General features: G+C 69.5%; 42 protein-coding genes, 1 tRNA gene and 3 rRNA genes (2 of these 46 only partly in view). 16 read left to right on the top strand and 30 right to left on the bottom strand.

The window, feature by feature from the left end:
- A protein-coding gene (locus tag OG978_RS30130) for a HAMP domain-containing protein (RefSeq protein WP_326768206.1) crosses the window boundary here: on the bottom strand, nucleotides 1-86 show its beginning. It extends 5,344 nt beyond the left edge of the window; the window shows 86 of its 5,430 coding nt (coding positions 1-86); the start codon lies at nucleotides 84-86; the stop codon falls past the left edge of the window.
- A 413-nt stretch (nucleotides 87-499) separates the two neighbouring features.
- Between OG978_RS30130 and OG978_RS30125 the strand changes: the two genes are divergently transcribed.
- On the top strand, nucleotides 500-3,133 hold the full coding sequence (locus tag OG978_RS30125) for a SpoIIE family protein phosphatase (protein WP_442817764.1): 2,634 nt from the start codon (nucleotides 500-502) through the stop codon (nucleotides 3,131-3,133).
- A 102-nt stretch (nucleotides 3,134-3,235) separates the two neighbouring features.
- Here OG978_RS30125 and OG978_RS30120 read toward each other — a convergent pair whose 3' ends face one another.
- The 9 genes from OG978_RS30120 to thyX all read right to left on the bottom strand — a co-directional run bounded on the left by OG978_RS30120 (nucleotide 3,236) and on the right by thyX (nucleotide 14,715).
- Nucleotides 3,236-4,411, bottom strand: a complete 1,176-nt coding sequence (locus tag OG978_RS30120) for an RNA polymerase sigma factor (protein ID WP_326770211.1) — start codon at nucleotides 4,409-4,411, stop codon at nucleotides 3,236-3,238.
- An 8-nt stretch (nucleotides 4,412-4,419) separates the two neighbouring features.
- A complete protein-coding gene (locus OG978_RS30115) occupies nucleotides 4,420-4,827 on the bottom strand; it encodes a YciI family protein (protein WP_326768204.1) in 408 nt (135 codons plus the stop codon).
- Between the two features lie 216 nt (nucleotides 4,828-5,043).
- Nucleotides 5,044-5,116, bottom strand: a tRNA-Thr gene (locus OG978_RS30110).
- 227 nt (nucleotides 5,117-5,343) lie between these two features.
- Nucleotides 5,344-5,460 (bottom strand): 5S ribosomal RNA (rrf, locus tag OG978_RS30105).
- 77 nt (nucleotides 5,461-5,537) lie between these two features.
- Nucleotides 5,538-8,663, bottom strand: a 23S ribosomal RNA gene (locus tag OG978_RS30100).
- A 298-nt stretch (nucleotides 8,664-8,961) separates the two neighbouring features.
- A 16S ribosomal RNA gene (locus tag OG978_RS30095) occupies nucleotides 8,962-10,487 on the bottom strand.
- Together the 16S, 23S and 5S rRNA genes with 1 tRNA gene alongside form the textbook arrangement of a ribosomal RNA operon.
- A gap of 624 nt (nucleotides 10,488-11,111) precedes the next feature.
- A complete protein-coding gene (locus OG978_RS30090; RefSeq protein ID WP_326768203.1) occupies nucleotides 11,112-12,797 on the bottom strand; it encodes a ribonuclease J in 1,686 nt (561 codons plus the stop codon).
- Nucleotides 12,798-12,926: 129 nt separating this feature from the next.
- Nucleotides 12,927-13,826, bottom strand: a complete 900-nt coding sequence (dapA, locus tag OG978_RS30085) for a 4-hydroxy-tetrahydrodipicolinate synthase (protein WP_326768202.1) — start codon at nucleotides 13,824-13,826, stop codon at nucleotides 12,927-12,929.
- Nucleotides 13,827-13,977: 151 nt separating this feature from the next.
- Nucleotides 13,978-14,715: an FAD-dependent thymidylate synthase gene (thyX, locus tag OG978_RS30080; RefSeq protein WP_072489299.1), complete on the bottom strand. Its 738-nt coding sequence runs from the start codon at nucleotides 14,713-14,715 to the stop codon at nucleotides 13,978-13,980.
- Nucleotides 14,716-14,901: 186 nt separating this feature from the next.
- Here thyX and OG978_RS30075 point away from each other — a divergent pair, with 186 nt between their 5' ends.
- Both OG978_RS30075 and OG978_RS30070 read left to right on the top strand, forming a co-directional pair.
- Nucleotides 14,902-15,141: a hypothetical protein gene (locus OG978_RS30075; protein ID WP_326768201.1), complete on the top strand. Its 240-nt coding sequence runs from the start codon at nucleotides 14,902-14,904 to the stop codon at nucleotides 15,139-15,141.
- A gap of 94 nt (nucleotides 15,142-15,235) precedes the next feature.
- The gene (locus tag OG978_RS30070; RefSeq protein WP_326768200.1) at nucleotides 15,236-15,787 is read left to right on the top strand and encodes a hypothetical protein; all 552 of its coding nucleotides are present in this window, start codon (nucleotides 15,236-15,238) and stop codon (nucleotides 15,785-15,787) included.
- A 40-nt stretch (nucleotides 15,788-15,827) separates the two neighbouring features.
- Here the strand turns inward: OG978_RS30070 and OG978_RS30065 are convergent, their stop codons facing one another.
- From OG978_RS30065 to eccD, 6 genes are all read right to left on the bottom strand, one after another.
- A complete protein-coding gene (locus OG978_RS30065) occupies nucleotides 15,828-16,286 on the bottom strand; it encodes a tetratricopeptide repeat protein (RefSeq protein WP_326768199.1) in 459 nt (152 codons plus the stop codon).
- Between the two features lie 12 nt (nucleotides 16,287-16,298).
- Entirely contained in the window at nucleotides 16,299-17,051 is a 753-nt protein-coding gene (gene dapB, locus OG978_RS30060; protein WP_326768198.1) for a 4-hydroxy-tetrahydrodipicolinate reductase, read from the bottom strand.
- A 24-nt stretch (nucleotides 17,052-17,075) separates the two neighbouring features.
- Nucleotides 17,076-18,455 carry a M16 family metallopeptidase gene (locus tag OG978_RS30055; RefSeq protein ID WP_326768197.1) on the bottom strand — a complete coding sequence of 460 codons (1,380 nt, stop codon included), beginning with the start codon at nucleotides 18,453-18,455 and terminating at the stop codon, nucleotides 17,076-17,078.
- The gene (locus OG978_RS30050; RefSeq protein ID WP_093548427.1) at nucleotides 18,452-20,665 is read right to left on the bottom strand and encodes a polyribonucleotide nucleotidyltransferase; all 2,214 of its coding nucleotides are present in this window, start codon (nucleotides 20,663-20,665) and stop codon (nucleotides 18,452-18,454) included. Before OG978_RS30050 ends, OG978_RS30055 begins: the two co-directional genes overlap by 4 nt.
- Nucleotides 20,666-20,999: 334 nt before the next feature.
- Nucleotides 21,000-21,290, bottom strand: a complete 291-nt coding sequence (rpsO, locus tag OG978_RS30045; protein WP_003965855.1) for a 30S ribosomal protein S15 — start codon at nucleotides 21,288-21,290, stop codon at nucleotides 21,000-21,002.
- Between the two features lie 161 nt (nucleotides 21,291-21,451).
- Nucleotides 21,452-22,933, bottom strand: a complete 1,482-nt coding sequence (eccD, locus tag OG978_RS30040) for a type VII secretion integral membrane protein EccD (RefSeq protein WP_326768196.1) — start codon at nucleotides 22,931-22,933, stop codon at nucleotides 21,452-21,454.
- A gap of 186 nt (nucleotides 22,934-23,119) precedes the next feature.
- On the opposite strand from eccD, the gene eccCa reads away from it, so the two are divergent.
- Together eccCa and OG978_RS30030 are read left to right on the top strand one after the other, a co-directional pair.
- Complete coding sequence (gene eccCa / locus OG978_RS30035) at nucleotides 23,120-27,079, top strand: type VII secretion protein EccCa (RefSeq protein ID WP_326768195.1); 3,960 nt, start codon at nucleotides 23,120-23,122, stop codon at nucleotides 27,077-27,079.
- Between the two features lie 109 nt (nucleotides 27,080-27,188).
- Nucleotides 27,189-27,422, top strand: coding sequence for a DUF397 domain-containing protein (locus OG978_RS30030; RefSeq protein WP_072489308.1), 234 nt, complete (start codon nucleotides 27,189-27,191; stop codon nucleotides 27,420-27,422).
- A 68-nt stretch (nucleotides 27,423-27,490) separates the two neighbouring features.
- Here the strand turns inward: OG978_RS30030 and OG978_RS30025 are convergent, their stop codons facing one another.
- The 4 genes from OG978_RS30025 to eccB all read right to left on the bottom strand — a co-directional run bounded on the left by OG978_RS30025 (nucleotide 27,491) and on the right by eccB (nucleotide 31,288).
- Nucleotides 27,491-27,796 carry a WXG100 family type VII secretion target gene (locus OG978_RS30025; RefSeq protein ID WP_326768194.1) on the bottom strand — a complete coding sequence of 102 codons (306 nt, stop codon included), beginning with the start codon at nucleotides 27,794-27,796 and terminating at the stop codon, nucleotides 27,491-27,493.
- A gap of 51 nt (nucleotides 27,797-27,847) precedes the next feature.
- Nucleotides 27,848-28,198: a hypothetical protein gene (locus tag OG978_RS30020; protein WP_326768193.1), complete on the bottom strand. Its 351-nt coding sequence runs from the start codon at nucleotides 28,196-28,198 to the stop codon at nucleotides 27,848-27,850.
- A gap of 259 nt (nucleotides 28,199-28,457) precedes the next feature.
- On the bottom strand, nucleotides 28,458-29,681 hold the full coding sequence (gene mycP / locus OG978_RS30015) for a type VII secretion-associated serine protease mycosin (protein WP_326768192.1): 1,224 nt from the start codon (nucleotides 29,679-29,681) through the stop codon (nucleotides 28,458-28,460).
- Nucleotides 29,682-29,728: 47 nt separating this feature from the next.
- Complete coding sequence (gene eccB / locus OG978_RS30010) at nucleotides 29,729-31,288, bottom strand: type VII secretion protein EccB (RefSeq protein WP_326768191.1); 1,560 nt, start codon at nucleotides 31,286-31,288, stop codon at nucleotides 29,729-29,731.
- A gap of 227 nt (nucleotides 31,289-31,515) precedes the next feature.
- On the opposite strand from eccB, the gene eccE reads away from it, so the two are divergent.
- From eccE to OG978_RS29970, 8 genes are all read left to right on the top strand, one after another.
- Nucleotides 31,516-32,853 (top strand): type VII secretion protein EccE, encoded by a 1,338-nt coding sequence (gene eccE / locus OG978_RS30005; protein WP_326768190.1) that lies wholly within the window; start codon nucleotides 31,516-31,518, stop codon nucleotides 32,851-32,853.
- Complete coding sequence (locus tag OG978_RS30000; RefSeq protein ID WP_326768189.1) at nucleotides 32,853-33,575, top strand: hypothetical protein; 723 nt, start codon at nucleotides 32,853-32,855, stop codon at nucleotides 33,573-33,575. Before eccE ends, OG978_RS30000 begins: the two co-directional genes overlap by 1 nt.
- Nucleotides 33,576-33,896: 321 nt before the next feature.
- On the top strand, nucleotides 33,897-36,563 hold the full coding sequence (locus OG978_RS29995) for an SCO5717 family growth-regulating ATPase (protein WP_326768188.1): 2,667 nt from the start codon (nucleotides 33,897-33,899) through the stop codon (nucleotides 36,561-36,563).
- 257 nt (nucleotides 36,564-36,820) lie between these two features.
- Entirely contained in the window at nucleotides 36,821-38,647 is a 1,827-nt protein-coding gene (locus OG978_RS29990) for an ABC transporter substrate-binding protein (RefSeq protein ID WP_326768187.1), read from the top strand.
- Between the two features lie 92 nt (nucleotides 38,648-38,739).
- Nucleotides 38,740-39,822 carry an ABC transporter permease gene (locus tag OG978_RS29985; protein WP_326768186.1) on the top strand — a complete coding sequence of 361 codons (1,083 nt, stop codon included), beginning with the start codon at nucleotides 38,740-38,742 and terminating at the stop codon, nucleotides 39,820-39,822.
- A gap of 11 nt (nucleotides 39,823-39,833) precedes the next feature.
- Nucleotides 39,834-40,754: an ABC transporter permease gene (locus OG978_RS29980; RefSeq protein WP_326768185.1), complete on the top strand. Its 921-nt coding sequence runs from the start codon at nucleotides 39,834-39,836 to the stop codon at nucleotides 40,752-40,754.
- The gene (locus tag OG978_RS29975) at nucleotides 40,751-41,779 is read left to right on the top strand and encodes an ABC transporter ATP-binding protein (protein WP_326768184.1); all 1,029 of its coding nucleotides are present in this window, start codon (nucleotides 40,751-40,753) and stop codon (nucleotides 41,777-41,779) included. Before OG978_RS29980 ends, OG978_RS29975 begins: the two co-directional genes overlap by 4 nt.
- A complete protein-coding gene (locus OG978_RS29970; RefSeq protein WP_326768183.1) occupies nucleotides 41,776-42,771 on the top strand; it encodes an ABC transporter ATP-binding protein in 996 nt (331 codons plus the stop codon). Before OG978_RS29975 ends, OG978_RS29970 begins: the two co-directional genes overlap by 4 nt.
- Before the next feature lie 82 nt (nucleotides 42,772-42,853).
- On the opposite strand, the gene OG978_RS29965 is transcribed toward OG978_RS29970, so the two are convergent.
- From OG978_RS29965 to rimP, 9 genes are all read right to left on the bottom strand, one after another.
- Entirely contained in the window at nucleotides 42,854-43,807 is a 954-nt protein-coding gene (locus OG978_RS29965; protein WP_326768182.1) for a bifunctional riboflavin kinase/FAD synthetase, read from the bottom strand.
- Nucleotides 43,808-43,850: 43 nt separating this feature from the next.
- On the bottom strand, nucleotides 43,851-47,639 hold the full coding sequence (locus OG978_RS29960; RefSeq protein ID WP_326768181.1) for a serine protease: 3,789 nt from the start codon (nucleotides 47,637-47,639) through the stop codon (nucleotides 43,851-43,853).
- A 203-nt stretch (nucleotides 47,640-47,842) separates the two neighbouring features.
- Complete coding sequence (truB, locus tag OG978_RS29955; protein ID WP_326768180.1) at nucleotides 47,843-48,739, bottom strand: tRNA pseudouridine(55) synthase TruB; 897 nt, start codon at nucleotides 48,737-48,739, stop codon at nucleotides 47,843-47,845.
- Nucleotides 48,736-49,188, bottom strand: coding sequence for a 30S ribosome-binding factor RbfA (gene rbfA / locus OG978_RS29950; RefSeq protein ID WP_124716079.1), 453 nt, complete (start codon nucleotides 49,186-49,188; stop codon nucleotides 48,736-48,738). Before rbfA ends, truB begins: the two co-directional genes overlap by 4 nt.
- Nucleotides 49,189-49,213: 25 nt before the next feature.
- Nucleotides 49,214-49,510: a DUF503 domain-containing protein gene (locus tag OG978_RS29945; RefSeq protein WP_326768179.1), complete on the bottom strand. Its 297-nt coding sequence runs from the start codon at nucleotides 49,508-49,510 to the stop codon at nucleotides 49,214-49,216.
- A 168-nt stretch (nucleotides 49,511-49,678) separates the two neighbouring features.
- Nucleotides 49,679-52,774: a translation initiation factor IF-2 gene (gene infB / locus OG978_RS29940; protein WP_326768178.1), complete on the bottom strand. Its 3,096-nt coding sequence runs from the start codon at nucleotides 52,772-52,774 to the stop codon at nucleotides 49,679-49,681.
- A gap of 147 nt (nucleotides 52,775-52,921) precedes the next feature.
- Nucleotides 52,922-53,200 carry a YlxR family protein gene (locus tag OG978_RS29935; protein ID WP_326768177.1) on the bottom strand — a complete coding sequence of 93 codons (279 nt, stop codon included), beginning with the start codon at nucleotides 53,198-53,200 and terminating at the stop codon, nucleotides 52,922-52,924.
- 145 nt (nucleotides 53,201-53,345) lie between these two features.
- Nucleotides 53,346-54,386 carry a transcription termination factor NusA gene (gene nusA / locus OG978_RS29930; protein WP_266427444.1) on the bottom strand — a complete coding sequence of 347 codons (1,041 nt, stop codon included), beginning with the start codon at nucleotides 54,384-54,386 and terminating at the stop codon, nucleotides 53,346-53,348.
- 2 nt (nucleotides 54,387-54,388) lie between these two features.
- Nucleotides 54,389-54,895 carry a ribosome maturation factor RimP gene (rimP, locus tag OG978_RS29925; protein WP_326768176.1) on the bottom strand — a complete coding sequence of 169 codons (507 nt, stop codon included), beginning with the start codon at nucleotides 54,893-54,895 and terminating at the stop codon, nucleotides 54,389-54,391.
- A gap of 177 nt (nucleotides 54,896-55,072) precedes the next feature.
- On the opposite strand from rimP, the gene OG978_RS29920 reads away from it, so the two are divergent.
- From OG978_RS29920 to OG978_RS29910, 3 genes are read left to right on the top strand one after another with little or no spacing between them, the layout of a single operon-like run.
- The gene (locus tag OG978_RS29920) at nucleotides 55,073-55,600 is read left to right on the top strand and encodes a hypothetical protein (protein ID WP_326768175.1); all 528 of its coding nucleotides are present in this window, start codon (nucleotides 55,073-55,075) and stop codon (nucleotides 55,598-55,600) included.
- Nucleotides 55,597-56,115 (top strand): ferritin-like domain-containing protein, encoded by a 519-nt coding sequence (locus OG978_RS29915; protein WP_326768174.1) that lies wholly within the window; start codon nucleotides 55,597-55,599, stop codon nucleotides 56,113-56,115. Before OG978_RS29920 ends, OG978_RS29915 begins: the two co-directional genes overlap by 4 nt.
- Nucleotides 56,116-56,143: 28 nt before the next feature.
- A complete protein-coding gene (locus tag OG978_RS29910) occupies nucleotides 56,144-57,046 on the top strand; it encodes an aminoglycoside phosphotransferase family protein (protein WP_326768173.1) in 903 nt (300 codons plus the stop codon).
- 58 nt (nucleotides 57,047-57,104) lie between these two features.
- Here the strand turns inward: OG978_RS29910 and OG978_RS29905 are convergent, their stop codons facing one another.
- A protein-coding gene (locus tag OG978_RS29905; protein WP_326768172.1) for a proline--tRNA ligase crosses the window boundary here: on the bottom strand, nucleotides 57,105-57,671 show its 3' portion. Its footprint extends 1,128 nt past the window's final position; 567 of the gene's 1,695 nt are visible here — the last part of the coding sequence; its start codon lies off the right edge, out of view; its stop codon occupies nucleotides 57,105-57,107.

The raw sequence follows: 57,671 nt of genomic DNA, 5'->3' as shown, positions 1-57,671 counted from the left end.
CCGTCGCGCATCGCCACGAGACCCGCCAACAGTCTGTTGAGCGCTGCCGCATCGACATCGATGGTTCCATTGCGCTGTTTCTTCACGGACTGTCCGCCTTTTGTACGCGTGCCTTTGCCCCGCGCCGCCACGCCAGACTCCACCGTGTCCCTCCCGCAGGGGTTGACCGTATCGCTCGGGCCTTGTCTGGGAGCTTGCCCAGTTCTTCTTTGGCTCACCGCCACAGCCCACCGTCGACGGGTGACCATGGGGACGTCAAATCGTTGAAACGTACCAGGCCCGACGCAGCCGGGGTGCAACCTCCGGAGGTTGGCCCGCATCCCTCTGCTGAGAAGCCCACACTTGTCCGGTCACAGGTCCGTTCCTGGTCGCTCCTGCCCGAAGTCGCCCCTCGTGTACCCGGCACCGAGACCGAGCGTCTAGCCTGGCAGGCGAATCGAAGCGGCGAGAAACGGGCACAGGACTCGGGAAAGCGACGAGACACCATATGGGGAGTGCTGTGATCACCGCGCGCGCGGCCGCCACCTTCGACCCGGTCGGGCGCTCCGTCGCGACCGCCCGCGCCTTCGTCCGCGACACCCTCCAGGGGTGGGGCTACACGGACGTCGTCGACGACGCGGTCGTCCTCACCAGCGAGCTGGTGACCAATGCCGTGGTTCACGCGGGCACCGCCGCGGACGTGCTGTGCCTGCGCACGGAGGACGGCGTCCGGATCGAGGTCTCCGACCACTATCCGGAACGCGAGATCCCGCTCCAGAGCACGGGCCCGGACTTCGGCAGCCCGGACCGCGAGAACGGCCGCGGACTGCTGCTCTGCGCGGCGCTCGCCACCCGGTGGGGCGTCGAGTATTCGCCCACCCACAAACATGTCTGGTTCCAGCTCGATCTCCCCGAACGCCCGGTGGGCATCCGCTCGGCGGGCCCGCTGCTCCCCGTGGGGCTGCTCCCCGTCGCCGACGAGCGCGTCCGGGTGGCGGTCGTCCAGACCGACAGCGCCGGCGCCATCGCGGCCTGGAACGAGGACGCCTCGTTCCTCTTCGGCCACACCGCGGATCAGGTCACCGGGAAACAGCTCACCGACTTCACCGCCTGGCCCCAGACTCCCGGCACGAACACGGGCATCGTCGACGCGCTCCAACTCTCGCGATGGGAGGGCAGTTACGGAATCCGGGGCGCCGACGGCCGGATCATGCCCGTCTACGCCTCGCACCTGAGGGTCCGCGACACCCACGGCGAGCCCTCGACCGTCTGTCTGCTCGTCCGCGACTACGAGCGCGCGGTGCTCCAGTCGCCGGCCCGCACTCCGGTGTCCGACGCGAACGCCGAGAGCGGCAAGACGGACCCGTTCGAAATCTTCATCGGCTCCCCCGCCCCCGACGACCTCGACGGGCTGCTCCAGCGCACGGTCGAGCGGGCCCGCGACATGCTCGACGCGGATGCGGCCTTCCTGCTGCTGGCGACGGACGACGAAACGGAACTGGAGGTACGGGCCACCACCGGTCTCCCCTCCGCCCGTCAGCGTTTCGCCCGCGTCCCGGTGGAAGCCGGAACCGGACGGTACGGATCCGCCCGGATGCCAGCCGTCCACGAGGACCTCGACAACGTTCCGGGCGCCGTCCCGCTGCTCGGCGGCACCGGGATGCGTTCCGTCGTCACGGTCCCGCTGAAGGTCGAAGGGCGGCTCACGGGCTCCCTGGGTGTCGCCGCCGAAGCGGCCGGCCGCTATTCGAACGAGGAGGCGCTGCGCCTTCAGTTCGCCGCGGACCGGATCGCGCTGGCCGTCGAATCGGCCCGCCTGGGCGAGCTGGAACGCCTCCGCCGCGGGTCCCTCTCGTTCCTCGTCGAAGCGTCCGACCTGCTCGCCGGCACCCTCGACCGGGACCAGACCCTGGCGCTGATGGCCCAGATGACGGTCCCCACCCTGGCCACCTGGTGCGCCGTGTACACGATCGCCGACCAGTCCTCCGAGCCGTACCTCTCGTACGTCCTGCACGAGGACGAGGAGCGCATCGACGGCCTCAAGGCCCTGCTCTCCAAGATCGCACCGCCGGACCCCGTACCGACCCCCGGCGCCCGTGTCTGGGCCGCCCCGTCCGAGGCCGCCCACCAGGCGGCCCTGCGCAGTTCGATGCGCACGCTCGGTCTCGGTGAGACCGGCAGGCTCGTCGAACCGGGCAGGCTCGGCTCCGGCATCCGTACGACGCTCGCCACCGCAGCCGCCGTGGGCGGGGAGACCGTGGTCCTCCCACTCGTGGCCCGCAACCGCGTCATCGGCATGCTCACGCTCGGAAAGCCCTCCGACGACCATTTCCGCCAGGAGATCCTGGAACTGGCCGAGGACCTCTCCCGCCGCGCCGCCCTGGCCCTCGACAACGCGCGTCTCTACTCGGAGCGCATGGCGATCAGCCAGTCCCTGCAGCGCAGCCTGCTGCCGCCGGGACTGCCCGAGGTCCCCAATGTCGAGATCGAGGTCATCTACCGCGCGGCCGGTGAGGGCAACGAGGTCGGCGGCGACTTCTACGACGTCTTCCCGATCCGCGACGGCGCCTACGGCTTCGCCATCGGCGACGTATGCGGTACGGGCCCGGAGGCCGCGGCCGTCACGGGCCTCGCCCGCCACGCCCTGCGTCTGCTCGCCCGCGAGGGCTTCGGCGGCCCGGCCGTCCTGGAGCGCCTCAACGCCGCCATCCTGGACGAGGGCGCCCGCAGCCGCTTCCTGACCCTCCTGTACGGCGAGCTGTGGCCCCAGGAGGACGGCAGCGCCCTTCTGAAGGTGGTCTGCGCGGGGCACCCGCTGCCGCTGCGCCTGCGGCAGGACGGTTCGGTCGAAGCAGCTGCCGAGCCTCAGCCCCTGCTGGGCGTCATCGAGGACCTGGAGCTGTACGAGCAGACGGTCACCCTCGCCCCGGGCGATGTCCTGCTGTGTGTCACCGACGGCGTCACCGAACGCCGGGAGGGCACCCGCATGCTCGGCGACGACGGTCTGGCGGACGTCCTGGCGACCTGCACCGGCCTCACCGCGGGCGCGGTGGCAGCCCGCATCCTGCGGGCGGTGGAACGCTTTGCCGCCGAGCCGGCCTCGGACGACATGGCCATCCTCGCCATGCGCGTGCCTGAACCACCCGCCGCGTAGTACGGACGCGGCAGACGCGGGCGGGAACGCTCTGGTCCCGCCCGCCTCCACTCTGGCCACGGGGCCGCGCCAAGTGCAGCGGGAGAGTCCGAGCGCGACCCGTCAGCTACAGCGGCGGGTGTTGAGCCGGGCCGCCTGGCGCGTCAGGTGGTCGCGCTCGGCGAGGTTGGGTGCCTTCCGGGCCGCTTCGGCGTACAGCCGTGCCGCCGTCGTCAGGTCGCCGTCGCGCTCGTGGAGGTACGCCGCCACCGCGGCGTAGCGGGGCAGGGAGTCGTCCAGCGCCGCGAGCGCCGCCAGGCCGGCGCGCGGTCCGTCGGCCTCGCCGACGGCCACCGCGCGGTTGAGCCGGACGACCGGGCTGTCGGTCAGGCGCGCGAGCTCGTCGTACCACTCGACGATCTGCACCCAGTCGGTCTCCTCGGCGGTGGGCGCATCCGCGTGAAGTGCCGCGATGGCGGCCTGGGCCTGGAACTCGCCCAGCCGGTCGCGGGCGAGGGCCGCCTGCAGGATCCCGACGCCCTCGGCGATCGACTCGGTGTCCCATCGGCCACGGTCCTGCCCGGCGAGCGGCACCAGGCTGCCGTCGGGCGCGGTCCTTGCCGCACGCCGGGCGTGGTGGAGCAGCATGAGGGCGAGCAGCCCCGCCACCTCGGGGTGGTCGATCGCGGCCGCGAGCTGCCGGGTGAGCCGGATGGCCTCGTCGGCGAGGTCGATGTCGCCGGAGTAGCCCTCGTTGAAGACCAGGTAGAGGACGCGCAGCACGGTGGCGACGTCGCCGGGCTGGTCGAACCGCACGCCGGACACGGTGCGCTTGGCCCGGCTGATGCGCTGCGCCATGGTCGCCTCGGGCACCAGGTAGGCCTGGGCGATCTGACGGGTGGTCAGCCCACCGACGGCGCGCAGGGTGAGCGCGACCGCGGACGACGGCGTCAACGACGGGTGGGCGCACAGGAAGTAGAGCTGGAGCGTGTCATCGACCGCGGGGCCGAGTCCGGGCGCCGGCTCCTCGTCGACGAGGTCCTCACGCCGGCGGCGGGCGGTGTCCGCCCGGGTCGCGTCGATGAACCGACGCCAGGCCACGGTGACCAGCCAGCCCTTCGGGTCCCGGATGTGGTCTCCCCTGCTCGAAGAGCTTGGGGAAGGATCGGCCGACCAGACGCGGACCGCCTCGACCAGCGCGTCCTGCACGGCGTCCTCGGCCGCCGCGAAGTCGGCTCCGCGGCGGACGAGGATCCCGAGCACGCTCGGCGTGAGGCTCCGGAGCAGGGCCTCTTTCATCTCGGAGGTCACTCCGTGATGGTGGGCTGCGTGGCCAGGAACGGGCGCAGCTCAAGCCATTCGTGGATCGGCTCCCCACCCGCCCCAGGTGCGGCCGACAGCTCCCCGGCCAGCTCGACGGCTCGCTCGTAGCTGTCGACGTCGATCACCATCCAGCCGGCGATGACGTCCTTGGTCTCGGCGAACGGACCGTCGGTGACCGGCGGGCGGCCCTCGCCGTCGTACCGGACGAACGTCCCCTCGGGGGCGAGCGCCTGACTGTCGACGAACTCGCCCGTCTTCTCCAGCCGGGCCGCGAAGTCGTTCATGTACTGCACGTGCGCCGAGATCTCCTCCGGCGTCCACTGGTCCATAGGCACGTCGTTGACCGCAGCCGGGGCACCGCGGTAGTGCTTGAGCAGAAGGTACTTGGCCATCGTGTTCTCCTCGGTGCTGGTGCGACCCATTCTGGTCGCGCTCTCTACGGGGACGAAGCCAGCCACGGGTTCTCGACATCGCCGTCGGAACTTTTTTGGCCCTCGTGCATCAGAGCCGACCGAGCCCGGCCCAGGCTGATCTACGAAGGGCCGGATAGTCCCCGCGCCAACGAGAAAGGCCCTCGCCGACTGGCGAGGGCCTTTCTTTTTCTTCTGAGCCCCAATGCGGAATCGAACCGCAGACCTTCTCCTTACCATGGAGACGCTCTACCGACTGAGCTATTGGGGCCTGCTGCGCTGTGGCAACGAGGTAAAGCATACCCCGAACTCAGGGATGCTCAAAACCATTGACCAGGGAAGACTCTGACGGGCTCTCACAGGACCCGGTACCGTGCCTACCGACACGATGCGGTACCTACCCGGACAAGGCCGGACCCGACCGCGCGACCCCATCGGGTCGGCCGTGAACGCAGAAAAGCCCCGTGCCACAAGGGCACGGGGCTTTCCACAATGATTGTTCGGCGGCGTCCTACTCTCCCACAGGGTCCCCCCTGCAGTACCATCGGCGCTGAAAGGCTTAGCTTCCGGGTTCGGAATGTAACCGGGCGTTTCCCTAACGCAATGACCACCGAAACACTATGAAATTAACCAACACCGGAAAAACACGGCCGTTCGTTATTTCAGAACTAACACAGTGGACGCGAGCAACTGAGGACAAGCCCTCGGCCTATTAGTACCAGTCAGCTCCACCCGTTACCGGGCTTCCACATCTGGCCTATCAACCCAGTCGTCTACTGGGAGCCTTAACCCCTCAAAGGGGGTGGGAATACTCATCTCGAAGCAGGCTTCCCGCTTAGATGCTTTCAGCGGTTATCCTTTCCGAACGTAGCCAACCAGCCATGCCCTTGGCAGAACAACTGGCACACCAGAGGTTCGTCCGTCCCGGTCCTCTCGTACTAGGGACAGCCCTTCTCAATATTCCTACGCGCGCAGCGGATAGGGACCGAACTGTCTCACGACGTTCTAAACCCAGCTCGCGTACCGCTTTAATGGGCGAACAGCCCAACCCTTGGGACCGACTCCAGCCCCAGGATGCGACGAGCCGACATCGAGGTGCCAAACCATCCCGTCGATATGGACTCTTGGGGAAGATCAGCCTGTTATCCCCGGGGTACCTTTTATCCGTTGAGCGACAGCGCTTCCACAAGCCACTGCCGGATCACTAGTCCCGACTTTCGTCCCTGCTCGACCCGTCGGTCTCACAGTCAAGCTCCCTTGTGCACTTACACTCAACACCTGATTGCCAACCAGGCTGAGGGAACCTTTGGGCGCCTCCGTTACTCTTTAGGAGGCAACCGCCCCAGTTAAACTACCCATCAGACACTGTCCCTGATCCGGATCACGGACCCAGGTTAGACATCCAGCACGACCAGAGTGGTATTTCAACGACGACTCCACAACCACTGGCGTGGCCGCTTCAAAGTCTCCCACCTATCCTACACAAGCCGAACCGAACACCAATATCAAACTGTAGTAAAGGTCCCGGGGTCTTTCCGTCCTGCTGCGCGAAACGAGCATCTTTACTCGTAGTGCAATTTCACCGGGCCTATGGTTGAGACAGTCGAGAAGTCGTTACGCCATTCGTGCAGGTCGGAACTTACCCGACAAGGAATTTCGCTACCTTAGGATGGTTATAGTTACCACCGCCGTTTACTGGCGCTTAAGTTCTCAGCTTCGCCGACCCGAAAGTCAGCTAACCGGTCCCCTTAACGTTCCAGCACCGGGCAGGCGTCAGTCCGTATACATCGCCTTACGGCTTCGCACGGACCTGTGTTTTTAGTAAACAGTCGCTTCTCGCTGGTCTCTGCGGCCACCCCCAGCTCGGAGAGCAAGTCTCCTCACCAGTGATGGCCCCCCTTCTCCCGAAGTTACGGGGGCATTTTGCCGAGTTCCTTAACCATAGTTCACCCGAACGCCTCGGTATTCTCTACCTGACCACCTGAGTCGGTTTAGGGTACGGGCCGCCATGAAACTCGCTAGAGGCTTTTCTCGACAGCATAGGATCATCCACTTCACCACAATCGGCTCGGCATCAGGTCTCAGACTATGTGCACGACGGATTTACCTACCGTGCGTCCTACACCCTTACCCCGGGACAACCACCGCCCGGGCTGGACTACCTTCCTGCGTCACCCCATCGCTTACCTACTACCACCTTGGTTCATCGGCTCCACCACTACCCTCAACTCCGAAGAGATCGGGCCGGCTTCACGGACTTAGCATTAATGGGCTCAGTATTGGGCGTTTCAAAGCGGGTACCGGAATATCAACCGGTTGTCCATCGACTACGCCTGTCGGCCTCGCCTTAGGTCCCGACTTACCCTGGGCAGATCAGCTTGACCCAGGAACCCTTAGTCAATCGGCGCACACGTTTCTCACGTGTGTATCGCTACTCATGCCTGCATTCTCACTCGTGAACCGTCCACAACTCGCTTCCGCGGCTGCTTCACCCGGCACACGACGCTCCCCTACCCATCCGTACTCCCGTTGGGGATACATGTACGAATGACACGACTTCGGCGGTACGCTTGAGCCCCGCTACATTGTCGGCGCGGAATCACTTGACCAGTGAGCTATTACGCACTCTTTCAAGGGTGGCTGCTTCTAAGCCAACCTCCTGGTTGTCTCTGCGACTCCACATCCTTTCCCACTTAGCGTACGCTTAGGGGCCTTAGTCGATGCTCTGGGCTGTTTCCCTCTCGACCATGGAGCTTATCCCCCACAGTCTCACTGCCGTGCTCTCACTTACCGGCATTCGGAGTTTGGCTAAGGTCAGTAACCCGGTAGGGCCCATCGCCTATCCAGTGCTCTACCTCCGGCAAGAAACACACGACGCTGCACCTAAATGCATTTCGGGGAGAACCAGCTATCACGGAGTTTGATTGGCCTTTCACCCCTAACCACAGGTCATCCCCCAGGTTTTCAACCCTGGTGGGTTCGGTCCTCCACGAAGTCTTACCTCCGCTTCAACCTGCCCATGGCTAGATCACTCCGCTTCGGGTCTTGAGCGTGCTACTGAAACGCCCTGTTCGGACTCGCTTTCGCTACGGCTTCCCCACACGGGTTAACCTCGCAACACACCGCAAACTCGCAGGCTCATTCTTCAAAAGGCACGCAGTCACGACTGCATGTGCAAGCACATACAGCGACGCTCCCACGGCTTGTAGGCACACGGTTTCAGGTACTATTTCACTCCGCTCCCGCGGTACTTTTCACCATTCCCTCACGGTACTATCCGCTATCGGTCACCAGGGAATATTTAGGCTTAGCGGGTGGTCCCGCCAGATTCACACGGGATTTCTCGGGCCCCGTGCTACTTGGGTGTCTCTCAAACGAGCCGTCAATGTTTCAGCTACGGGGGTCTTACCCTCTACGCCGGACCTTTCGCATGTCCTTCGCCTACATCAACGGTTTCTGACTCGTCTCACGGCCGGCAGACCGTGAAAGAGAGATCCCACAACCCCGCATGCGCAACCCCTGCCGGGTATCACACGCATACGGTTTGGCCTCATCCAGTTTCGCTCGCCACTACTCCCGGAATCACGGTTGTTTTCTCTTCCTGAGGGTACTGAGATGTTTCACTTCCCCTCGTTCCCTCCACACTGCCTATGTGTTCAGCAGCGGGTGACAGCCCATGACGACTGCCGGGTTTCCCCATTCGGACACCCCCGGATCAAAGCTCGGTTGACAGCTCCCCGGGGCCTATCGTGGCCTCCCACGTCCTTCATCGGTTCCTGGTGCCAAGGCATCCACCGTGCGCCCTTAAAAACTTGGCCACAGATGCTCGCGTCCACTGTGCAGTTCTCAAACAACGACCAGCCACCCATCACCCCGCTCCGAAGAACAGGTTCACTGGGGCCGGCAACTGAAGGCGACCATACGGCCGTACCCTCAGATACCCAACAACGTGCCCGACCCGATCCCCCAGAATTCATGTTCCACGCCGAAGCAGTACTAATGATCCCTGAAGAACCGTGCCGAATAGTCAACGTTCCACCCATGAGCAACCACCGTCGGACATTTGCCGACGTAGTGGCCTCTGACCAGGCAAGCCTGGTGAGAAGTGCTCCTTAGAAAGGAGGTGATCCAGCCGCACCTTCCGGTACGGCTACCTTGTTACGACTTCGTCCCAATCGCCAGTCCCACCTTCGACAGCTCCCTCCCACAAGGGGTTGGGCCACCGGCTTCGGGTGTTACCGACTTTCGTGACGTGACGGGCGGTGTGTACAAGGCCCGGGAACGTATTCACCGCAGCAATGCTGATCTGCGATTACTAGCAACTCCGACTTCATGGGGTCGAGTTGCAGACCCCAATCCGAACTGAGACCGGCTTTTTGAGATTCGCTCCGCCTCGCGGCATCGCAGCTCATTGTACCGGCCATTGTAGCACGTGTGCAGCCCAAGACATAAGGGGCATGATGACTTGACGTCGTCCCCACCTTCCTCCGAGTTGACCCCGGCAGTCTCCTGTGAGTCCCCATCACCCCGAAGGGCATGCTGGCAACACAGAACAAGGGTTGCGCTCGTTGCGGGACTTAACCCAACATCTCACGACACGAGCTGACGACAGCCATGCACCACCTGTACACCGACCACAAGGGGGGCACCATCTCTGATGCTTTCCGGCGTATGTCAAGCCTTGGTAAGGTTCTTCGCGTTGCGTCGAATTAAGCCACATGCTCCGCTGCTTGTGCGGGCCCCCGTCAATTCCTTTGAGTTTTAGCCTTGCGGCCGTACTCCCCAGGCGGGGAACTTAATGCGTTAGCTGCGGCACCGACGACGTGGAATGTCGCCAACACCTAGTTCCCAACGTTTACGGCGTGGACTACCAGGGTATCTAATCCTGTTCGCTCCCCACGCTTTCGCTCCTCAGCGTCAGTAATGGCCCAGAGATCCGCCTTCGCCACCGGTGTTCCTCCTGATATCTGCGCATTTCACCGCTACACCAGGAATTCCGATCTCCCCTACCACACTCTAGCCTGCCCGTATCGACTGCAGACCCGGGGTTAAGCCCCGGGCTTTCACAACCGACGCAACAAGCCGCCTACGAGCTCTTTACGCCCAATAATTCCGGACAACGCTTGCGCCCTACGTATTACCGCGGCTGCTGGCACGTAGTTAGCCGGCGCTTCTTCTGCAGGTACCGTCACTCTCGCTTCTTCCCTGCTGAAAGAGGTTTACAACCCGAAGGCCGTCATCCCTCACGCGGCGTCGCTGCATCAGGCTTTCGCCCATTGTGCAATATTCCCCACTGCTGCCTCCCGTAGGAGTCTGGGCCGTGTCTCAGTCCCAGTGTGGCCGGTCGCCCTCTCAGGCCGGCTACCCGTCGTCGCCTTGGTAGGCCATCACCCCACCAACAAGCTGATAGGCCGCGGGCTCATCCTTCACCGCCGGAGCTTTCAACCCCGTCCCATGCGGGACAGAGTGTTATCCGGTATTAGACCCCGTTTCCAGGGCTTGTCCCAGAGTGAAGGGCAGATTGCCCACGTGTTACTCACCCGTTCGCCACTAATCCACCCCGAAGGGCTTCATCGTTCGACTTGCATGTGTTAAGCACGCCGCCAGCGTTCGTCCTGAGCCAGGATCAAACTCTCCGTGAATGTTTTCCCGTGATCGGGACAACACAACACGAGAGCGGAACGACCGGACGGAATAAGACCGGTCGTTCACAGCGTCCTCGCTGTGTAAATTGCCTACCGGGTCAGTGACCCCGTAGGACTTTCAAAGGAACCTCCAACCTGCCGAAGCAGGCCGGGGTATCAACATATCTGGCGTTGACTTTTGGCACGCTGTTGAGTTCTCAAGGAACGGACGCTTCCTTTGTACTCACCCTCTCGGGCTTTCCTCCGGGCTTTTCCCTTCGGTCTTGCATTTCCGACTCTATCAGACTCTTTCGTGTCCGATTCCCGGTCGAAACGGGGTTTTGCTTCGCTTTCCAGTTCTTCGCTTTCGCGTTTCCCTTTCCGGCGGTTCCAACCTTACCAGACTCTTTTTCGTTCCGTTTCCGGTCCGAATTTGAATTCCGGTGGCCTTTGGATTGGCCTTGCCTTTCGGCGGATCCGACTTTATCAGAAGTTCTGAGTCGGAATTCCCGCCCCGTCCGGGACACTCACTGCACACGAGTGTGCGCGGTGCTTCCCGGTCAGGCGGAGCCGTAAACGTACTGGAGCGGGGCGCCCCGATGCAAATCGGGGGCCCCGCTCCGTAGTTCGCGTCTGTCGGGGTCAGACCTCGACGACGACCGGAAGGATCATCGGGCGCCGACGGTAGGTGTCGGAAACCCACTTGCCCACCGTGCGGCGGACCAGCTGCTGGACCTGGTGGGGCTCCAGCACACCGTCCTGCGCGGACTTGTTGATCGCTTCCTCGATCTTCGGCACGACGGCGCTGAACGCCGAGTCGTCGATACCGGAGCCGCGGGCGTGGATGTCCGGCCCGCCCGTGATCTTGCCGGAGGAGCTGTCGACCACGATGAAGACGGAAACGATTCCCTCTTCGCCGAGGATGCGACGGTCCTTGAGCGAGGTCTCGGTGACATCGCCGACCGAGAGGCCGTCGACGTACACGTAGCCCGCCTGGACCTTGCCGACGATCTTGGCCTTGCCGTCGATGAGGTCGACGACGACGCCGTCCTCCGCGATGACGATGTGGTCCTTGGGCACGCCGGTCAGCGCGCCCAGTTCGGCGTTGGCCCTCAGGTGGCGCCATTCGCCGTGGACCGGCATCAGGTTCTTCGGCTTGCAGATGTTGTAGAAGTACAGCAGCTCGCCGGCCGAGGCGTGGCCCGAGACGTGGACCTTCGCGTTGCCCTTGTGGACGACGTTGGCGCCCCAGCGGGTCAGGCCGTTGATCACGCGGTAGACCGCGTTCTCGTTGCCCGGGATCAGGGACGACGCGAGGATCACCGTGTCGCCCTGGACGATCCGGATCTGGTGGTCGCGGTTGGCCATCCGGGACAGTGCGGCCATCGGCTCGCCCTGGGATCCCGTGCAGACCAGCACGACCTCGTCGTCCGGCAGGTCGTCGAGGGTCTTGACGTCGACGACCAGGCCCGCGGGGACCTTCAGGTAGCCGAGGTCACGGGCGATGCCCATGTTGCGGACCATCGAGCGGCCGACGAAGGCGACCCTGCGGCCGTACTCGTGTGCCGCGTCGAGGATCTGCTGGATGCGGTGGACGTGGCTGGCGAAGCTCGCCACGATGATGCGCTTCTGGGCGTTGGCGAAGACCGTGCGCAGGACGTTGGAGATGTCCCGCTCGGGCGGTACGAAGCCGGGGACCTCGGCGTTCGTCGAGTCGGAGAGGAGGAGGTCGATGCCTTCCTCGCTCAGCCGGGCGAAGGCGTGCAGGTCGGTGAGCCGGCCGTCCAGCGGGAGCTGGTCCATCTTGAAGTCGCCGGTCGCGACGGCCATGCCCGCGGGAGTGCGGATGGCGACCGCGAGGGCGTCCGGGATGGAGTGGTTGACCGCGATGAACTCGCAGTCGAACACACCGATGCGCTCGCGCTGGCCCTCCGCCACTTCGAGGGTGTACGGACGGATGCGGTGCTCCTGGAGCTTCGCCTCGATCAGCGCGAGGGTCAGCTTGGAGCCGATGAGGGGGATGTCCGGCTTCAGGCGCAGCAGATACGGGACACCACCGATGTGGTCCTCGTGGCCGTGCGTGAGGACGATGCCCTCGATGTCGTCGAGACGGTCCCGGACCGTGGTGAAGTCCGGCAGGATCAGGTCGATTCCGGGCTGCTCTTCCTCGGGGAAGAGAACTCCGCAGTCGACGATGAGCAGGCGGCCGCCGTACTCGAAGACCGTCATGTTGCGGCCGATTTCACCGAGGCCGCCGAGCGGGGTGACGCGAAGGCCGCCCTTCGGGAGCTTCGGCGGGGTGCCGAGTTCGGGATGCGGATGACTCAAAAGACTCTCCTTACCACGCACGCCACGTACCGCTTGGGCACGTGGCGCGCATGTCATTCGTGCACTTGCTGTTGTCTGTGTTTTCGCTCTTGCGAGTGTTCTTCGCGTATTCAGTTGTGAAGTCTGTGGTTACAGCTCTACCCCGCCGGCGGCGAGATCGATCTTGAGCTGGGTCGTTTCCTGTTCGGTGAGCTCCACCAGGGGGAGGCGCAGCGGGCCTGCGGGGAGGCCCTGGAGGGTCAGTGCGGCCTTGGTGGTGATGACGCCCTGGGTGCGGAACATCCCGGTGAAGACCGGCAGGAGCTTCTGGTGGATCTCCGTGGCCTTCTGAACGTCGCCGCCGACATACGCCTCGATGAGGGCGCGCAGGTCGGGGGTGACGACGTGGCCGACGACGGAGACGAATCCGATGGCGCCGACCGAGAGCAGTGGCAGGTTCAGCATGTCGTCGCCGGAGTACCAGGCGAGGCCGGAGCGGGCGATGGCCCAGCTCGCTCGGCCGAGGTCGCCCTTGGCGTCCTTGTTGGCGACGATGCGCGGGTGCTCGGCGAGCCGTACCAGCGTCTCCGTGTCGATCGGCACACCGCTGCGGCCGGGGATGTCGTAGAGCATCACCGGCAGGCCGGTGGCGTCCGCGATCGCCGTGAAGTGGCGGAAGATGCCTTCCTGTGGCGGCTTGTTGTAGTACGGCGTCACCGCGAGGAGGCCGTGGGCACCGGAGCGTTCGGCCGTACGGGCGAGCTCGACGCTGTGACGGGTGTCGTTGGTGCCGATGCCTGCGACGACGTGGGCCCTGTCCCCCACGGCTTCCAGTACCGCCCGTACGAGCTGGTCTTTCTCCGCGTCGCTGGTGGTCGGGGACTCGCCGGTGGTGCCGTTGACGACCAGGCCGTCATTGCCTGCGTCCACCAGGTGGACGGCGAGCCGCTGGGCGCCGTCGAGGTCGAGTGCGCCGTCCGCCGTGAAGGGCGTGACCATAGCGGTGAGGACCCGCCCGAAGGGGGTCTGCGGAGTGGAGATCGGAGCCATGGGTAACACGCTACTCGCTGCTCAGGGCCCAATGCCCCCTCGGGGGACAAGCTGTAGGAGCCCGGCACTGCCTGCTCGGGGGTTCAAGCAGTGCCGGGTCCGTTTGATCAGCCTAGATGAACTTCACGAAACGCCGCAATATGGACACCGCTTACGGGGCTACGCGTCCGTTTTTGTTGAAGGCTGCATGGGTGAGCGGCATGAGCCGGGCCCAGTGCTCCTCCATCTGCTGGCCGACCATCTCGATCTCGCGCTGCGGGAAGGACGGAACCTTCGCCAGCTCGTGCTGGGTGCGCAGGCCGAGGAAGTGCATCAGCGAGCGGGCGTTGCACGTGGCATACATCGAGGAGAAGAGGCCGACGGGGAGCACTGCGCGGGCGACCTCGCGGGCCACTCCCGCGGCGAGCATCTCCTGGTACGCCTCGTAGGCCTGGCGGTAGGAGTCCTCCATGACGCGGCCGGTGAGCTCCTGCTGGGCCTGGGTGCCCTCGACGAACTCGTACTTGCCGGGGCGGCCCTGCTGGACGAGCTTGCGGGAGGCGTCCGGGACGTAGAAGACCGGCTCCAGCTCCCTGTAGCGGCCCGATTCCTCGTTGTACGACCAGCCGACGCGGTGGCGCATGAACTCGCGGAACACGAAGATCGGGGCGCTGATGAAGAAGGTCATCGAGTTGTGCTCGAACGGGCTGCCGTGGCGGTCACGCATCAGGAAGTTGATGAGGCCCTTGGAGCGCTCGGGGTCCTTGGTGACCTCCTCCAGGGACTGCTCACCGGCCGTGGAGACACGGGCCGCGAACAGGACGTCGGAGTCGCCCGCGGCGTGTTTCACCAGCTCAACGGTGACATCGCTGCGGAAGCTGGGCTTTGCGGGCTCGGGGGTCTCGGTCACCGGCGGGGTCCTTCCAGTTGCGTCGCTCGGGCGGCGCCCACTCTACGGGCCACCACTGACAACCAGGGCCGGAAGGTCCGTCCAGGGATTTCTTCGACGAATTCGGCGATTCGGGGCACGGATCGGGCCCGCCACGCGTCTGACTCAATAGCAGCATCCGTAATAGAGTTCAAGGAGACCTTCCTCATGTTCTGCCGGCGTGAATCCGTCCCGTTCTCGTTCGTGGCCGAGAGCGACCGATTCCGCAGTAACGTCACTCCGCCGCCGCGGGAGCGCGCCACCGTCTCCCAGCTGGCCGGCCGTTCCCTTGTCGGGCTGACGATGGTCGTCGGCCTCGTCGGGGCGCTGATCCTCGGCCTGCCCGCGCTCAGTCCCGCCCAGAGCCCCTCGCACGCCGAGCAGACCGAGGCCTCCCACGGGCATTGACACGTACGGGCCCCCTGGGGTGGTCGGGTCGGCGACCACCTCGGTAGCCTCACCGGGCACAGCAATCGAGCGTGTTTGTGAGTGAGGATCAGTCGTGCCCCTGCCCTTTCTGACGGCCGACCGCGCGTTTGACGCGAGCGCCGAGGACATCGCGCTGCCGTTCGACGACCACGACAGCTGGCGGCGTCCGTACCGCCCCGGCCCCTGGCGGGTCGCAGCTGCGGCCTTCCTGCTGCTGCTCGCGTCCTTTGTCCTGCTCGCGGGAATGATCATCGCGTTCGCCGGGGCGCTGCCGGGCGCGGCCGTATGTCTGGGAGTCGCCCTCGTGGTCATCTTCTGCGCGCTGCGGCTGCTGCGGGTCGGTGCCTGGGTCAGTCGGCACGGCGTGCGCCGGGTGGGCTTCTTCACGACCGCGACCGTGCCGTGGAACCGCGTCACCGCCATCCGTACGGTGCAGCAGCCGGTGAAGTGGCTCGGGTTCCCGCGCACGGTCCAGGGGCAGGCCCTGATCGTCGTAGGCCAGGGGGGCGAGGCGATTCCGCCGCTGCTCACCGACAACAACGCCGACTTCCTGACGCGGGGCGAGGCGTTCGACCGTGCGGCCGACACGGTGGAGGCGTGGGGGGACGAGTACCGGCGGGCCTGAGCCCCTTGGACGAATGGGCCGCCCGGCCCGGCACGCCCGTTCAGGACGTGCTGGGCCGGGCGTCCTTCATGTGCAGGGCGATGGCGCGCTGCATGGCCTTCCGGGCCCGCGGGGTGTCCCTGGCGTCCTGGTAGGCGACGGCCAGGCGGAACCAGCAGCGCCAGTCGTCCGGGGAGTCCTCGGTCTCCTCGCGGCGGCGGGCGAACACCGCGTCGGCCGAGTCGCGGTCGATGCGGCCGGACGGGGTGCGGACCAGTTCGTCGACCGGCAGGCCGCCCTCGGCGTCGAGTTCCGCGGCCAGCGCGTTCGCCCGCGACACGAACTGGGTGTTCTTCCAGAGGAACCAGATGCCGATCACCGGCAGGATCAGCACCGCGACCCCGAAGGTGACCGTCAGCAGCGTGCCGTGCCGGATGAGCAGTACGCCACGGCTGCCGACCAGGGCGAAGTAGAAGACCAGGACGGCAGCGGTGACGAAGTAGGTGATCTTTGCGCGCATGGCAGGGCTCAGTCAGTTCAGGTCGAGGAAGTGTTCCAGGCCGAACGTGAGGCCGGGAGTGGTCACCACGCGGCGTGCGCCGAGCAGGATGCCCGGCATGAAGCTGCTGTGGTGCAGGGAGTCGTGGCGGATGGTGAGCGTCTCGCCCTCGCCGCCGAGCAGCACTTCCTGGTGGGCGAGGAGGCCGCGGAGCCGGATCGCGTGGACGGGGACTCCGTCGACGTCCGCGCCGCGGGCGCCGTCCAGGGCCGTGGTGGTGGCGTCCGGCTGCGGGGCGCAGCCGGCCTTTCTGCGGGCCTCGGCGATCAGCTGGGCGGTGCGGGTGGCGGTGCCCGAGGGGGCATCGACCTTGTTGGGGTGGTGGAGTTCGACGACCTCGACGGACTCGAAGTAACGGGCGGCCTGCTCCGCGAACTTCATCGTGAGGACGGCGCCGATGGAGAAGTTCGGCGCGATGAGCACACCGGTCTCCGGGGAGCCGGAGAGCCAGGTGTTCAGCTGCGCGAGCCGTTCGTCGGACCAGCCCGTCGTGCCGACGACGGCGTGGATGCCGTGCCGGACACAGAAGTCGAGGTTGTCCATCACGGACGCGGGGGTGGTGAGTTCGACGACGACCTGAGCGCCGGATTCCGTGAGGGTCTCCAGCTTGTCGCCGCGGCCCAGCGCGGCCACCAGCTCCATGTCGTCGGCGGCCTCGACGGCTCGTACCGCCTCGGCTCCGATACGGCCCCTGGCGCCGAGAACGGCCACGCGCAGCTTGCTCATTGCTCTGCTTCCTTAACGGTGGAGTTAGGAGACCGCTTCTTCGAGGCGGCCGGCCTGCTTGTCCTTGAGCGGGCCGATGACGGAGAGGGAGGGGCGGTGTCCGAGGACCTCGCCCGCGACCGTGCGGACGTCGTCGGGAGTGACCTGTGCTATCCGGGCCAGCATGTCGTCGACCGACATCTGGTCGCCCCAGCACAGTTCGCTCTTGCCGATGCGGTTCATCAGCGCGCCGGTGTCCTCCAGGCCGAGGACCGTGGAGCCGGAGAGCTGCCCGATGGCGCGGCCGATCTCCTCGTCGCTCAGTCCTTCGGATGCCACCCGGTCGAGTTCGTCCCGGCAGATCTTGAGGACGTCGTGGACCTGGCTGGGCCGGCAGCCCGCGTACACCCCGAAGAGTCCGCAGTCGGCGAAGCCCGAGGTGTACGAGTACACGCTGTAGGCGAGGCCGCGCTTCTCCCGTACCTCCTGGAAGAGACGTGAGCTCATGCCGCCGCCGAGGGCGGTGTTGAGGACGCCCAGCGCCCAGCGGCGCTCGTCGGTGCGGGCCAGGCCGGGTACGCCGAGGACGACATGGGCCTGCTCGGTCTTGCGGTTCAGCAGCTCGACCCGGCCCGCGGTGCGCAGGGTGCGTGCGCCCTCGCGCGGGGCGACCGGGACGGCGTCGGTGCGCGACAGGGCGCCCGCCCGCTCGAACGCCCTGCGGACCTGGCGTACGACCGTGGCGTGGTCGATGTTGCCGGCGGCGGCGACGACCAGGTGCGTGGGGTCGTAGTGCTTCTTGTAGAAGCGGGCGATCCGGCCGCGGTCGAGCGCGTTGATGGTGTCGACGGTGCCGAGGACCGGGCGGCCGAGGGGGGTGTCGCCGAGCATGGTGTGCGCGAACAGGTCGTGCACGCAGTCGCCCGGGTCGTCCTCGGTCATTGCGATCTCTTCGAGGATGACGCCGCGCTCGGCGTCGACGTCCTCGGCGGTGATCAGCGAGCCGGTCAGCATGTCGCAGACGACGTCGATGGCCAGCGGCAGGTCGGTGTCGAGGACCCGCGCGTAGTAGCAGGTGTACTCCTTCGCCGTGAAGGCGTTCATCTCGCCGCCGACCGCGTCGATCGCGGCGGAGATGTCGAGGGCGCTGCGCTTCGCGGTGCCCTTGAAGAGGAGGTGTTCGAGGTAGTGCGTCGCGCCGTTCAGCGTGGGGGTCTCGTCGCGTGATCCGACGTTGGCCCAGATGCCGAAGGTGGCGGAGCGTACGGAGGGCAGGGTCTCGGTGACGACCCGGAGACCGCCGGGCAGGACGGTGCGGCGGACCGTACCGATGCCGTTGGTGCCCTTGAGAAGCGTTTGGGTACGGGCGACGGCCCGCGCCTTCGAAGAGGCGCGGGCCGTCGTCACGGAACTACGGGACGTCACTTGGCGGCGTCGTCCTTCTTCTCGTCCTCTTCACCCTCGACGACCGGGATCAGGGAGAGCTTGCCGCGGGAGTCGATCTCGGCGATCTCGACCTGGACCTTGGCACCGACACCGAGCACGTCCTCGACGTTCTCCACGCGCTTGCCACCGGCGAGCTTGCGGATCTGCGAGATGTGCAGCAGGCCGTCCTTGCCCGGCATGAGGGAGACGAAGGCACCGAAGGTGGTGGTCTTGACGACCGTACCCAGGTAGCGCTCGCCGACCTCCGGCATGGTCGGGTTGGCGATCGAGTTGATCGTGGCGCGGGCGGCCTCGGCGGCCGGCCCGTCGGCGGCACCGATGTAGATGGTGCCGTCGTCCTCGATCGTGATGTCGGCGCCGGTGTCCTCCTGGATCTGGTTGATCATCTTGCCCTTGGGGCCGATGACCTCACCGATCTTGTCCACCGGGATCTTGACGGTGATGATCCGCGGGGCGTTCGGGGACATCTCGTCCGGGACGTCGATGGCCTCGTTCATCACGTCGAGGATGTGGAGGCGTGCGTCGCGGGCCTGCTTCAGCGCGGCGGCCAGGACCGAGGCGGGGATGCCGTCGAGCTTGGTGTCGAGCTGGAGCGCGGTGACGAACTGCTTCGTACCGGCGACCTTGAAGTCCATGTCGCCGAAGGCGTCCTCCGCACCGAGGATGTCGGTGAGGGCGACGTAGTGGGTCTTGCCGTCGATCTCCTGGGAGATCAGACCCATGGCGATACCGGCGACGGCGGCCTTGAGCGGCACACCGGCGTTCAGCAGCGACATGGTGGAGGCGCAGACCGAGCCCATGGACGTCGAGCCGTTGGAGCCCAGCGCCTCGGAGACCTGGCGGATCGCGTAGGGGAACTCCTCGCGCGTCGGCAGCACCGGCACGATGGCGCGCTCGGCGAGCGCACCGTGGCCGATCTCGCGGCGCTTGGGCGAGCCCACGCGGCCGGTCTCACCGACGGAGTACGGCGGGAAGTTGTAGTTGTGCATGTAACGCTTGCGGGTCACCGGGGAGAGGGTGTCCAGCTGCTGCTCCATGCGGAGCATGTTGAGGGTGGTGACGCCCAGGATCTGGGTCTCGCCACGCTCGAACAGCGCCGAGCCGTGCACCCGCGGGATGGCCTCGACCTCGGCGGCGAGCGTACGGATGTCCGTGACGCCGCGGCCGTCGATGCGGACCTTGTCCTTGATGACGCGCTCGCGGACCAGCTTCTTGGTCAGGGCGCGGTACGCGGCGGAGATCTCCTTCTCGCGGCCCTCGAAGGCCGGGAGGAGCTTCTCGGCGGCGATCTCCTTGACGCGGTCCAGCTCGGCCTCGCGGTCCTGCTTGCCGGCGATGGTGAGCGCCTGGGCCAGCTCGGACGTCACGGCGGCGGCGAGCGCCTCGAAGACGTCGTCCTGGTAGTCCAGGAAGACCGGGAAGTCGCCGGTGGGCTTGGCGGCCTTGGCGGCGAGGTCCGACTGGGCCTTGCAGAGGACCTTGATGAAGGGCTTCGCGGCCTCGAGACCGGCGGCGACGACCTCCTCGGTGGGGGCCTCGGCGCCGTCCTTGACGAGCTGGATGGTCTTCTCGGTGGCCTCGGCCTCGACCATCATGATCGCGACGTCGCCGTCCTCCAGGACGCGACCGGCGACGACCATGTCGAAGACGGCGTCCTCGAGCTCGGTGTGCGTCGGGAAGGCGACCCACTGGCCCTTGATCAGGGCGACACGGGTGCCGCCGACCGGACCGGAGAAGGGCAGGCCGGCCAGCTGCGTGGAGCAGGAGGCGGCGTTGATCGCGACCACGTCGTACAGGTGGTCGGGGTTGAGCGCCATGATCGTCTCGACGATCTGGATCTCGTTGCGCAGGCCCTTCTTGAAGGAGGGGCGCAGCGGGCGGTCGATCAGGCGGCAGGTGAGGATCGCGTCCTCGGAGGGCCGACCCTCACGACGGAAGAAGGAGCCGGGGATCTTGCCGGCGGCGTACTGCCGCTCCTCGACGTCCACCGTGAGGGGGAAGAAGTCGAGCTGGTCCTTGGGCTTCTTGGAAGCGGTGGTGGCCGACAGCACCATGGTGTCGTCGTCCAGGTACGCGACGGCGGAGCCGGCGGCCTGCTTGGCCAGGCGGCCCGTCTCGAAGCGGATGGTGCGGGTGCCGAAGGTTCCGTTGTCGATAACGGCCTCGGCGTAGTGGGTCTCGTTCTCCACTAGCGTTTTCTCCGATACATATCGTCTTCTCGCCCCCACGCCCGTGTGGCGGGGGACGTAGCGGAGAAGCCCTCCATCGGCGGGCCGGTCTTCGATCGAAGCACCCGGATCGATGAGTCCGGGGGCCACTACCGAGGACCGGCGGCGGGGAGGTCTGCTTCTCGCTCGTCTGTCGGTCGTTCTCCGACCAGGTTACTGAGATTCGGTTCTGCTTGGCATTCCGGCCGTACGGGCGGACCCGTCACATCCCGTACATGCCCGCGTACGCACAATCGTACGTACAGCAAAGGGAGCGGCCCCCCTCAGTGGTGGGAACCGCTCCCTTCACGGCGAATTACTTGGCGCCGCCGGCCGCACCGCGGCGGATGCCGAGGCGGTCGACCAGGGCACGGAAGCGCTGGATGTCCTTCTTGGCCAGGTACTGAAGGAGGCGGCGACGCTGGCCGACCAGGATCAGCAGACCACGACGGGAGTGGTGGTCGTGCTTGTGCGTCTTGAGGTGCTCCGTCAGGTCCGAGATCCGGCGGGAGAGCATCGCGACCTGGACCTCGGGGGATCCGGTGTCACCCTCCTTCTGGGCGAACTCGGACATGATCTGCTTCTTCGTAGCGGCGTCGAGCGGCACGCGTACTCCTCTTGATGTTCGATGCGCCCACGAGTGCCCCTGGTCTAGATCGCAGGGGAGCTTCCATGACTCGGAGGCGAAGGTCCGATGAGCGCAGCTCCCAGAATGATCCGGGAGGGCGTACACAAACGGCCGTCACACAGCGTACCAGCCCCCGCGGCTCAGCTCGTCAGGGCCCTTGCCCTGGTGAAGACGTCCAGCACCGCCAGGCAGAGCGGGACCAGGGAGAGCAGGACGGCGCTCTCGGTCAGGTCGAGGAGGCGGCCCCAGAACGGGGAGAGGCCCTTGTGCGGGATGATCAGGCCGATGGCGGTGAGCAGGGCGGCCCCGGCGGCGACGGCCGCGGAGAGCCAGATCGTACGGATGTCCAGGGAGCTGCGGTCCCCGTACCTCACCAGGTCGAACAGCAGGTCGGTCGGCGGGTTCAGGGAGAGGCCGAGCACCAGCAGGGCGATCGTGCCGATGCCCGCCACCAGTACGCAGGCGACCTGCGAGGTGTAGCGGAACAGGCGGGCTCGGAGCAGCATCGCGAGTCCGGCGGCCAGCGCCAGGAACTGGCCCCAGACGTTGTCCGAGAAGCCGAGCACGGCCGCGCAGCCGACGACGACCGCCGCGCAGCCCCCGACCAGGCCGAGCAGCATCTCGTGGCCGCGGCGGGCCTGGGCCGCGATGCGGTCGCCGTCGACGGGGGTGCCCTGGGCCGGGGGCTCGGCGTAGGGGTCGGCGAAGTTGTCGTCGTAGCCGCCCGGGGTGGTGCGCGGCGACGCGTAGCCGATGGGGAGCCGGGCGAACCGGGCGGAGAGGCCGGGCAGGAAGGCGACCAGGCCGAGGGTGACCGGGGCGCAGACGGCGGCCGTCTCGGTGGCGGACGCCTCGGTGAGGATCGCGACGAAGGTCGCCAGGGTGCCGACGGTGGCGAGGAAGGTGGTCGCTACGAACGGGGCGTCGCCGCTCGGGGTGAGGGCGACCAGCGCGACCGAGGCGATCAGCACGGCGACGCAGCCGAGCAGGAACTGGAGCCGGCCGGGGCCCTGGCCCGCGTCCGGGCCGATGATGCCGGAGCCCGCGATGAGTACGAGGGGCAGTGCGCCGAGACCGAGGGCGACCGCGGTGGAGCGGTCCGTGTAGACCCGGGCGCGTACCCCCGCGAACGCGGTGAGCAGCAGCCCGGCGGAGCCCGCGATGATGCCGGGCAGGCTGTGCATGTCGTGCCTGACCGGGTCGGCGAACCAGAGCACGAAGCCCATCAGGACGAGCAGCAGTACGCCGCCGACCAGGCCCGCGCCGCGCAGCAGTTCGTCGCTCCACAGGTGGCGGTCTCGGGTGACGGCGGAGGCCACGGCGTCCGAGACGTCGTCGAAGACGGCGGGCGGCAGGGACTGGGCGAAGGGGCGCAGGCTGAGGAGTTCGCCGTCGAGGACCTGCTGGGCGGCGAGGGTGCGCGCGCCGTCGAGGACCGTGCCGTCGCGGCGTACGAGGTGGTAGCCGGTGGGGGTTCCGGCCGCCTGGGTCTGGCCGGTGAGCCGGAGGATCTCCGGGTAGACGTCGGCGACGGCGATGTCCTCCGGCAGGGCCACATCGATCCGGCTGTCGGGCGCCACGACGGTCACCCGGCAGAAGCCCGTCGCTGCAGTCGAACTCACGTGTCTGGTCCCCCTGATTCGCGGTTGCGCACGGTGCGCGCGCCACCCTACCGGGCGGGCGGCAGGTCATCTGCAAGTAGGATCGCCGTCGCGCGGAGGGACGTCCGCAAGCAATGGCAGCCACGGGGGCTTCGGTGCACGTCCGGCCGGTCTTGTGCCCGTCCGTACCGAGGGATTGATGTTTCGGTGAGCCAGATCGTCGTGAAACGACCTCCGCGGGCCCTGCCGCCGGAAGTCCCCATGGACGAGTTGACGTTGGAGGCCCCTCCCGAGCTGCCCCGCGGGCAGCAGGAGGGCATGCTGATGCAGATCCTGCCGGTGCTCGGCATGGGTTCGTCGGTGGTCTTCTTCTTCTCGCCGCAGGCACCTCCGTTCATGCGGATCATGGGTGTTCTGATGCTGGTCTCGACCGTCGGGATGGTGGTCGCGCAGCTGGTCCGCTATCGCCGCGGTACGCAGGGGCAAATGGCCGATGTCCGGCGCGACTACCTCAAGTACCTGGCGCAGACCCGGCGTACGGTGCGCCGGACGGCGCGCTCCCAGCGGGATGTGCAGCTGTATCTGCAGCCCGCTCCGGAGCAGTTGTGGTCGGTGGTCGCCGAGGGCAGCCGGGTGTGGGAACGGCGCGTCGGCGACAAGGACTTCGGGCAGGTCCGGGTGGGGCTCGGGGCGCAGCAGCTGGCCACCCCGCTGATCGCTCCCGACACCGCTCCGGTGGATGAGCTGGAGCCGATGTGCGCGGGTGCGATGCAGCGGTTCCTCGCCGTGCACGGGTCGTTGGACGGGCTGCCGATGGCCGTGTCGATGCGGGCGTTCTACCACGTGACGGTCTCCGGTCAGCCGGAGGCGGCGCAGTCGGCCGCGCGGGCGCTGGTCGCCCAGCTGGTGACGCTGCACTCCCCCGAGGACCTGATGGTCGCCGTGGTGGCGGCGCGGGGTGCGGTGGAGCGCTGGGACTGGGCGAAGTGGCTGCCGCATCTGCAGCTGCCGGGGCAGGTCGACGGGGCCGGTACGAAGCGGCTGTTCGGGGACGACCTGGGTGAGCTGGAGCAGTTGCTGGCGAGCCGGCTGGAAGGACGGCCGCGGTTCGGCCGGGAGAGTCAGCCGGTGCTGGACCAGCCGCACGTCGTGGTGGTGCTGGACGGTGGGATCGTGCCGCCCGACTCGCTGTTCGCGGCGGCCGAGGGCCTGCAGGGTGTGACGATCGTCGAGGTGGTGCCGGGCGAGCTCGACGAGCCGCGGGGCGGTCTCTCCGTGGTGGTGCGGCCGGGGCTGCTGCGGCTGGAGTCGGGTGCGGGGATGGTGTACGAGGGTGTGCCGGACGGGATGTCGCTGCCCGCGGCCGAGGCGCTGGCCCGGCAGCTCGCGCCGCTCAGGATGGGCGGGGGCGACGACGACGAGCCGCTGCTGGCGAACCTGGACTTCACGGATCTGCTGAATCTGGGCGACGCGGGTTCGGTCGATGTGGCGCGGACCTGGCGGCCGCGGTCGGTCTCCGAGCGGCTCCGGGTGCCGATCGGTATCGGCGAGGACGGTCAGCCGGTGATGCTGGACCTGAAGGAGGCCGCGCAGGACGGCATGGGTCCGCACGGGCTGTGTGTCGGTGCCACGGGTTCCGGCAAGTCCGAGCTGCTGCGGACGCTGGTGCTGGGGCTCGCGGTCACGCACTCCTCGGAGACGCTGAACTTCGTGCTCGCGGACTTCAAGGGCGGTGCGACGTTCGCCGGGATGTCGCACATGCCGCATGTCGCGGCCGTCATCACCAACCTCGCGGACGACCTGACACTGGTCGACCGCATGGGGGACGCAATCCGCGGTGAGCTGCAGCGGCGGCAGGAGCTGCTGCGGTCGGCCGGCAACTACGCCAACATCCACGACTACGAGAAGGCGCGGGCGGCGGGTGCGGCGCTGGAGCCGCTGGCCTCGCTGGTCCTGGTCATCGACGAGTTCTCCGAACTCCTCACCGCCAAGCCCGACTTCATCGACATGTTCATCCAGATCGGCCGGATCGGGCGTTCGCTGGGTGTGCATCTGCTGCTCGCTTCGCAGCGCCTGGAGGAGGGCAAGCTGCGCGGTCTCGACACCTATCTCTCGTACCGGATCGGGCTGCGGACCTTCTCCGCCGCCGAGTCGCGTACGGCGCTCGGTGTGCCGGACGCGTACCACCTGCCGTCGGTGCCCGGTTCCGGCTATCTGAAGTTCGGTACGGACGAGATGACCCGGTTCAAGGCGGCGTATGTGTCGGGGACGTACCGCACGGGCGGCCCCGATCTGTCGGTGGGGGCGCTGCCGATCGAGCGCCGGCCCGCGCTGTTCAGCGCCCTTGAGGTGCCGGTGGTGTACGCGGCGCCCGACCCGGCGCATCTGGTGGCCGCCCGGGCGGGCTCGGACGACGACGCGCTGGCCGACACGGTGCTCGATGTGATCGTGCGCCGCCTGGAGGGGCAGGGGGTGCCCGCCCATCAGGTGTGGCTGCCGCCTCTGGACCGGGCGCCGACGCTGGACCAGCTGCTGCCGGGGCTCGCGCCGGCCGCCGAGCGGGGTTTCACGGCGACGGAGTACACCCGTCCGGGCGGGCTGACCGCGCCGCTCGGGCTGATCGACAAGCCCTTCGAGCAGCGGCGCGAGGTGCTGTACCAGGACTTCTCGGGCGCCGCGGGTCACATGATGGTCGTCGGCGGTCCGCAGTCCGGGAAGTCGACGCTGGTACGTACGCTCATCTCGTCGTTCGCCCTCACCCACACCCCGCACGAAGTGCAGTTCTACGGGCTGGACTTCGGTGGTGGCGGTCTGGTCTCGCTGGCGGATCTGCCGCATGTCGGCGGGATGGCCTCACGGCTTGACCCGGAGCGGGTGCGGCGTACGGTCGCCGAGGTCGCGGGTGTGCTGAACCGGCGCGAGGAGTTCTTCCGCGCCCACTCCATCGATTCCATCGCCACCTACCGGCGCAGGCGTGCCCTGGGCGAACTGCCCGGCGAGCCCTGGGGCGATGTCTTCCTGGTCGTGGACGGCTGGGGCGGTTTCCGGTCCGAGTACGAGAATCTGGAGCAGGTCGTCACCGACATCGCCTCGCGCGGGCTCGGTTACGGCATCCATGTCGTGATCACGGCGGCCCGTTACATGGAGGTGCGGGCCGCGCTGAAGGACCAGATCCTGGGCCGTCTGGAGCTGCGGCTCGGCGACGTCATGGACTCCGAGTTCGACCGGAAGGTCGCGGCCAATGTGCCGGCCGGTGTCCCGGGCCGGGGGCAGGTGGCGCAGAAGCTGCACTTCATGGGCGCGCTGCCGCGTATCGACGGTTCCAGCAGCGCCGCGGATCTCTCCGAGGGCACGGCCGCGTTCGTCGGGACGGTGAAAACGAACTGGGCGGGTCCCGCCGCGCCGGCCGTGCGGCTGCTGCCGCGCAAGCTGCCGGCCGATCAGCTGCCGAAGGGCTTCGAGTTCCCGCAGCGGGGCATCGCGATCGGTATCGACGAGACCGCTCTGGAGCCGGTGTTCGTCGACTTCGAGACCGATCCGTTCTTCCTGGTCTTCGGGGAGAGCGAGTCGGGCAAGACCAATCTGCTGCGGCTGATCGCGAAGCAGATCTCGGAGCGCTACTCCCCCGACGAGGCGAAGCTCGTCGTCGGTGACTACCGGCGGGGGCTGCTGGGCGCGCTGCCGGAGGGCCATCTGCTGGAGTACGCGCCGATGGCGAGCTCGATGCAGATGCACATGGAGGCGCTGGCGGGCGTGTTCGCGCGCCGGCAGCCGCCGACCGACGTCACGCCGCAGCAGCTGCGTGACCGCAGTTGGTGGACCGGTCCGCAGATCTTCATCATCGTCGACGACTACGACCTGGTGGCGACGAACGCGGGCAATCCGCTGGCCCCGCTGGCGGAGTACCTGCCGTTCGCCCGGGACACCGGGGTCCGCTTCGTCATCGCGCGGAACTCCGCCGGGGCCTCGCGGTCGATGTACGAGGCGTTCATGCAGCGCATCAAGGAGCTGGGGGCGCAGGGTGTCGTCCTCTCCGGTGACCCGGGCGAGGGCGATCTGATCGGTACGGTGCGCGGGCATGCGATGCCGCCGGGGCGCGGATACTTCGCCTCGCGGCGCCGGGGCAACCCGCTGGTGCAGATCGGGCGGCTGCCGGAGCAGCGCTGATCCGGTGCGATAGCACATGATCGACTCCCCGTACACCGGGGCGGAAAGCGGGGATAGTCTGCTGACGGATCCGAGAAAGCGTTCCGCCGCAGGAGAGGGAAGGCGCCCGATGGGTACTCAGCAGGAGAAGGACGAGCTGTACGCACTCGACATCTCGGGGGTGGAGTGGCTGAGCGCGCCCGGTACCGAGGAGGCCGAGGAGCGCGTCGAGATCGCTCATCTGCCGGGTGGTGCCGTGGCGATGCGGTCCTCGCTGGATCCCGGGACGGTGCTGCGGTACACCGAGGCCGAGTGGCGGGCCTTCGTCCTGGGTGCGCGGGACGGCGAGTTCGACCTGAAGTAGCCGGCAGACATACGGAAGGAGGGGCACGCCCGGCGGGCGTGCCCCTCCTTCCGTATGTCTGCCGGCGGTCAGTACGCCTCGGTGAAGCCGCGCGAGGCCCTGTGGTCCGTGGCGCGGTAGCTGTCCTTGCCGTTCTCGACGATCCTCGCAACCTGCTCCAGGCGGTCCTTCATGTGCTCCGCCCGGCCCTTGTACTTGCCCTGCAGGCTCACGTACTCACCGTGGGCCACACCGTCCCAGGTGTCGGTGACGACCTTGAGCGCGGCGTCCATCTCTTCGAGGTCCTTGACGATGTTCCTGGACACCGCGCGGATGCGGTTGGCCATCTCCTGGACGGTCTCGTACTTGACCTTCGTGTTCGGGTCGTGCCCCATGTGTCTTCTCCTCGGTGCTCGGCGGGTGCGGAAGGGGTGGTGCGGCGCCGCTCAGACGTTGTTCAGTCCGGAGGTGTTGGCGGGCAGCGCCTGATCCTTGACCGCGTTGAAGGCCGCACGGACCTCCTCGTCGTTGGCGTTGCTGAGGTTCTTGGTGCCTTCCACCGCGTTGAGCAGGACGTCGAGGAGCCGACGGATCTGGTCGTGGTCCTCGTTGATCATCAACTGCGCGGACTTGAACCCCGAGGCGCCGACACCCGTCCATCCGGCGCTGACCGTCTCCAGGATGTCGGCCAGCTCCCTGGACTGACGGGACACCGCGCGGCCCGTCTCAATGATCTTGTTCTTCGCCTGGACGATCGGATCGTCGGCAAGTCCGAAACCGCCTGAGGGGCTGGTCATCCGGAAGTCCTATCTCTCGGTTCCCTGGCCTGTCCGTCTGTCACGGTCAGGATCCTTCCGTTCCCATGTGCTCCGGCAAAGGAATGGGGAAGGTCCGGGCCCGGGAAACGCCGTCTAGGCATCCCTTTGGCTCGAATTCGGCGTCGGCCACTTCTCGTTCCCCCGTCACACACGTGAAGTCTGTTACCACCCTAGCCATTTCGCGGCCTCTCCCCAACTGCTCTTCACCGGGGGCCGGTCACATCGCCGGGCGGCCGCGTCATCGCGCGACGCGCCTTCGGCGGACGTCCCGGACGACCGTCGCGGCCCCGGCGATCACACCGACCAGGACGGCTGCCGCGGTCAGCGCGTAGGTGGCGTACCGCTCGCTGCGCTCCTGCGGGGTCTCCGACAGGGACAGCTGCGCGGGCTCGGGGGCCGGTGCCTTCGGCGGTGCCGGGTCCGGATGCGCGGCGTCCTGCGGGATGTCGTCCCCGGACAGGGCGCGGACCGGGTCGACGACGCCCCAGCCGACGAAGTCGTCATGGCCGGTGACGGAGCGTTCGGCGGTCTGCTCGATCCGGGCGACTATCTGGGCCGCCGTCCACTTCGGGTACTTGGCCCGCATCAGGGCGGCGACCCCGGCGACGTACGGGGCGGAGAAGCTGGTGCCGTTGTCGGTGCACTGGCCGTAGCCGGGGACGGTGGAGACGATGTCGACGCCCGGGGCGGCGACTCCGACGAAATCGCCGGCCTGGGAGAACGGGGCGCGCTCGTTGTTGCGGTCGGAGGAGGCAACGGCGAGGACTCCGGCGAAGGCGGCCGGGTAGGTGCGTTTCCGTCTGCCGTCCATGCCGTCGTTGCCCGCGGAGGCGACCACGACGATGTTCTTGGCGAGCGCCCTGGCCACGGCCCGGCCCAGCGTGGACGTCTCGTCCAGGGCTTTGGTCGTGTCCTGGGAAATGTTGATGACCTGGGCGTGCTCGGCGATCGCGTGGTCGATCGCGGTGGCCATCGTGGTGTCCTTGCCGCTGTTCTTCTCGTCGTTCTGGCGGATCGGGATGATCGTGGCCTCGGGGGCCAGTCCGACGAATCCGGTGCCCTTGTGGGGGCGGGCGGCGATGATGCCGGCGACCTTGGTGCCGTGGCCGACCTCGTCGACCGTGCCGTCGCTCTTGCCACCCTTGAGGTAGTCGGCGCCCGCCGATGCGTCGACGGCCGTCCTCAGCTGCGGGTTGTCGTTGTCCACGCCGGTGTCGATGACCGCGACGCGTACACCCTTGCCCTTGGTGTCCTGCCAGAGTTCGTCCAGCAGAACACGCTGCAGCGGCCAGGGGCGGCCCTCGTACTGCCCCTTCATCGGGAAGGTGCACTCGCCGCCGCCGTCTATGCCCAGGTCACCGGGCCCCTCGGTGTCCTCGGCCGCGTATGCGGCCCCCGGCCCCGCCAGTGCGGCCAGCGCGGCGGCGACCGCCACCGCGCCGGCCGTCTTCCGGTACCCCATCTGCTTCTCTCCCCCGGGCCGCACGCTGCCCGCCGCGTTCCGGAACGTCATGAACCCTGGCGCTGGCGAGCGCTGTTGGTGTCCAGCCTGGGGCCCTTGGACAGGAAGTCCGACCATTCGATCGGTACGAGGGCGGGCATCACCTTCTCGTATCCGAGCCTGCTCTGCGCCTGGCTGGGCTCGGGGCGGCCGTCCGACTGTTTCTGCTGGTCGCCGGTGCCGATGTCGGAGCGGCCGGCGTCGCTGTCGCCGTTCGCCTGGACCGCGTAGCGCAGTCCGGTGTCGGTCACCAGGAAGAGCGATCCGTCGGGCCTGGTCTGCCGGCCCCGGACCTGGGTGTAGAGCAGGCCGCTGCCGGGGGTGACGTAGGTGCTGGTGCCACCGGCGGCGATGGAGGTGGGGTACGCGGTGCCCGCCCAGGTGCTCAGGGTGGTCCGGCCCGAGCCGTCCACCTTGCGCAGCACGCTGCAGACAGTGTCGCGGCTGCCGCTGCCGCTGCCGCCCTCGGCGGAGTTCACCGGGGGCTCGGTCCGATGGGCCGGCCAGAGTGCGGCCTGGCCGGCGAAGCGCGCCGTGTCGGGCACGAAGTCCTGGAGGCCGACGGCGCGTGCCTCGCCCTCCAGGTTCAGCTCGGCCGTCTGCGGTGAGTTGATCAGCAGCCAGGCGGTGAACTCGGAGACGCGCTGGGCCTTTCCTTCGAGCACCACGTAGTAACTGGCGCCTTCGCCGGTCCTGGTCCTGAGGACCATGCCGACCGTGTTCTCCTCGGCGGAGAGCTGCCCCGCGACATGTGCCGGGGCACCGACGTTTCCGGGGATCCGCGGGAAGACGATGGGGCTGCCCTCGTGCAGGGTGGCCAGCCAGTCGTCGGTGACGGACTGCGGCTGCCTGCTCCCGACCAGGGCGTTGGTCAGATGGCCGCTGTCGGCGGTGGTCTCGGCGATGCGGTACTTGGTGCCCTTGGCGTCGACGAGATAGCGGGCCCCGTCCTGGCCCTGGACGTAGAACACCTGGCTGCCGGTGAGCTTGTTCCTGCCCTCGGTCAGCCCGTTGTCACGTGCGCCGAGGACGAAGGCGGCCTTCTGCACGGTGTTGCCCTTGCCACCGGGCTGTACGCAGACGGCCCACCGCTTCGCCGTCCCGGCGTCCTCGGCCTCGGGCAGCCGGTCGGGGGCGTACGGAATGCCGAGGATCGGTCCGCGCGGGGGCTTGCCCGCGTCCAGGACGTCGTCCGCGACCTGGACGACGTCGTACTCCGCCGGGTTGAGCAGCAGCCGGGCCGAGGCGAGGTTGAGCACGGGGTGCAGCAGGGTCTTCTTCTTCCCGCCCTTGCCGGTGGTGAGCACGACGTAGCGGGTGGTGGACTTCTTGCCGACGATCACCTTGGTGGCGGGCTTGTCCCAGTCCTTGGGAGCGGTGGGCTTGAACATGCCGACGGCTCCGAAGCCCGCCAGGATCAGGGCCCCGACGATCACACTCGGCAGCACCGCGCGCAGCGGGCGCGGAGCGCCCTCCTCGGTGCCGCCCGGCGAGGGTTGGAGGAAGGCCGCCACCGTGCGTTTCTTCGCGAAGGTGTACGCGTTGAGCTCATCCCGCCGTGATGCCATCAGTCGCTTCGTCTCCCGTGTCTCCCCGCGCGGCACAAGAAGCGGTCGCGTCGCCGGCCGTCGTGCCGGGCCGCGATGCCGGACCTCGGTGCCGGACCGGCCCCCTACTATGCCTGCTGACCGCGGGTGGTGTCGGGGCGGGTAGGGTGATCCGGCCGCCAAGGCCCCGAGCGGGACAGGCGGAATACGGGTGGAGTTGGGGACCGATGAACGGGGGGAACGCCGGAATGACGGCTTCCGCGACACGGACACGTCCGGCCGGGAACGCGACGCGCCCCGCAGCTCCCGGGCCCGGTGGTCCGCCTGCTCCCCACGGGCCCGCGCGGAGCTCCCGCGGACCCGCCTCCGGCCGGGCGAACGGACGTGTCGGGAGGCTCGGTTCGTTCCAATTGCAACAACTCGTGCTGCTGGAAATCGCGGCCGCGCTGCTGCTCGCGGCGTGGGTGGTCGAACCGCTGCTGCTGGCACCGGCCGTGGTGATCGCCGGAGTCCTGGTGCTGCTGGCCGTCGTACGCAGGCATCGCCGTTCACTGCCCGAGCTGCTGGGCACCGTCCTCTCGCAGCGCGCGCGTTCCCGCAGGGCCGGTTCGCTGGAGCTGCCCGCGGGTACGGAGCCCGGGATCGCGCCTGTCGTCGAGTGCGATCCGGCGCTGCGTACGTACTCCTTCAGCGACCGCGACCGGCGGCCGGTCGGCATGATCGGTGACGGTACGTTCGTCACGGCCGTCCTCCAGGTGGAGTCGGACGTCTCGGCGCTCAGGCCGGACCGGTCCGCGCAGCCGCTGCCCCTGGCGCTCGTACGGGATGTGCTCGAAGTCGACGGCATCCGGCTGGAGTCGGCGCAGATCGTGCAGCACACCCAGCCCGCGCCCGCCCCGCATCTGCCGCAGCAGTCCGTCGCCGCACGCAACTACGCGCCGCTGCAGGCCCAGACGGGTTCGCCCGCCGTCCGGATCACCTGGATCGCGCTCAAGCTGGACCCGGAGCTCTGCCCGGAGGCCGTGCAGGCGCGCGGCGGTGGCATCACGGGGGCGCAGAAGTGCGTGGTGCGGGCGGCCGACCAGTTGTCCAGCCGACTGACCGGGGCCGGTTTCCGCGCGACGGTGCTGACCGAGCAGGAGCTCACGTCCGCGATCGCGACCTCCGTCTGTGCCAGCGCGCCGGCCATGACGCAGGCCGGTCTGAGCGGGAGGCCGGTACGCCGTACCGAGGAGTCCGCGCGGACCTGGCGCTGCGACGACCGGTGGCACACCACCTACTGGGTGGCCCGGTGGCCGCAGTTCGGCGGCGGCGCCGGCGGCGCGGCAATGCCGCAGCTCGTGGCCCTGCTCACCTCGATCCCGGCGCTCGCCACGACCTTCAGCCTCACGCTGGGGCACGGCGAGCGGCAGGGCGTCTCGATCACCGGACACATCCGGATCACCGGCCGCAGCGACGAGGAACTGCTGGGCGCCCGCCATGAGTTGGAGCGCACCGCCCGCGGGGTCAGGACCTCGCTGGTACGGCTCGACCGCGAGCAGTTGCCCGGCGTGCTCGCCACACTGCCGCTCGGGGGTACCCGCTGATGTCCGCACCCACGAACGCCAGGGCCCGGCTCGGCTTCGGGCTGATCGGTCCACGGCGCGAACGGCAATCGGTCTCGCTCGACCAGTTGGCGTCGCTGGCCCTGCCGGTCGGCGACGACGGCGTGGTGATCGGCGTGGACGCCCACGGCCGGCCTGCCGTGCTGGGGATCAACCGGCCGACTCCGTACGACGTCACGTTGATCGGCGGGCTGTGGACGGCCCAGGTGCTCGCGCTGCGGGCGGCCGCCACCGGTGCGCGGATCGTCGTGGAGACCGGGCGGGCCCAGACCTGGACGGGGCTCGCGCACGCGGCGGGCGGCGGTCAGCCGTGCATCACGCTGCACGATGTCGGGCGGGTGCCGCCGCAGGGGCCGTCGGCCGGTTCGCCGGTGGTCGTGGTGCGGGACTGCGGCATGCGGCCGCCGCGCGGGCGGGTGGTGTCCGGGCCGTGGCAGTCGGTGCTGACGCTGCTGCCGTATCTCAGCCCGGTGGCACCGCGGCTGATCGAGAAGTCCGCCCTGGTCGGCATTCAACGGGTATCTCCTGATGAAGCGGCACAGATCGGTCGCATACTGCACCTTCCGGCCGCCGAGACCCAGGCGCTGTCCACGCTGGCGGACGGGGTCACCCTCTGGTGCGCCGAGCGCGACCGGCAGTTCGTGATGACCCAGGCGACCGATGCCGAGACCGGACTCCTGGGCGGCGCACGCAGGATGGACTGACGGGCACGGCTTGCTCGCGCCTGCCTGCACGGAACGTTCGGCTTTCCGTACATAGATGTACATGTTTGACCGCTTCGCCCTTCACGCTGTGCCGTACTCGGTTCACTTGAGGGCAGCACATGATGCACGGGACAGCTCTTGCGGTGCCGTACGGCCTGCCGGAGCGAGCCCCATGACGATTAGGGTGGGTCCGGGCGCGGCAGAAGAACCTGCGGGCAGGCAATGCGTGTCCCAGGGGGAGAGCCGGGCGGTCAGGCAGACGGAAACGGTCGCCCCCCACCCACTACGGCACAAGGGTGCTCGACCACACCAGGAGGCAAAGTGAACGGCGATCGGGACGAGATCCGCGGGGGCTGGAACAAGCCCGTCGACGAGTCGTCCGACGCGGAGCCCGCCGAGATGACGGGTGAGTTCACCATCGACTACACCCCGCCCGCCTGGTACACGCAGAACGCGCCGGGGGACTCGTCGGGCGGTGCCGGAACGCATCTGGCGCCGCCTCCGCCGCCGAGCGGAGCGCCGGTGTCCGTGCCCGCACCGTCGGCCGGGGGCGGTTTCGACTCCGACTGGACTCCGGCGCCGCCCGCGCCGGCACCGGTTCCCGCCCAGTCCGCGGCGGGCGACGCCCCGACGGGGGACGCCACATCTGCTCCTGCGGCGAGCGTGGGGGATTCCGGTGGTGCGTCGGACCCGTTCGGGGGCGGTGATGTGGAGAGCGGCTCGACCATGCGGTTCTCCCCGGCCGCGTTGAAGCGGCAGATCGCCGAGATCGAGGGGGGGTCGGCGGGCGCGGCCGGGGACGACCCGGTGGCGGATTCGGGGCCGGCTTCGGGCTCGGGTCCCGCAGAGGCCGATGCCGGTGACGGTGTCGGTGGTACGGACGTGGGCGAGGCGCCTGCTTCCGACTCCGCGCAGGCGGCGGACGCGTCCGCCGGTGAGTCCGACGGCGCCGCCGGGGCCCAGGCAGACGTCCCGAGCGCCGCCGCCGACGAACCGAGGGGCTCCGCCCCCTCCGACGCCGTCGCGGATGCGGCGCCCCAGGACGTGCCGCCCGGCAACGCACCGCAGGGCGCCCCGGCGCCCGTCACGCCGAATCCCTGGACCCCGGCGCCGCCGCAGGGCGGTCTGCCGCCACTGCCGCCCGCCTTCCAGCCCGCCGCGCCGCAGCCCACCGCGCCCCAGCCGGCACCACAGTGGCCCGCACCGGGCCCGACCGGCCAGGCGCCCGGCGGCTACGGCTTCCCCCAGGCCGGGGCACCCCAGCAGCCCCAGAGCGGCTACGGATTCCCGCAGCAGCCCGCTCCCCCGGCGCAGCAGACACCAGCACAGCAGACACCGGCACAGGGCGGCTACGGGTTCCCGCAACAGCCGCAGGCACCGCAGGCGCCACAACAGCCGCAGGCGCCTCAGCCGCTCCACGTACCCCAGCCGTCTCAGCCGTCTCCAGGCGCTCAGTGGCCCGCGCAGCAGGGCACGCCCCTGCCGCCGCAGGTCCCCCCGGCACCCCAGCCGCCGGTTCAGGCCACGCCCCATCTGCCCGCCCAGGTCACCCCGCAGCAGCCGGCCCGGCCCCAGCCTCCCCAGCAACAGCAACAGCAACAGCCGCCGCACCCCCAGCCGCAGGGCCAGCACGGCCAGCCCGTCGACCCGCGCACCGGGGGCGCCTGGCCGACCCCGGTCACCCACGACCAGCGCGAGCGCTCCGTGCCCGGCGCCCCGCTCGGGTACACGGCGGCCGTGGAGCTCTCCTCCGACCGGCTGGTCCGGGGCAAGCAGAAGGCGAAGAGCAGCCGCAACCCCTCCGGGGCGTCCCGCTTCAAGCTGGGCGGCAAGAAGGAGGAGGCCGAGCGGCAGCGCAAGCTCGACCTGATCCGTACGCCCGTGCTGTCCTGCTACCGGATCGCGGTCATCAGCCTCAAGGGCGGCGTCGGCAAGACCACGACGACCACCGCCCTCGGCGCGACCCTGGCCACCGAGCGGCAGGACAAGATCCTCGCCATCGACGCCAACCCGGACGCGGGCACGCTCGGCCGCCGGGTGCGCCGCGAGACCGGTGCCACCATCCGTGACCTGGTCCAGGCGATCCCGTACCTCAACTCGTACATGGACATCCGCCGGTTCACCTCGCAGGCGCCCTCCGGTCTGGAGATCATCGCCAACGACGTGGACCCGGCGGTCTCCACGACGTTCAACGACGAGGACTACCGGCGCGCGATCGATGTGCTGGGCAAGCAGTACCCGATCATCCTCACCGACTCGGGCACCGGCCTCCTCTACAGCGCGATGCGCGGGGTGCTGGACCTCGCCGACCAGTTGATCATCATCTCGACGCCGTCGGTCGACGGTGCGTCAAGCGCGTCCACCACGCTGGACTGGCTCTCCGCGCACGGGTACGCGGAGCTCGTGCAGCGTTCCATCACCGTCATCTCGGGGGTCCGCGAGACCGGCAAAATGATCAAGGTCGATGACATCGTGCAGCACTTCGAGACGCGCTGCCGCGGCGTGGTGGTCGTACCGTTCGACGAGCATCTGTCGGCCGGTGCCGAGGTCGACCTCGACATGATGCGCCCCAAGACCCGTGAGGCGTACTTCAACCTCTCCGCGATGGTGGCCGAGGACTTCTCGCGCGCCCAGCAGCAGCAGGGACTCTGGACCTCCAACGGCTCCAACCCGCCGCCGCAGTACGCCCCGCCGATGCCCGGCCAGCAGCAGTACGCCCCGCAGCAGCAGCCGTACGGCGGCCAGCAGCCCCCGCAGCCGTACCCGCCGCAGCCCGGCCCCGGAGTGCAACAGAACGGCTGGCAGCAGCCGTTGCCCCCGCAGGACCCGGCGGCTGCGAGCCCGGCGGGCCCGCAGCCGCCCCACCAGCAGCAGCCCGCTCTGCCGGGACAGCCGGGTCAGCCCGGTCAGCCGGTCCCGCCCGAGCTGCAGGGTCCCGTCCCGCCCGCGGGGTGGCAGCAGCAGCCGCCGCCAGCGCCTCAGCAGTAAGGCATCAGAGGTCTAAACCAATGAGGGCCCGCACCGTCTCCACGGTGCGGGCCCTCTGCACATTCCCGCAGACCACACGCCGTTTCGATGACCGTTGACGCAGCTCGACCACCGCTGATAAACCTTCGCTTCACCAGCTGGCGAACCACAGATCAACCCGCCTTCTCCGTGCGAGTCATGACGCGAGGTCCTTGACCATGGTCGAAAGAGTTCCACCACGCTCCGCCAAGTCACGCTCCGCCAAGCCACGCTCACGTATGCGTGTCCTCCTGGCCTCCGGTGCCGCCGCACTGGCGCTGGCCGCCGGATCCATCGTCCCGGGTGTACCGCTCGGCGCCGCGCCGCAGCAGGCGCAGGCCGCCGACAGCGGAAAGTCGACACTGACCGTCGCCGTCGCCCAGAGCGTCGACTCGCTGAGCCCGTTCCTCGCTCAGCGCCTCATGAGCACCAGCATCACCCGGCTCATGTACGACTTCCTCACCAACTACGACCCCAAGGACAACCACGCGATCCCCGGCCTGGCCACCAAGTGGGAGCCGTCCGCGGACAAGCTGACCTGGACGTACACCATCCGTTCCGACTCCAAGTGGTCGGACGGGCAGCAGGCCACCGCCGAGGACGCGGCCTGGACGTTCAACAAGATCATGACCGACGAGGCCGCCGCGCAGGCCAACGGCAACTTCGTCGCGAACTTCAAGAAGGTGACGGCTCCCAGCCCGACGCAGCTGGTCATCGAGCTCAAGGAGCCGCAGGCCACCATGGCGGCGCTCGACGTGCCGATAGTGCCGAAGCACGTCTGGGACAAGGTCGGTGACTTCTCCAAGTTCAACAACGACAAGACGTTCCCGATCGTCGGCAACGGGCCGTTCGTCGTGACCGACTACAAGGTCGACCAGTATGTGAAGCTCAAGGCCAACAAAAACTTCTGGCGCGGCAAGCCGAAGTTCGACGAGCTGGTCTTCAAGACGTACAAGGACCAGGACGCCGCGGTCGCCGCGCTGCGCAAGGGCGAGGTCTCCTTCGTCGCCGGCTCCCCCGCGCTGACGCCCGCTCAGGCCGCGTCCCTCAAGGGCGACGAGAACATCAAGGTCAACGAGGGTCCGGGTCGCCGCTTCTTCGCGCTGGCCACCAACCCGGGCGCGCAGACCAAGGACGGCAAGAAGTTCGGCAACGGCAACAAGGCCCTTCTCGACCAGAAGGTGCGCCAGGCCCTCTTCCTGTCCATCGACCGCAAGACCATCATCGACAAGGTCTTCCAGGGGCACGCCGTCGAGGGCCAGGGCTACATCCCGCCGCGCTTCTCCGCGTACCACTGGCAGCCGACCGCCGAGCAGAGCCTGGCGTACGACCCGGCCAAGGCGGCCAAGCTGCTCGACGAGGCGGGCTACGAGCTCAAGGGCGACCAGCGGGTCGGCAAGGACGGCAAGCCGCTCGACCTGCGCATCCTGTGCCACGCCACGGACCCGAACGACACGGCGATCGGCAAGTACCTCAAGGAGTGGTGGGGCAAGCTCGGCATCGGCCTGAAGGTCGACTGCCTCAACAACGTCTCGGTGCCCTGGTACGCCGGTGAGTACGACCTCGCCTTCGACGGCTGGTCCGTCAACCCGGACCCCGACTTCGTCCTCGGCATCCACACCTGCGCCGCGCTGCCGATCAAGGCGAAGGACAGTGCCGCCACCGACAACTTCATCTGCGACAAGCAGTACGACGAGCTCTACAAGAAGCAGCTCGCCGAGTACGACCCGGCCAAGCGGGCCGGCATCGTCAACGAGATGCAGTCGTGGCTGTACGACTCCGGGTACATGAGCGTCATCGCGTACCCGAACGCGGTCGAGGCGTACCGCACCGACCAGATCAAGTCGATCACGACCATGCCCGAGGCGGCAGGCAACATCTACGGCCAGGACGGTTACTGGAGCTGGTGGTCCGCGGCTCCTGCGTCCGGCGGCAGTTCGGACGGCTCCGGCGGGTCGAGCTCGACCGGCGTCGTCATCGGCATCATCGTGGTGGTCGTGGTGCTCGCCGGTGGCGGGCTGTTCATCGCGATGCGCCGCCGCAACACGGCGGACGACCGCGAGTAACCACTCGGACGGGTCGAGAGAGAGACCGGCCGGTGAACGTGCAGCTCACCGGTCGGCCCCTCCACGTGCAGCACGAGTAACGAGAGTTCCCCATGACAGCTGACAGCACTCCGGCGCTCGTGCAGGTCGCGGACGCGGACACCGACGGGCCGGCCCAGGCCGGCCCGTCGGCCGCCCGCGGTCCACGGGCGCGCAACACCAAGGCATACCTCCAATACGTGGCGGCCAAGATCGCGGGAGCAGCGGTCTCGCTCTTCGCCGTTCTGGTCACCAGCTTCTTCCTGTTCCGGCTCATTCCCAGCGACCCGGTGAAGCAGATGACGGGCGGCAGGCCCGTGTCCGCGGAACAACTCCAGTCGCTGCGGCGCCAGTTCGGCCTCGACCAGCCGATGTGGCAGCAGTTCACGAGCTATGTCGGCGACGCCCTCACGGGCGACTTCGGCACCTCCTTCCAGTTCCACGCGCCGGTCATCGACAAGATCACCGAGGCACTACCGGCGACCCTGCTGCTCACCGGCACGTCGTACGTCCTCTACACCGCGCTCGGCATCTGGCTCGGCACCCGTACCGCCTGGCGCAACGGCTCCATGAGCGACCGATTCAACACCGCGTTCGCGCTCACGCTCTACTCGGTGCCGGCGTTCTGGCTGGGCCTGCTCCTGATCATCGTCTTCGCGGTGGGCATCGGCCCGATCCCCGGGATGTTCCCGACGGGTGGTCTGGAGTCGGGCAACGAGACCGGGTTCGCCTACGTCCTCGACGTGGCGCACCATCTGGTCCTGCCGGTGATCACACTGGTCGCGGTCGGGTACGCGCAGACGCTCCTGGTGATGCGTTCCTCGCTGCTCGACGAGATGGGCAGCGACTATCTGACGACGGCCCGCGCGAAGGGGCTGCGGGACGACGTCGTACGCCGCAAGCACGCCGTGCCGAACGCGATGCTGCCGACCTTCACCCTGATGTTCGTGAACCTCGGGCATGTGGTCGCCGGACAGATCCTGGTCGAGACGGTGTTCTCCTGGCCGGGCCTCGGCGGCCTCTTCTACCAGGCACTCAGCGTGCCCGATCTCCCGCTCGTGCAAGGGCTGTTCTTCGTCTTCGCCACCGCGGTGATCCTGGCGAACACCCTTGCCGATGTGCTCTATCCGCTGCTCGATCCCCGGGTGGGCCGATGACGACCGAATCCATGCCCACGCCCACGAAGGCGGAGACCGCGCAGAATCCACGCGCTCTGGCCCGCGCGCGCAAGCGCCGGTCCATGGCCCGCTTCTGGCGGGAGTACCGCGGCCACCGGAGCGGACTGTGGGGTCTGGGCGCGCTCGTCCTGATCGCGCTCGTCGCCGTGTTCGCACCGCAGCTCGTCGGGGCCGACTCGCAGAGCGTCACCGGCGCCCCCGGTGGTGCGCTGGAGTCGCCGAGCGGTGAATTCCCGCTCGGCACCGACCAGTTCGGCCGCAGCGTGCTGGCGCTGCTGGTGTGGGGCACCCGGGTGTCGCTGACGGTCGGCCTGCTCGCGGCGTTCCTGTGCGTCGCCATCGGTACGGTCGTCGGCATCGTCGCGGGCCACTTCCACGGCTGGTACTCGACGGTCCTGATGCGGATCACCGACTGGTTCCTGGTGATGCCGACGCTGGTCCTCGCCATCGCGCTCGCCACGGTGATGAACCGCTCGATGTGGACGGTCATCATCGCGATCGGGGTCACGACCTGGCCGACCACGGCCCGGCTGGTCCGGGCCCAGACGCTCGCCGTGGAGTCCCGCCCGTACATCGAACGCGCCCGCGCGCTGGGCGGCGGCCACGGGCACATCATGCTCCGGCACGTGCTGCCGAACGTGATGCCGCTGGTGCTGGCGCAGACCACGCTGGTGATCTCCAGCGCGATCCTCACCGAGGCCACCCTGGCCTTCCTCGGCCTCAGCGACCCGACCACCACCTCCTGGGGTGGCATGCTCCAGGACGCCCGCGAGGCGGGCGCCGTCAGCGCGGGCCACTGGTGGTACCTGGCTCCGCCCGGCATCGCCATCGCCCTGGTCGCCCTGGCGTTCACCCTGTGCGGCCGCGCCATCGAGTCCGTCCTCAATCCCAAGCTGGGGGTGGCCCGTTGAGCACGACGAGCATCCAGAAAGCACCGCTTCTCGACGTACGGGACCTCACGGTGACGTACGCCGGCGGAGCACAGGCCGTCCGTGGTGTGAACCTCTCCGTCGACGCCGGGCAGAAGCTCGGCATCGCCGGTGAGTCGGGCTGCGGGAAGTCGACACTCGCGCTCGCGCTGCTGCGGCTGCTGCCCGCCGGCACGAAGGTCTCCGGCCAGATCCTGCTGAACGGCGAGGACGTCCTCACCATGAAGTGGGGCCAGGTCCGGGCGGTGCGCTGGGCGGGCGCTTCGATCGTCTTCCAGGGCGCGATGCACTCGCTCAACGCGGTGCACCGGATCGGGGAGCAGATCGCTGAACCGATCCTGCTGCACAAGAAGGCGACGCAGGACGGGGCGGCGAAGAAGGCCGGCCAGCTGCTGGAGCAGGTGGGTCTGCCCGCCGCCCGCGCGTCCGCCTATCCGCACGAGCTCTCCGGCGGGCAGCGGCAGCGCGTGATGATCGCGATGGCGCTCGCCTGCGACCCGGGACTGATCATCGCGGACGAGCCGACCACGGCTCTCGACGTGATGATCCAGGCCCAGATCCTGCGGCTGATCGAGCAGCTGGTGTCCGAGCAGGACCTCGGCCTGATCATGATCAGCCATGACCTCGCGGTGCTCTCGGACACCTGCGACCGGCTCGCGGTGATGTACGCGGGCCGGGTCGTCGAGGAGGGCCCGGCGTCCGAGGTCTACGAGAACGCGCACCACCCGTACGGCAAGGCCCTGTCCGGCGCGTTCCCGCGCATCGGCGACCCGGCCTCCCGGTTCGCGCCCCGCGGGCTGCCCGGCGATCCGCCGGACCCGTCGGCACTGCCCGGCGGCTGCACCTTCCACCCGCGCTGCCCGGTGGCCCTGGAGTCCTGCACGACCGAGGACCAGGTGCTGCGGATCGCGGGGCCGGAGCGGCGGGCCGCCTGTGTGCTGGTGGAGCCGGGGGTGGCCGCGGTCCCGGCCCTGCCGGGCGCCGAGGAAGCAAGGAGCACACCATGACCACCACCACTCCCCTGCTCAGCGCCGAGGCGCTGAAGGTCACCTTCCCCGGCCGGCGCGGGGCCGCCCCGGCGCGTGCCGTGGACAGTGTCAACCTGGACATCCGGCCCGGCGAGATCGTCGCACTGGTCGGCGAGTCGGGCTGCGGCAAGACGACGCTGGCGCGCTCGCTGCTGGGCCTGGTCCCGCCGACGTCCGGGCAGGTCACCTTCGGCTGCAAGCCGCTCGACTACACGAGCCGGGCGCTGAAGACGTACCGCAAGCGGGTCCAGCTGGTGCTCCAGGACCCCAGTGGCTCGCTCAACCCGAGGCACACGGTGTACGACGCCGTCGCCGAGGGGCTGCGGATCCACGGGTACGCCGGGGACGAGCGGGAGGCGGTGGCCGGGGCGCTGTCCCGGGCCGGGCTGCGGCCCCCGGAGCGGTTCTTCCTGCGGTATCCGCACGAGCTGTCCGGCGGTCAGCGCCAGCGGGTCGTGATCGCGGGCGCGCTGGTCCTGGAGCCCGAACTGATCGTGGCCGACGAGCCGGTGGCCTCGCTGGACGCCTCGGTGCGCGGCGAGATCCTGGCCCTGCTGCTGCGGCTGCGGGACGAGCTGGGCCTGTCCGCGCTGGTGGTCACGCACGACCTCGGGCTGGCGTGGAACATCGCGGACCGGGTCGCGGTGATGTACCTCGGACGGATCGTGGAGACGGGCAAGGTGGAGGAGATCCTGACGTCTCCTCAACATCCGTACACCCAGGCGTTGTTGTCGGTGCTGCCGGAGTCCGGGGCCGAGCCGGTGGTGCTGACGGGTGAGCCGCCGGACCCGTCCAGGGTGCCGTCGGGCTGCCGGTTCCATGCCCGCTGCCAGGTGCTGGCCTCGGGCGAGGCGGAACGGGCGGGCGTCGCGGAGGCCTGCCGTACGAAGGATCTGCCGGTGCTCGCGGGCGGCGGGCAGACCCAGGTGGCGTGCCACTGGGCGGTCGCGGCCGCGAAGGCCCGGTCCTAGGCACTGGGGCAGAGCCACGACGCGGGGCCGGGACCGTCTCCTTGACGGTCCCGGCCCCGCGTCGTCCCGTACGGGAGGAGGTTCAGCCGCGCTCGTACGCGGAGATCAGCTCGGTGCACCGCTTCACATCGGCGGCCATCGCCACGAGCAGGTCGTCGATCGAGTCGAACTTCAGCATCCCGCGCACGTACGCGAGGAAGTCCACCGCGACATGGAGCCCGTACAGGTCGAGGCCGACGCGGTCGATCGCGTACGCCTCCACCGTCCGCTCCGTGCCGTCGAACTGCGGGTTGGTGCCGACCGAGATCGCGGCGGGCATCGCCTCGCCGTTCACGTTCAGCCAGCCCGCGTAGACGCCGTCGGCAGGGATCGCGGTGTGGGGCAGGGTCTCCACGTTGGCCGTGGGGAAGCCGAGCTCGCGGCCGCGCTGCGCGCCGCGGACCACGATGCCCTCGACCCGGTGCGGGCGGCCCAGGATCTCGGCGGCGCCCGCCACATCGCCCTCGGCCACCAGTCGCCGGGTGAGGGTGGAGGAGAACGGCTCGCCGCCGCCCGCCTCGCCGCTCACGTACAGGTCGATGACCTCGACGCGGTAGTCGTAGGTCTCACCGAACTCGGTGAGCAGCTGCACGTTTCCGGCCGCCTTGTGGCCGAAGCGGAAGTTCGGCCCCTCGATCACCAACTGTGCGTGCAGCTTGTCGACGAGCACCTTCACGATGAAGGCGGCGGGCGCCAGCTTCGAGAACTCGGTGGTGAACGGCAGGATGAGCACCGCGTCCACCCCCAGCTCCGCCATCAGCTCGGCACGCCGGTGGTGCGGGGCGAGCAGCGGCGGGTGGCTGCCGGGCCGTACGACCTCGCTGGGATGCGGGTCGAAGGTCACCACGACCGACGGCACGCCCAGCTCGCGGGCGCGCTCCACGGCCCGCCCGATGATCAGCTGGTGTCCGCGGTGCACCCCGTCATAGGAGCCGATGGTGACGACGCTGCGTCCCCAGTCCTGGGGGATGTCCTCCAAGCCACGCCAGCGCTGCACTCTGACCGCTCCTCGCCCGAACCTGTGTACGTGGGTTTGTCTCTTACGCAGGTCTAAGACTGCCATGCTCACGCCGCGCGGCCTGCATCGGCATCGTCTTCGGGCTTCCCAGCGCCTCCACCGTCCGCCGCGCACTCGGGCCGACGAGCGCCTCCCATTCCTGCGGGGCGTCGGCCAGCCACCCGGTGACCAGGGCGGCGAATCCGGGCACGTCGCGGGCGAGCTCGACCAGCCGGCGGTCGAATCGGACCGCACCCTCGGGGGTCCGGACCAGCAGCGTCCCGGTGCGGTGGACCAGGGCGCGGGTACGGGCGGGGGCGCGCCCGCCGGAGCCGGTCGCGGCGGCCCGCAGCAGCGCGTCGAGCACGGCCGGATCCCGGTGGGCGTCCTGCTCGAAATCCAGCAGGACCTCCAGCAGCTGTTCCCTCAGCGGCCCGGAGTCGGGACTCCCCGGCGCGGCGAGCACCGCGGCGAGCGCGCCGCGTACCGGCGGCGGCACGGGACGGCCCCGCAGCAGCCCGGTCACCAGGGGCAGCAGCAGGGCGCGGGCGGCGGGGCCGCGCTCCAGCCTCCGGTCGATGTACGAGGCCGCGTGCCCGGTGTCGTCCGGGTGGCTGTCGATGTAGGCGCGCACGAGCCCGGCGGTGTGCAGGGCCAGCTCGGGGGCGTCGACCCCGGCCAGCGAGCACAGCACCTCGCCCGCCCCGTCGTCGGGCCGGGTGAGCCGCTCCCGGAACGCGGCGAGCACCGGCTCCGGGTGGGAGGGCAGCGCGACGGCGAGCGCCTCCGCGGACGGCGCGGACTCCCCCGCGACGAAGGCCCGGAGCGCCTGCGGAAGGTAGCGGTCCCTGGTCCCCGGATCCTGTACGAGGAGGGTGAGCGCGGGCCCGTGCAGGGCGGCGTCCGCCGGGCGGGCCAGCAGGGCGAGGGCCGTTCCGTGCAGCAGCGCGCGGTCGGCGTCGAGGGTGGTGTGGGGAGCGGTGACCAGGGCGTACGAGGCGGCGGCGGTGTGGCGGGCGCGCCGGTCCTCGTCGTGGGCCCAGCGGTGGACGGCCCGGCACAGCGCGGAGGGCTCGTCCTCGGCCAGCGCGGTGAGCAGCTCCTCGGCCCTGGGGTGGGGGGTCGAGACGAGTGCGTCGGTCAGATCGTCGACGGCGAGGTCCCGGCGGGCGTAGAGGAGCGCCTGGGCGGCGGCTGCCACGGTCGGCCGCATCGCGCCACCGTCCCCGGCGGGGAGCGGGCGCTCGTCGGTGAACCAGCCGGAGAGCAGTGGCTGCACGGTCCGGGGCCGGTCGACGAGCCGACGCGCGACGGCATCCAGGAACCGCTCGCCGCCGTCGCCGCCGGGGTACGTGCCGCAGGAGCGGTCGCCGTCGGCGCGGGGCTCGCCGCGGGACGGGTCGTCGGCGGGGACGAGACGCCGGAACAGGTCGATCCGGTCCGCCTCGGTCAGCCTGAGCCGCCGCCAGAACCACGGCCCGAATGCGGCGTACGTACCCGGGCCGCCCGGCCCGCCCGCGGCCGCCCGGCGTACGACCCGGCCGGCCAGGAGCCGCAGCACGCCGAGGTACGGACGGGCGTCGGGCACGCGGAGCAGGGTCTCCGAAAGCAGGCGAACCGCCCACCAACGGACCTCGTGGCGCGGTGTGCCGTGTGCGGCGTCGAGAGCTGCGGCGTCGGCCGCCGTCCCCGGCTCGGAACCCGCCCCCGCCTCCGCCGAGAGCCGGTCCAACGCCTCGATGAGATCGGCCAGCTGGTGGGACAGCGCGGCGGGGCCCTGGCGGCGGCCCAGGAGCAGCAGGGCCTGGATCACCGGGCCGATGCGATGGCGCGGCACGGGCAGGGTGCGCGGCCCGGTCGCCGCCTCCGTCACCGCTTCCGGCAGGGGCGCACGGCCGGGCTCCGCTCTCGGCTCCGTGGGCACCACCACCGCCGCACCGCGCCGCGTAAGCGGCCCCCTCGGCCGCGGAACCCGGCCTTCGGCGGCCGGCGCCCCCGCCCCCGGCTCCTCGTTCCGCTCCTCGCGCGCGTGCCACCGGTGGACCAGCGCGTACAGCGCCGCGTCCACGTCCAGGTGGGCGCCCTGCACCCAGTCCCCCAGCTCCTCGTGGGCGAAGCGGTAACCGGCGCCCGCCGGGACGAGCAGGCCCTCGGTGAGGACGGCCGAAGCCCAGCCCGTGCGCCAGGGGAAGACCTCCTCGAACGCCGCCCGGCCCAGCTCCCCCTGCCCGGGGCCCAGACAGCGCCGCGCCACCTCGTGGACCTGCCCCGCCACCCGTGCGGCCAGCCTGCGGACCGCGCCGCCCCCCGGCGCCGGGCCGGACCCGGCCGCGATACGGACCGCGATGCGCAGACACATCAGGTCCAGGTGGGCCCGGAACACCTCCTCGGTGTCGGGCTGCCCGGCGACGTCCTCCGGCAGTGCGGCGCGCACCTCCGCGAGAAGGCGCAGGGTGAGCGGATGCCGGTCGTGGCCGGGGGCGAGCGCTTCGGGCGGGATGGCGTACCGCTCCTTGGCCTGTTCGGCCTGGTCTGCGGTGAGGTCGCCCAGGCGGACCGCCGGTGGCAGCCGTCTGGCCGGCCTGGCGGGGCGGTGCAGCGCACCGGGCGGGCAGAGCGCTCCGGCCGTCTCCCAGTACTCGGGCCCGCAGGCGACCACGAGCCGGGCCCCGTTCTCCCGCAGCCATTCGACGGTGGCGGCGGTCCACCGGGCCGGCTCGTGGGCCAGCGCGGGAGGCATCTCCTCGGGGCCGTCCAGCAGGACGAGCAGCGGGCTCCCGGACTCCTCGGCCAGCCGGGTCACCCGCTCGGGGGTGGCCGTCGCCATGTCGCCCCTGGCTCCGGCGGCGGTGACGATCCGTCCGGCCCGGCGCAGCGTACGGGCGACGGCATCGGCGACCGAGGTGTCGTCGGCCAGCAGATCGGCGCCCCGCAGCCAGAGGGTGGGTGCGGGAACCGGTCCGCGCGCCCGGCGTGCGGTGAGCGCGGAAAGTTCGGTGGTGCGGCCGGTGCCCGGCGCTCCGACGAGGCCGAGGACGACGGCAGGGCCGTCCGGCGCGGACGAGGGCCGGTCCGGGCCCGCGAAGGCGGCGAACTCCGCGATGACGTCCGGGCGTTCGACCGGATCGGGCCGGGCGACCGGTCCGTCCGCCGAGCCGAGCGAGGTCGCGGTGAGGTGCAGGGTGCCGGCGAGATTCAGGTCGCGTCCGTATCCGGGGACGCTCGTCGCGTTGCGTCGCAGCAGAGCGTCGAGCGGCCCGCCGCTGCCTGATGCCCGGAGCGGCACGGCGAACCCGGCGCCCGGATGCCCGGCGCGCAGCGCGCTGCCCAGCACGGCGATGACCGCGCCGCTCTCCGGGTCGAGGACGGGCCCGCCCACGGCCGCGCCGCCGAGCCGCAGTGCGTCCCTGCCGTCCGTGCCGAGCGCCAGCTCCAGCGCCGCGCCGATCCGGTGGGAGCGGCCGTTCGCGGTGTACGTCACGGGGGCGGTGCCGAGGACCCGGGCCTCGCGCCAGCCGTGCGCGGCGATCGTCACATACGTACCGGCGCCGATCCGGTCCCGCAGGGTGATCGGGACCGGCTCCACGCCCAGCTCACCCGGGCCCGCGGTGTGCAGCAGGGCGAGGTCCAGCTCGGGCAGCGCGGTGATGTCCTCGGCCTCGACGGTGCGGCTGCGGCCGCCCGTTCCGTGCAGGACGAACCGGGTGGGTCCGTCGACGGCTTCGTGGCTGGTCAGTACCGTGCCGCGGTCGTCCGCGACGAATCCGGTCCCGCGCGGCCGACCGGCCGAATCGCAGATACGTACCAGCGCTGCCCGGTCCCCGCTTCCCATGGTCCGACGTTAGGTCCGATGATCAGCGCATGGGCCACTCGGAGTAAAAGCGCCCCCGAATGCACCCCTGATTCACTCCGAGCGCCTGCCCGTTGGGGTGAATTGATGGCGTCCGGTGGACAGAACATGGTGGGGGATCGTGGAGCGGGTGCAGGGAATGCCCCGCCCGCTCCACGATGGGGTCCCGAGCCCCGGTCCGCCCGTCAGGCGAAGACGGCGAGGCTCTTGGCCTTGCCCTTCTGCTCCTCGACGAGGACCAGGAACCGCCCGTCGGGCCCGAAGACGCCGACCGGTCCCGGCGGGAAGGCCGGCATGTCCAGCCGTACGCCGTTCAGCAACAGCTTGGCGCGCTTCTCGTCCACGTCCCAGCGGGGGAAGGCCGAGGCGGCGGCCTCGGCCACCGGCATCACGGTCAGCTCCTGCTGGTGCTGGTCGAGCGTCCGTGCCGCGTCCAGGCCGTAGGGCCCGACCCGGGTGCGCCGCAGCGCGGTCAGATGCCCGCCGACGCCGAGCCCGGCGCCGAGGTCCCGGGCGATCGCGCGGATATACGTACCCGAGGAACAGACGACCGAGACGACCAGGTCGACGACCGGTGTGCCGTCCTCGGCGACCTCCGGGCGGACGTCGTAGACGTTGAAGGACGAGATCGTCACCGGCCGGGCCGGGATCTCGAACTCCTCGCCGCCGCGCACCCGCGCGTAGGACCGCTTGCCGTCGATCTTGATGGCGCTGACCTTGGACGGCACCTGCATGATCGGTCCGGTCAGGGCCGCGACCCCGGCGTCGATGCCGTCACGGGTCACACCGGACGCGTCGGTGGACGAGGTGATCTCGCCCTCCGCGTCGTCCGTGATGGTGTTCTGGCCGAGCCGGATCGTGCCGAGGTACTCCTTCTCGGTCAGTGCGAGATGGCCCAGCAGCTTGGTGGCCTTCTCGACACCGAGCACGAGAACACCCGTCGCCATCGGGTCCAGGGTGCCGGCGTGGCCGACCCGGCGGGTCCGTGCGATGCCGCGCATCTTGGCGACGACGTCGTGCGAAGTGAAGCCGGACGGCTTGTCGACGATGACAAGGCCGTCCGGCGTTTTCTGCGGTGTCATTCGGAGGCGGTGTCCTCGTCGTTCTCGTCGTCCGCCTTGCGGTACGGGTCGGCACCACCGGCGTACGTGGCGCCCGAGGACGCCTCGCGCACCCGTGCGTCCGAGGCGCGCGCCCGGTCGAGGAGGTCCTCGATGGCCTTGGCGTTGCCCGGCAGGGCGTCCGCCACGAAGGCCAGCGTGGGGGTGAACTTCGTCCCCGCCGCCGCTCCGACCGCCGACCGCAGGATTCCCTTGGCGCTCTCCAGACCGGCCGCGGCGCTCGCCCGCTCCTCGTCGTCGCCGTAGACCGTGTAGAAGACCGTGGCCTCCCGCAGGTCACCGGTGACCCGGGTGTCCGTGATCGTCACGTGCGTACCCAGACGCGGGTCCTTGATACCGCGCTGCAGTTTCTCGGCGACCACCTCCTGGATGAGGTCCGCCAGCTTCTTCGCCCGCGCGTTGTCGGCCACTGGTCCGTCTCCTTCTTCGCCTTGCTCAATCGTCTTCGTCGCTGTGTACCCGCCGTCGTACGGACAGCAGCTCCACTTCCGGGTGTGCGGCCACCAGCCGCTCGCACCGGTCCAGAACATCTGTGAGGTGTCCGGTGTCACCGGAGACCACGGCAAGGCCGATCTCGGCCCTGCGATGGAGATCCTGACCGCCCGTCTCCGCCGCGCTCACCGCGTATTTGCGCTGGAGCTCGGCGACGATCGGACGGACGACGGAGCGCTTCTCCTTCAACGACCGTACGTCGCCGAGAAGCAGATCGAAGGACAGTGTCCCCACATACATGTATGTCCGGATGTCCCGCCGGTTCGGGTTCGTGCCCCGCCAGTGCTTGGCAGGGACACCAGAACCGTACACGGAACGGCCGGGGCCGATCGACGGAAATACGACCCGTCGACCGGCCCCGACTGTTGAAGAGAGGCCCGGGGGCTTCCCCCCGGAATTCCCCGTGGATCAGCCTCGCGGCTTCTCGCGCATCTCGTACGTCGCGATGACGTCGTCGATCTTGATGTCGTTGAAGTTTCCGAGGTTGATACCGCCCTCGAAGCCTTCGCGGATCTCGGTGACGTCGTCCTTGAAGCGGCGCAGACCGGAGATGTTGAGGTTCTCCGCGATGACCTTGCCATCGCGCAGCAGGCGCGCCTTGGTGTTGCGCTTGACCTCGCCGGAGCGGACCAGCACACCGGCGATGTTGCCCAGCTTGGACGAGCGGAAGATCTCGCGGATCTCCGCCGTACCGAGCTCGACCTCTTCGTACTCCGGCTTGAGCATGCCCTTGAGGGCCGCCTCGATCTCCTCGATGGCCTGGTAGATCACCGAGTAGTAGCGGACGTCGACGCCCTCGCGCTCCGCCATCTGCTGGGCACGCCCGGCAGCGCGGACGTTGAAGCCGATGACGATGGCGTCGGATCCGGTCGCCAGGTCGATGTCCGACTCGGTGACCGCACCCACACCGCGGTGCAGGACCCGGATGTCGACCTCGTCGCCGACGTCGAGCTGGAGCAGCGAGGACTCGAGAGCCTCCACCGAACCGGACGCGTCGCCCTTGATGATGAGGTTGAGCTCCTGGACCAGACCGGCCTTGAGCGCCTCGTCCAGGTTCTCCAGGGAGAACCGGACACCCTTGCGGGCGAAGTTGGCGTTGCGCTCACGGGCGGCACGCTTCTCGGCGATCTGACGGGCCGTACGGTCCTCGTCGACCACCAGGAAGTTGTCGCCGGCACCCGGGACGTTGGTGAGACCGAGCACGAGGACGGGGGTCGACGGACCCGCTTCCTCGACGTTGTTGCCGTTGTCGTCGAGCATCGCCCGGACACGGCCGTACGCGTCGCCGACCACCATCGTGTCGCCGATGCGCAGCGTTCCGCGCTGGACGAGGACGGTCGAGACGGCACCGCGGCCGCGGTCGAGGTGGGACTCGATCGCAATACCCTGCGCGTCCTGCTCCGGGTTGGCCCGCAGGTCGAGCGAGGCGTCGGCGGTGAGGACGACGGCCTCCAGCAGTGCCTCGATGTTGAGGCCCTGCTTGGCGGAGATGTCGACAAACATCGTGTCGCCGCCGTACTCCTCGGCCACCAGACCGAACTCGGTGAGCTGACCGCGCACCTTGGTCGGGTCGGCGCCCTCGACGTCGATCTTGTTGACCGCGACCACGATCGGCACCTCGGCCGCCTTGGCGTGGTTCAGCGCCTCGATCGTCTGGGGCATCACACCGTCGTTCGCCGCCACCACGAGAATCGCGATGTCGGTGGACTTCGCACCACGGGCACGCATGGCGGTGAACGCCTCGTGACCCGGGGTGTCGATGAAGGTGATCCGGCGGTCCTCGCCGTTGACCTCGGAGGAGACCTGGTAGGCACCGATGTGCTGCGTGATGCCGCCGGCCTCGCCCGCGACGACGTTCGTCTTGCGGATCGCGTCCAGCAGTCGGGTCTTACCGTGGTCGACGTGACCCATGACGGTCACGACCGGCGGACGGGAGACCAGGGCCTCTTCGCCGCCCTCGTCCTCACCGAACTCGATGTCGAAGGACTCGAGCAGCTCGCGGTCCTCCTCCTCGGGGCTGACGATCTCGAGGACGTAGTTCATCTCGTCCGCGAGCAGCCTGAGGGTGTCGTCGGAGACGGACTGCGTCGCCGTGACCATCTCGCCGAGGTTCATCATCACGGCGACGAGCGACGCCGGGTTGGCGTTGATCTTCTCCGCGAAGTCGGTGAGGGAGGCACCGCGCGACAGACGGACGGACTGTCCGTTGCCGCGAGGCAGCATGACGCCGCCCACCGACGGGGCCTGCATGGCCTCGTACTCCTGGCGCCTCTGCCGCTTCGACTTGCGACCACGACGCGCGGGACCGCCGGGACGGCCGAACGCACCCTGTGTGCCACCACGGCCACCGGGGCCGCCGGGACGTCCACCGAAGCCGGGACGACCGCCGAAGCCGCCGCCACCGCCGGGACGACCCGCACCGCCACCGCCGCCACCGGGACGACCGGCGAAACCGCCGCCACCGCCACCGGGACCGGCCGGACGGCCTGCGAAGCCACCGCCGCCGGGACGGCCCGCGCCGCCACCGCCGGGACGACCGCCGCCACCGGGACCACGGCCACCGCCGGGGCCACCACCGGGACGCGGGCCCGCAGCGGGACGCTGCGGCATCATGCCCGGGTTCGGACGGTTACCACCGGGGGCACCGCCCGGACGGGGAGCCTGCGGACGGGGCATGCCGCCCGGAGTCGGACGGGCGCCGCCCTGACCCTGGGGACGCGGGGCGCCACCGGGGCCGCCCTGCGGACGCGGGGCGCCCGGACGGTCCTGGCCGCCACCGGGACGCGGGGCGCCGCCGGGACGGGGTGTCTGCGGACGGGCCATGCCCGTCGAGCCACCGGAGGTGAAGGGGTTGTTGCCCGGACGGGGACCGGCCGGACGTGCGCCGCCGGGGCGCGGGGCACCCTGGCCTGCGGGACGTGCGGGGCGGTCGCCGCCGCGCTCGCCACCACGGCCGCCGTCGCGCTGGCCACCATCGCGCTGACCGCCGGCCGGGGCCGGACGGGCGGGACGGGGCCCCGGGGTGGCACCCGCGGGACGCGGGGCCTGCTGCTGCGGGGCAGCCTGCTGGGCCGGAGCCGGAGCCGAGAACTCGGCGGCGGGCACCGGGGTCACCGGAGCGGGCTTGGGCGCGGGCTTCGGGCCCGGACGCGGGCCTGCAGACGGCGCGGAAGGCGCTGCGGGGGTGCTGCTCGCCGGAGCGGCGGGGGCCGGCTTGGGGGCCGGGGCGCCGGGCTTCGGGGCAGCAGGACGTGCCGCAGCGGCCGGGGAGGGCGCTGCGGGCTTTGCGGGCGTCGCCTTGCGGGGCGCGCCAGGCTTGGCAGCGGACTTGCCGGCGTTGCCGCCGGGCCCCTGCAGTGCGTCAGTCAACTTGCGTACAACCGGCGCCTCGATCGTCGAGGACGCCGAACGGACGAATTCACCGAGTTCTTGGAGCTTGGCCATGACGACCTTGCTCTCGACGCCGAACTCCTTGGCGAGTTCGTATACCCGGACCTTAGCCACTTCGCTCCTTTTAGGTCCGGGTTACCGCCGGACCGTCGCTACTTCATGGGCGTACTCATCGCGTACTCATCGAGTGCTCATCGCAATCTCGACCTACTTCCAACTCGCGAGGTACCTGACCGCACGGGGTCCCGTGCCGTTCATTTCTTACGGTGTCACCCGCTCGACGAACCGCTGCACTGCGGCGGGGTCGAACGGCCCCTTGGCCTTGAAGGCCCGGGGGAAGGCCCGGCGGCGAACCGCCAGGTCCAGACAGACGGAGGCGGGGTGTACATAAGCACCCCGGCCGGGCAGCGTACCGCGAGGATCGGGGACACAAACGTCCTCGTCCACGACGATGCGCAGCAGCTCGCTCTTGGCCGCCCGCTCCCGGCATCCCACACAGGTTCGCTCAGGGCAAGCGCGGGCGTGCGTCCGGCCAGACACGGCTAAGTCTACCTCCCCGCACCGACCTCACCCCTTTGGGGCAAAAATCGAACGGATGTTGTCGTGATCTCAGCGGCATGCCGCTGAGAAATATTCCCGGCAGCCCCCCGCGGGGCACCGGATCAGCGCCCCGCAGGGCACCGGATCAGCGGCGTTCGGACCGCTCGCGGGCCCGCTCCGCCCGCTCCCGGTCCGCGACGTCGCGCTCGGCGTCGGTCTCGGTGTCCGGACGGATGTCGATGCGCCAGCCGGTGAGGCGGGCCGCCAGGCGGGCATTCTGCCCCTCCTTGCCGATCGCCAGCGACAGCTGGTAGTCCGGCACGGTGACCCGGGCGGACCGGGCGCCGAGGTCGACGACCTCGACCTGACTCACCCGAGCGGGCGACAGCGCGTTGGCGACCATCTCGGCCGGGTCGTCCGACCAGTCCACGATGTCGATCTTCTCGCCGTGCAGCTCGGCCATGACATTGCGCACCCGGCCGCCCATCGGGCCGATGCAGGCGCCCTTGGCGTTCAGCCCGGAGCGGGTCGAACGGACCGCGATCTTGGTGCGGTGACCGGCCTCGCGGGCGATCGCGCAGATCTCGACGGAACCGTCCGCGATCTCCGGCACCTCCAGCGCGAAGAGCTTCTTCACGAGGTTGGGATGGGTCCGCGACAGCGTCACGGACGGACCGCGCACACCCTTGGCGACCCGTACGACGTATGTGCGCAGCCGCAGGCCGTGGGTGTACTCCTCGCCCGGCACCTGCTCCTGCACCGGCAGGATCGCTTCCAGCTTGCCGATGTCGACCAGGACGTTCTTCGGGTCCTTGCCCTGCTGGACGACGCCGGTGACGACATCGCCCTCGTGGCCCGCGTACTCACCGAACGTCTTGTCGTCCTCGGCGTCGCGCAGCCGCTGCAGGATGACCTGCTTGGCGGTGGTCGCGGCGATCCGGCCGAAACCGGACGGGGTGTCGTCGAACTCCTTGGGCTCCTGGCCCTCTTCGAGGTCGGCCGGGTCCTCCTTCGCCCACACCGTCACATGGCCGCGCTCGTCGAGCTTCACTCGCGCGCGGCGGTGGCTTCCGTCGGTACGGTGGTAGGCGATGAGGAGGGCCGACTCGATCGCCTCGACGAGCACGTCGAAGGGGATCTCCTTGTCCTGTGCCAAGCCCTTCAAGAGCTTCACATCGATGTCCACGGCTACGCCTCCTCTTCCTTCTTGTCCTTCTTGTCCTTGCGGCTGAATTCGATCTCCACGCGCGCCTTGGCGATCTCGTCGAAGGCGACCCGGCGGGACGTGGGCTTGCGGCCCTTGACGCCCGGCACTTCGAGGTCGAGGCCCTCTTCGTCGACGGCGAGGATGCGGGCCACCAGCTCGCCGCCCTCGCGCAGGTGCAGCTTGGCCAGGCGGCCCGTGGCACGTACGTAGTGGCGGTGCTCCGTCAGCGGACGGTCGGCACCGGGGGAACTGACTTCGAGGACGTACTCGTCGTCGCCCATCGCGTCGGTCTCGTCGAGCTTCTCGGAGATCGCGCGGCTCAGCTCGGCGCAGGCGTCCAACTCGACGCCCTCTTCGGAGTCCACGATGATCCGCAGCACGCGGCGGCGGCCGGCCCGGGACACCTCGATCTCTTCGAGATCCAGCTGTTCGGCGCTGACGAGCGGTTCGAGCAGCCCGCGCAGCCTCTCGCTCTGGGTGGTGCTCATCCGGGTGACTCCTCGGCCGCGTGTGCTGTTGTGGGGATCCTCGCGTGTCAGGTCAAAGGGTATCCGGTCCCGGGGGGTGTTGCCGTCCGCCGGCTCCGCGGCCGCGGGTACGCTCGCCTGCGGTGATCACTTCAGGACAGATCCAATCAAGTCAGGTCCAGGCCCGAAGGAGAACAGGTGCGGCGCACGGGGACGACGCGCAGAGGTGTATTCACCGCGACGGGAGCGGTCGCCCTGGGGGCGGTGCTGGCCGGCTGCGGTGACGGGCCCGGGCGCGAGAAGGGCTCCGGCCGGTCCGGGGCGGCGACCGCGGCCGAGCAGGCCTCGGCGACGCGGGCGGAGAAGAAGATCCGGAAGGCCGCCGCGCGTACCTGCCTGGAACTGCTCGGCGGGTACGAGCACGTGATCCGGGCCCATCCGGCGACCGCCGCCGGGCTCTCGCCGCTGCGGGCCGCCGTGCGGGCCCATGCCAAGGCGCTGGCACCGGCCGGCGGGCAGGCGCTCGCCTTCTCGCGCTCGCGTGCGACCGACGCCGAGGCCGCCGTCAGGGAACTGGCCGCGGCCGAGCGCCGTGCCGCGGACTCGCACCTGGCGGCCCTCATGGAGGCCCCGCCGGAGCTGGCCCGGCTGCTGGCGTCGATCGCGGCGGCGGGCGCGGCCCACGCCTATCTGCTGACCGAACTGGCCAAGGAGACCTCGTCATGAGTACCGGGACACAGAAGGCCGCACAGGCGGCCCTGGCCGCCGAACACGCGGCGGTGTACGGGTACGGGGTGGTCGGCGGCCGGGTCGCCGAGGGCCGCCGGTCCGAGGCCACGGCGGCCTACCACGCACACCGGGCCCGGCGCGACGCGCTGGTGCGGACCGTGCGCGGGCTGGGCGGTGAGCCGGTGGCGGCGCAGGCCGCGTACGCTCTGCCGTTCGCGGTGCCGGACCCGGCCGCGGCGGTGCGGCTGGCGGCGGTGCTGGAGGACCGGGTGGCGGGCGTGTACTCCGATCTCGTACGGGCCGCTGAGGGCCCGCTCAGGCGGGAGGCCGCCGACGCGCTGCGGGAGGCCGCGGTGCGTGCGGTCCGCTGGCGGGGCAGCGGCGTACCCTTTCCCGGGCTCGCCGAGCGGACCGCCGACGGCAACGGCGCGAAGGCGGGGACGGCCGTGGAAGCCGGTTCCGGCGCGAACCGCGGGTCCGGTGGGACGAACGGGTCCGGCGCGACGCACTGAAGAAGCTCTGAAAGGGAACAAAGCACGTATGGGTTTCGAACCGCCGCAGCGACTGGTGCGGGCGCTGGGCGAGTCGTACGGGGATGCTGCCGCCGACTGGCTCGCGCGGCTTCCCGCACTGGCCGAGGAAGCGCTGTCCGCCACCGGGCGGAAGCCGACCGTGGAGCGGGTCGCCGCCCCGGGGGGCCGCAGCAGTCTGGTCCTGCTGGTGACGTGTGCCGACGGCACACCGGCCGCGCTGAAGGTCGCGCCGCCCGGGGCCGCACCCGAGCTGGAGCGGGCGGCGCTGGCCCACTGGAACGGCTGGGGCGCGGTACAGCTCATCGACGCCGGCCCCGGCGCACTGCTGCTGGAGCGGCTGCACCCCGAGGTGTCACTGCGCTCGCTGCCGGAGGCGAAGGCGCTGCTGGAGGCGGCGGGGACGGTGCGCCGGCTGTGGGTCGAGCCGCCGGCCGGGCACGATTTCGAGACGGTCGCCGAGCGGACCGGGCGCCGTATCGAGCCGATGCGCGCCGGTGCGGCGGCCGACCCGGGCCTGGAGCCGCTGGTCTCCGCGGCGCTCGCGGCGCGCGAGGAGCTGGTCGCCCACTCCCCCGAACTTCTGCTGCTGCACGGCAACTTCCGCCAGAGCAAGGTGCTGGCCGGCGAGCGGGCGCCGTGGCTGACGGTCGGTCCCGAGCCGCTGGTCGGTGAGCGTGCCTACGATCTGGCGCGCCTGGTGCGCGACCGCTTCGAGGATCTGATCGCCTCGCCCGGCGGTCCGGTGACGGCCCGCCGGCGGATCAAGAAGCTGGCCGATTCGCTGGATGTGGACCGGGAGCGGCTGCACGGCTGGACACTGTTCCGTGCGGTGGAGTCGGGGACCCGGGCGCTGGCGGTCGGACGCCGCCAGGAGGGCGAGCTGACGTTGGAGTTCGCGAGCTGGCTGTGAGGGCCGACAAGCCGCAGGCCCCCGCGCGGTGCGCGGGGGCCTGCGGCTTTCCGCGGTGTCAGGCGGTGAGGCGGGCGATCGCCTCGTCGACGGTGAGCTCCTCGCGCTCGCCCGTGCGGCGGTCCTTGAGCTCCAGGACGCCCTCGGCCGAGCGGCGGCCGGCGACCAGGATCTTCGGGACGCCGATGAGCTCGGAGTCGGTGAACTTGACGCCGGGCGAGACGCCCGCGCGGTCGTCGACCAGGACGCGCAGGCCCGCGGCGTTCAGCTTCTCGGAGACGTCGAGCGCCAGCTCGGTCTGGAGCGCCTTGCCCGCCGCGACGACGTGCACGTCGGCCGGGGCGATCTCGCGGGGCCAGCACAGGCCCTTGTCGTCGGCGGTCTGCTCGGCGAGGGCGGCAACGGCGCGGGAGACGCCGATGCCGTAAGAGCCCATCGTGACGCGGACGGGCTTGCCCTGCTGGCCGAGGACGTCGAGGGAGAAGATGTCGGCGTACTTGCGGCCGAGCTGGAAGATGTGACCGATCTCGATGGCCCGGTCCACCTGGAGGCCGGCGCCGCAGTTGGGGCAGGGGTCGCCCGCCTCGACGACGACGACGTCGAGGTGGTCGTCGACCTCGAAGTC

It is taken from the genome of Streptomyces sp. NBC_01591 (genome assembly GCF_035918155.1).
Lineage (GTDB): Bacteria > Actinomycetota > Actinomycetes > Streptomycetales > Streptomycetaceae > Streptomyces.
This window is presented reverse-complemented; position numbering and strand designations above follow the sequence as displayed.

What these genes read in the sequence shown, in the direction of transcription:
- OG978_RS30120 (WP_326770211.1), bottom strand. Translation starts at nt 4,411, where the DNA reads ATGAAAGAGGCCCTGCTCCGGAGCCTCACGCCGAGCGTGCTCGGGATC.
- OG978_RS30115 (WP_326768204.1), bottom strand. Translation starts at nt 4,827, where the DNA reads ATGGCCAAGTACCTTCTGCTCAAGCACTACCGCGGTGCCCCGGCTGCG.
- dapA (WP_326768202.1), bottom strand. Translation starts at nt 13,826, where the DNA reads ATGGCTCCGATCTCCACTCCGCAGACCCCCTTCGGGCGGGTCCTCACC.
- OG978_RS30075 (WP_326768201.1), top strand. Translation starts at nt 14,902, where the DNA reads ATGTTCTGCCGGCGTGAATCCGTCCCGTTCTCGTTCGTGGCCGAGAGC.
- OG978_RS30065 (WP_326768199.1), bottom strand. Translation starts at nt 16,286, where the DNA reads ATGCGCGCAAAGATCACCTACTTCGTCACCGCTGCCGTCCTGGTCTTC.
- dapB (WP_326768198.1), bottom strand. Translation starts at nt 17,051, where the DNA reads ATGAGCAAGCTGCGCGTGGCCGTTCTCGGCGCCAGGGGCCGTATCGGA.
- OG978_RS30030 (WP_072489308.1), top strand. Translation starts at nt 27,189, where the DNA reads ATGGGTACTCAGCAGGAGAAGGACGAGCTGTACGCACTCGACATCTCG.
- OG978_RS30025 (WP_326768194.1), bottom strand. Translation starts at nt 27,796, where the DNA reads ATGGGGCACGACCCGAACACGAAGGTCAAGTACGAGACCGTCCAGGAG.
- OG978_RS30020 (WP_326768193.1), bottom strand. Translation starts at nt 28,198, where the DNA reads ATGACCAGCCCCTCAGGCGGTTTCGGACTTGCCGACGATCCGATCGTC.
- mycP (WP_326768192.1), bottom strand. Translation starts at nt 29,681, where the DNA reads ATGGGGTACCGGAAGACGGCCGGCGCGGTGGCGGTCGCCGCCGCGCTG.
- eccB (WP_326768191.1), bottom strand. Translation starts at nt 31,288, where the DNA reads ATGGCATCACGGCGGGATGAGCTCAACGCGTACACCTTCGCGAAGAAA.
- eccE (WP_326768190.1), top strand. Translation starts at nt 31,516, where the DNA reads ATGACGGCTTCCGCGACACGGACACGTCCGGCCGGGAACGCGACGCGC.
- OG978_RS30000 (WP_326768189.1), top strand. Translation starts at nt 32,853, where the DNA reads ATGTCCGCACCCACGAACGCCAGGGCCCGGCTCGGCTTCGGGCTGATC.
- OG978_RS29990 (WP_326768187.1), top strand. Translation starts at nt 36,821, where the DNA reads ATGCGTGTCCTCCTGGCCTCCGGTGCCGCCGCACTGGCGCTGGCCGCC.
- OG978_RS29985 (WP_326768186.1), top strand. Translation starts at nt 38,740, where the DNA reads ATGACAGCTGACAGCACTCCGGCGCTCGTGCAGGTCGCGGACGCGGAC.
- OG978_RS29980 (WP_326768185.1), top strand. Translation starts at nt 39,834, where the DNA reads ATGCCCACGCCCACGAAGGCGGAGACCGCGCAGAATCCACGCGCTCTG.
- OG978_RS29970 (WP_326768183.1), top strand. Translation starts at nt 41,776, where the DNA reads ATGACCACCACCACTCCCCTGCTCAGCGCCGAGGCGCTGAAGGTCACC.
- OG978_RS29960 (WP_326768181.1), bottom strand. Translation starts at nt 47,639, where the DNA reads ATGGGAAGCGGGGACCGGGCAGCGCTGGTACGTATCTGCGATTCGGCC.
- truB (WP_326768180.1), bottom strand. Translation starts at nt 48,739, where the DNA reads ATGACACCGCAGAAAACGCCGGACGGCCTTGTCATCGTCGACAAGCCG.
- OG978_RS29945 (WP_326768179.1), bottom strand. Translation starts at nt 49,510, where the DNA reads ATGTATGTGGGGACACTGTCCTTCGATCTGCTTCTCGGCGACGTACGG.
- rimP (WP_326768176.1), bottom strand. Translation starts at nt 54,895, where the DNA reads ATGAGCACCACCCAGAGCGAGAGGCTGCGCGGGCTGCTCGAACCGCTC.
- OG978_RS29915 (WP_326768174.1), top strand. Translation starts at nt 55,597, where the DNA reads ATGAGTACCGGGACACAGAAGGCCGCACAGGCGGCCCTGGCCGCCGAA.
- OG978_RS29910 (WP_326768173.1), top strand. Translation starts at nt 56,144, where the DNA reads ATGGGTTTCGAACCGCCGCAGCGACTGGTGCGGGCGCTGGGCGAGTCG.